33 protein-coding genes, 1 other RNA gene and 1 pseudogene (1 of these 35 cut by a window edge) are annotated in these 41364 nt (G+C 70.7%); 9 read left to right on the top strand and 26 right to left on the bottom strand.

Annotated features, from left to right (window positions below; genetic code table 11):
- The 3 genes from ASF39_RS12655 to ASF39_RS12665 form a co-directional block, all read right to left on the bottom strand.
- Window positions 1-213, bottom strand: partial view of a DUF1491 family protein gene (locus ASF39_RS12655; protein ID WP_056284342.1) — the 5' portion only. 129 nt of this gene lie to the left of the window's left edge; the window shows 213 of its 342 coding nt (coding positions 1-213); its start codon is at window positions 211-213; its stop codon lies off the left edge, out of view.
- A 35-nt stretch (window positions 214-248) separates the two neighbouring features.
- Window positions 249-947: a peptidoglycan-binding domain-containing protein gene (locus ASF39_RS12660; protein ID WP_056284347.1), complete on the bottom strand. Its 699-nt coding sequence runs from the start codon at window positions 945-947 to the stop codon at window positions 249-251.
- Between the two features lie 100 nt (window positions 948-1047).
- Window positions 1048-2970 carry a PAS domain-containing sensor histidine kinase gene (locus ASF39_RS12665; RefSeq protein WP_056284349.1) on the bottom strand — a complete coding sequence of 641 codons (1923 nt, stop codon included), beginning with the start codon at window positions 2968-2970 and terminating at the stop codon, window positions 1048-1050.
- 375 nt (window positions 2971-3345) lie between these two features.
- On the opposite strand from ASF39_RS12665, the gene ASF39_RS12670 reads away from it, so the two are divergent.
- Entirely contained in the window at window positions 3346-3609 is a 264-nt protein-coding gene (locus tag ASF39_RS12670; protein ID WP_056284352.1) for a hypothetical protein, read from the top strand.
- Window positions 3610-3638: 29 nt separating this feature from the next.
- Here ASF39_RS12670 and dgcA read toward each other — a convergent pair whose 3' ends face one another.
- Together dgcA and dgcN are read right to left on the bottom strand one after the other, a co-directional pair.
- Window positions 3639-4628 (bottom strand): N-acetyl-D-Glu racemase DgcA, encoded by a 990-nt coding sequence (gene dgcA / locus ASF39_RS12675; protein ID WP_056284355.1) that lies wholly within the window; start codon window positions 4626-4628, stop codon window positions 3639-3641.
- Window positions 4625-5647 (bottom strand): N-acetyltransferase DgcN, encoded by a 1023-nt coding sequence (gene dgcN, locus ASF39_RS12680; protein WP_056284358.1) that lies wholly within the window; start codon window positions 5645-5647, stop codon window positions 4625-4627. Before dgcN ends, dgcA begins: the two co-directional genes overlap by 4 nt.
- Window positions 5648-5841: 194 nt before the next feature.
- On the opposite strand from dgcN, the gene maiA reads away from it, so the two are divergent.
- The 3 genes from maiA (at window position 5842) to ASF39_RS12695 (ending at window position 8372) form a co-directional block, all read left to right on the top strand.
- The gene (maiA, locus tag ASF39_RS12685) at window positions 5842-6486 is read left to right on the top strand and encodes a maleylacetoacetate isomerase (protein WP_055886053.1); all 645 of its coding nucleotides are present in this window, start codon (window positions 5842-5844) and stop codon (window positions 6484-6486) included.
- Between the two features lie 230 nt (window positions 6487-6716).
- Complete coding sequence (locus ASF39_RS12690; protein ID WP_056284517.1) at window positions 6717-8048, top strand: NAD(P)/FAD-dependent oxidoreductase; 1332 nt, start codon at window positions 6717-6719, stop codon at window positions 8046-8048.
- Between the two features lie 12 nt (window positions 8049-8060).
- Complete coding sequence (locus tag ASF39_RS12695; protein WP_055886056.1) at window positions 8061-8372, top strand: hypothetical protein; 312 nt, start codon at window positions 8061-8063, stop codon at window positions 8370-8372.
- Window positions 8373-8714: 342 nt separating this feature from the next.
- Here ASF39_RS12695 and ASF39_RS12700 read toward each other — a convergent pair whose 3' ends face one another.
- The 17 genes from ASF39_RS12700 to ASF39_RS12775 all read right to left on the bottom strand — a co-directional run bounded on the left by ASF39_RS12700 (window position 8715) and on the right by ASF39_RS12775 (window position 26213).
- On the bottom strand, window positions 8715-10031 hold the full coding sequence (locus ASF39_RS12700) for an O-antigen ligase family protein (protein WP_082494545.1): 1317 nt from the start codon (window positions 10029-10031) through the stop codon (window positions 8715-8717).
- An 86-nt stretch (window positions 10032-10117) separates the two neighbouring features.
- The gene (gene murD / locus ASF39_RS12705; protein WP_056284360.1) at window positions 10118-11476 is read right to left on the bottom strand and encodes a UDP-N-acetylmuramoyl-L-alanine--D-glutamate ligase; all 1359 of its coding nucleotides are present in this window, start codon (window positions 11474-11476) and stop codon (window positions 10118-10120) included.
- Window positions 11477-11483: 7 nt separating this feature from the next.
- Window positions 11484-12569: a phospho-N-acetylmuramoyl-pentapeptide-transferase gene (gene mraY, locus ASF39_RS12710; protein WP_055886061.1), complete on the bottom strand. Its 1086-nt coding sequence runs from the start codon at window positions 12567-12569 to the stop codon at window positions 11484-11486.
- 100 nt (window positions 12570-12669) lie between these two features.
- Window positions 12670-14106, bottom strand: a complete 1437-nt coding sequence (locus ASF39_RS12715) for a UDP-N-acetylmuramoylalanyl-D-glutamyl-2,6-diaminopimelate--D-alanyl-D-alanine ligase (RefSeq protein ID WP_056284363.1) — start codon at window positions 14104-14106, stop codon at window positions 12670-12672.
- Entirely contained in the window at window positions 14103-14432 is a 330-nt protein-coding gene (locus ASF39_RS12720) for a CopG family antitoxin (protein WP_082494546.1), read from the bottom strand. Before ASF39_RS12720 ends, ASF39_RS12715 begins: the two co-directional genes overlap by 4 nt.
- A 351-nt stretch (window positions 14433-14783) precedes the next feature.
- Window positions 14784-16247, bottom strand: coding sequence for a UDP-N-acetylmuramoyl-L-alanyl-D-glutamate--2,6-diaminopimelate ligase (locus tag ASF39_RS12725; RefSeq protein WP_056284367.1), 1464 nt, complete (start codon window positions 16245-16247; stop codon window positions 14784-14786).
- A complete protein-coding gene (locus tag ASF39_RS12730; RefSeq protein ID WP_244472400.1) occupies window positions 16244-18013 on the bottom strand; it encodes a penicillin-binding protein 2 in 1770 nt (589 codons plus the stop codon). The genes ASF39_RS12725 and ASF39_RS12730 overlap by 4 nt, the downstream gene beginning before the upstream one ends.
- Before the next feature lie 46 nt (window positions 18014-18059).
- Window positions 18060-18497, bottom strand: coding sequence for a hypothetical protein (locus tag ASF39_RS12735; protein WP_055886071.1), 438 nt, complete (start codon window positions 18495-18497; stop codon window positions 18060-18062).
- The gene (rsmH, locus tag ASF39_RS12740; protein WP_056284370.1) at window positions 18494-19546 is read right to left on the bottom strand and encodes a 16S rRNA (cytosine(1402)-N(4))-methyltransferase RsmH; all 1053 of its coding nucleotides are present in this window, start codon (window positions 19544-19546) and stop codon (window positions 18494-18496) included. The genes ASF39_RS12735 and rsmH overlap by 4 nt, the downstream gene beginning before the upstream one ends.
- A gap of 354 nt (window positions 19547-19900) precedes the next feature.
- Window positions 19901-20294: RNase P RNA component class A (rnpB, locus tag ASF39_RS12825), an RNA gene on the bottom strand.
- A gap of 45 nt (window positions 20295-20339) precedes the next feature.
- Window positions 20340-20780, bottom strand: coding sequence for a VOC family protein (locus ASF39_RS12745; RefSeq protein WP_055886078.1), 441 nt, complete (start codon window positions 20778-20780; stop codon window positions 20340-20342).
- A gap of 55 nt (window positions 20781-20835) precedes the next feature.
- Window positions 20836-21141: a hypothetical protein gene (locus tag ASF39_RS12750; RefSeq protein WP_055886080.1), complete on the bottom strand. Its 306-nt coding sequence runs from the start codon at window positions 21139-21141 to the stop codon at window positions 20836-20838.
- A 46-nt stretch (window positions 21142-21187) separates the two neighbouring features.
- Window positions 21188-23218 carry a BON domain-containing protein gene (locus tag ASF39_RS12755; protein WP_056284371.1) on the bottom strand — a complete coding sequence of 677 codons (2031 nt, stop codon included), beginning with the start codon at window positions 23216-23218 and terminating at the stop codon, window positions 21188-21190.
- Window positions 23219-23309: 91 nt separating this feature from the next.
- Window positions 23310-25130 carry an ATP-binding cassette domain-containing protein gene (locus tag ASF39_RS12760; RefSeq protein WP_056284374.1) on the bottom strand — a complete coding sequence of 607 codons (1821 nt, stop codon included), beginning with the start codon at window positions 25128-25130 and terminating at the stop codon, window positions 23310-23312.
- A 57-nt stretch (window positions 25131-25187) separates the two neighbouring features.
- Entirely contained in the window at window positions 25188-25421 is a 234-nt protein-coding gene (locus ASF39_RS12765; protein WP_056284378.1) for a hypothetical protein, read from the bottom strand.
- A gap of 64 nt (window positions 25422-25485) precedes the next feature.
- A complete protein-coding gene (locus tag ASF39_RS12770; protein ID WP_055886091.1) occupies window positions 25486-25800 on the bottom strand; it encodes a polyhydroxyalkanoic acid system family protein in 315 nt (104 codons plus the stop codon).
- A gap of 83 nt (window positions 25801-25883) precedes the next feature.
- A complete protein-coding gene (locus ASF39_RS12775; RefSeq protein WP_244472401.1) occupies window positions 25884-26213 on the bottom strand; it encodes a septal ring lytic transglycosylase RlpA family protein in 330 nt (109 codons plus the stop codon).
- 621 nt (window positions 26214-26834) lie between these two features.
- Here ASF39_RS12775 and ASF39_RS12780 point away from each other — a divergent pair.
- The 5 genes from ASF39_RS12780 (at window position 26835) to ASF39_RS12800 (ending at window position 35083) form a co-directional block, all read left to right on the top strand.
- Complete coding sequence (locus ASF39_RS12780; RefSeq protein ID WP_200938211.1) at window positions 26835-28025, top strand: site-specific DNA-methyltransferase; 1191 nt, start codon at window positions 26835-26837, stop codon at window positions 28023-28025.
- A 687-nt stretch (window positions 28026-28712) separates the two neighbouring features.
- On the top strand, window positions 28713-29813 hold the full coding sequence (locus ASF39_RS12785; RefSeq protein WP_056284382.1) for an efflux RND transporter periplasmic adaptor subunit: 1101 nt from the start codon (window positions 28713-28715) through the stop codon (window positions 29811-29813).
- Complete coding sequence (locus ASF39_RS12790; RefSeq protein ID WP_056284386.1) at window positions 29810-32917, top strand: efflux RND transporter permease subunit; 3108 nt, start codon at window positions 29810-29812, stop codon at window positions 32915-32917. The genes ASF39_RS12785 and ASF39_RS12790 overlap by 4 nt, the downstream gene beginning before the upstream one ends.
- 252 nt (window positions 32918-33169) lie before the next feature.
- A complete protein-coding gene (locus ASF39_RS12795) occupies window positions 33170-33730 on the top strand; it encodes a TetR family transcriptional regulator (protein WP_056284387.1) in 561 nt (186 codons plus the stop codon).
- A 531-nt stretch (window positions 33731-34261) separates the two neighbouring features.
- Window positions 34262-35083, top strand: coding sequence for an oxidoreductase (locus ASF39_RS12800; RefSeq protein ID WP_056284392.1), 822 nt, complete (start codon window positions 34262-34264; stop codon window positions 35081-35083).
- A 104-nt stretch (window positions 35084-35187) separates the two neighbouring features.
- On the opposite strand, the gene paoC (ASF39_RS12805) is transcribed toward ASF39_RS12800, so the two are convergent.
- From paoC (ASF39_RS12805) to paoA, 4 genes and pseudogenes are all read right to left on the bottom strand, one after another.
- Window positions 35188-37398, bottom strand: a complete 2211-nt coding sequence (gene paoC, locus ASF39_RS12805) for an aldehyde oxidoreductase molybdenum-binding subunit PaoC (RefSeq protein ID WP_056284526.1) — start codon at window positions 37396-37398, stop codon at window positions 35188-35190.
- 207 nt (window positions 37399-37605) lie between these two features.
- Window positions 37606-39798: pseudogene (gene paoC, locus ASF39_RS12810) on the bottom strand (aldehyde oxidoreductase molybdenum-binding subunit PaoC); the annotation flags it as partial.
- A gap of 3 nt (window positions 39799-39801) precedes the next feature.
- Entirely contained in the window at window positions 39802-40752 is a 951-nt protein-coding gene (locus ASF39_RS12815; RefSeq protein WP_055886106.1) for a xanthine dehydrogenase family protein subunit M, read from the bottom strand.
- Window positions 40749-41364, bottom strand: a 616-nt coding sequence (gene paoA, locus ASF39_RS12820; RefSeq protein ID WP_244472394.1) for an aldehyde dehydrogenase iron-sulfur subunit PaoA, incomplete at its 5' end; no start/stop codon positions are given. The genes paoA and ASF39_RS12815, both read right to left, overlap by 4 nt.

Consider the following 41364-nt stretch of genomic DNA (forward strand, 5'->3'; position numbering starts at 1 on the left):
CGCGACGAACAGGCGCTCGCCGGCCGAATCCTCGTCGATCAGGGATTGCGGCGCGGGCCCGAACAGGTCGGCGGTCCCGTCGAGGCGATCGACCTTGACGAAGATCGCCCCGGCCTCGGGCGAGCCGCGCCGTCGCTGGACGGCGGCGATGCCCTCGACGCCGAGGCGGCGCAGGTGGGCGGAGACCCAGAAGTCGGAGCGCAGGCGTGGCATGGGCCGGCCTATAGCACCCCCCGGCCGGGATGCGACTATCCCGGCGGCAGGCCGGCGCGGGAGGCGAGTTCGCGCAGGGTCCGCCCCGCGGGCTCGCCCTTCACCGGCAGCTTGCTGTCGCGCTCGAACTTGGTGATCGCCGCGCGGGTGCCGGCCCCCATCACCCCGTCCGCCCGCAGGGGACCGTAGCCGAGCTTGACCAGGGCCCTCTGGGCCTTGATCACCGCGTCGCCGCCCGAGGCCGCCGCCTTGGGCGTCACCGACGCGGTGGTGTCGCCCGGGCGGGACGGTTCGCTGGCCTTGAGGATGTCGCCGATGCCGTCGCGGCCGGTCTGACGCGGTGCCTCGGGTTTCGCGGCCGTCTCGGTCGTCGCCGGCTGGGCCGTCTTCTCGGGGGGCTTCTCGGCGCTCGCCTTCCTGGGCGGGGCGGCGGGCGCGACCTTGGGGGAGAGGTTGGCGAGGATCGGTGCGGGGTGGCGGCCGGTCTGCGAACCGAGGGCGTTGAGCGAGACCGCGCCGGCCGCGACGAGGGCGGCGATGACGCCCAGGACCTCGGCCGGACGGCGCCGGCACAGGCGAGCGGCAGCGACCACGACGGCGAAACCCTTTCCGAAAGCGCCCCGTGCCGTGCCGCCCGAGGCGGCGCGCCGACGTGCGGGAGGCCGCGCATCGGCGCGGGCGTCGGAGGGGATGGCGATCTCGCGCTGATCGCGTCGGACGCTCGGCTCGCGCATCGATGTCTGTTCCTGAACCGTCACGTGAAGAAAATTCCGACCGGCCGGCGGTCGAACCCGAGAGGCGCGTCCGACCGCGCCCGGCGACGAGGACCCCGCGTCATGCGCTCAACCGCGTCGGTACGTAGCTCTCGCGCACCGGCTCGCTGACCGCGTCGAACAGACCGATCGGACGCCGCATCGCCACCGCCGTCTGCCGTGCCGGCACCAGCCCGCCCTGGGCGCCGCCGCGCCGCGGACCGGTGCGGATGGGGGCCGGCGTCACGTCCTCGTCGCCGCTGCGGCATTCGAACGGCAGGGTCACGGTGACCGTCGTGCCCTCGCCGATCGTACTCTCGATGGCGATGCTGCCGCCGTGGAGGCCGACGAGGCCCTGGACCACCGACAGCCCGAGCCCCGTGCCCTCGTGGGCACGGCGATACCCGTCGCCCGCCTGGAAGAAGGGGTCGCCGACGCGCGGCAGGTCGGCCGCGGCGATGCCGATGCCGGTATCGGCGACGACGAGGTCGAGGGCTTGGCCGGACCGGCGGATCCCGATTTCGACCCGCCCGCCCGCGGGCGTGAACTTCACCGCGTTCGAGAGCAGGTTGATCAGCACCTGCCGGCAGGCCCGCGGATCGGCGGTGATCTCGAGACCCGGCGGAACGGCGACCCGCACGAGGGCGATGCCGGCCTCGTCGGCCTTGAGCTGCATCAGGTCGCAGCAGGACCGGACCAGGGCACCGACGTCGAGGCTCTCGGGGTTGTAGTCGAAATGGCCGCTCTGGATGCGGGACATGTCGAGGAGCGTGTTGACCACGTCGAGGAGGTGCTGGCCCGAGCTGCCGATGATGCCGGCGTATTCGCGGCTGCGCTCGGGTTCCAGGCTGATCGCGCCCTCCCCCGCCAGCACCTGCGAAAAGCCGATGATGGCGTTGAGCGGCGTGCGCAGCTCGTGGCTGACGGTGGCCAGGAAGCGGCTCTTGACCTCGTCGGCACGCTCGGCCTCGGCGCGGGCGCGTTCCAGCTCGGCCGCATGGCGGCGATGCTCGGTGACGTCGCGGGTGACGGCGACCACCGTCGTGTGCTCGACGCCGCCGTTGCCGCGGTCGATCCGGTGGGCCCGCATCTCGGCATGGATCACCCGCGCCTCGCCCTCGGCGCGGATGGCGGCGGCATCGAGGTGGAGGCGGAACTGGACCGTGGCCGGCGTGCCGGTGGCGGCGACGTCGCTCAGGGTCTGCAGCAGGGCCGGCCGGTCGCCGACGTGGACCCGGTCGAGCAGGCCGTGGCCGCGCAGCCGGACGGCGTCGGCGCCCACGAACTTCGAGGCCGAGGCGCTCGCCTCCAGGACACGCCCGTTGTGATCGTGCCAGGTGACGAGGTCGTCGATGGCCGAGAGCAGCATGCGGTCGCGCAGTTCGTTGTCGCGGGCCTTGGCGCGCCACCGGCCCTCCTGGCGCATGTGGTCGATCGCCTGGGCCGCGATGTGGCCGATGGCGGTGATGGCGAAGACCGGCATGGCCAGCCGCGACGACCATTCGAGCATCGGCCCGCTGAGGCTCCAGACCGGCAGGACGGCGATCACCAGGGCGCTGAGCGCCGCGATGACGGCGGCGGCCAGCGTCGCCCGGCGCGAGCCGGAGACCACGGCCTCGAGGGGAATCGCCACCAGCCAGATCGCGGCGGCCGAGTTCGCGCCGCCCGTCATGGCGGCAATGGAGACGACGAGGCCGGCGAGACCCGCCGAGGACAGGGCGTGGGCGACCCACAGGCTGCCGGTGCGCGACAGGATGGCGGCGGCGCAGACCGGAAGCAGCAGGCTGGCGATGGCCACCGCCTCGATCCCCGACGGCACGCCGCGCCAGAGAAGGTAGGGCGGCAGGCCCACCATCATCACCGCCCCGGTCGCGAGCCGGGACACCAGGAAACGCTCGTGGCGGAACCGGACGCTGGCGTCGTCGAGCACGGACTCGTGGACGAGTCCCGCCAGACGCGCATCGACCAGGGATGCCAGGGCACTGTAGATACGCAATACCGACACGCACAGCGCGAAGACACCTGACCGGCAGCCCCGACGCCCCTTGGCTCGACATGAACTCGACTGACCGAACCGTCGCAGAGGCGACTTAAGCGAGTCTTGCAACACGATGGGCCAATGTCTTCGGATGCTTTCCGGAGAATGACCAAGTCGCATCGACGCCGAGGTTCTTTTCGGGGCAAGACGAAGCTTTGCCGCGAGCGACAACGGGGCGTTCACCATGCGCACCTGTTTTAGGCGCCCCGATACCTCTGCTTTACGAGACCGGCGCCACCCTCGCGGGCGTGCCCCTGCAACCTGGGGGCATGACGCTTTGTCCGAGCCCGGTCCCGCCTGTCGGGATCGCCGCCCGGGGCGGCGCCGCTTCGGATCGGACCCATGTCGTTTGTCCTGCGTGCGGTACTGGTGATCGGTGCCCTCTCCTACTTCGCGGCCCAGCGCGATGCGCCCGACGCCGGCCCGCGCGCCGCAGCCGTATCGCCCGCGAGCCTGTGGAACGCCCTGCCGCCGGACCTGCGCGAGCGGGCGATCCGCGAGGCCGCCGCCGAGGCGACGCGTCAGGTGGCAGGCGCGGCGAGCTCCCGCGATACGCTGGCGGCGGCCGACCGCAGGCCGGCCTGGCGCGGGGTGGACGCGCCCTGACGTCCGCCCTTGGCGGCGCCTTCCCGAAATCAGCCCCAGAGATCCGCCGCGGGCGGATGGACCAGGCTGCCCTCGAACAGCAGGCCCGGTTCGCGGTCCCGTGCCAGCAGCAGCGGGCCGTCGAGGTCGACGTAGTCGGCGTGGTGGGCGAGCAGCATCGCGGGGGCCATCGCCAGCGAGGTGCCGACCATGCAGCCGATCATCAGGGAGAACCCCCGCGCGCGCGCCTCGTGGGCGAGCATCACCGCCTCGGTGAGGCCGCCGGCCTTGTCGAGCTTGATGTTGATGGCGTCGTAGCGGCGGCTGAGCGCGTCGAGGCCGGCGCGGTCGTGCAGGCTCTCGTCGGCGCAGATGGGGATCGGGCGGGCGATCTCGGCCAGCAGCGCGTCCTCGCCGGCCGGCAGCGGCTGCTCGATGAGCCCGACGCCGGCGGCGACGCAGGCGGCGAGGTTGGCCTCGATCGTGTCGGGCCGCCAGGCCTCGTTGGCATCGACGATGAGGCGCGAGTCCGGCGCGCCGCGGCGAACGGCGGCGATCCGCTCGGGGTCGCCCTCGCCGCCGAGCTTGACCTTGAGGAGGGGTCGCGCCGATGCGGTGCGCGCCGCCGCCTCCATGCTCTCGGGCGTGCCGAGGCTCAGGGTGTAGGCGGTGGTGGCGACCTGCGGCGCGGTGAGGCCGGCGATCTCCCAGGCCGGCCGGCCGAGCTGCTTGGCTTCGAGGTCGAACAGCGCGCAATCCAGCGCGTTGCGGGCCGCGCCCGCCGGCATCAGCGCGAGCAGATCGAGACGCGAGGCGCCATCCGCGATCGCCTGTGCCTGGGCCTCCAGGAGCGCACACACGCTCTCGACGCTCTCGCCGTAGCGGGCATAGGGCACGCATTCGCCCCATCCGCGGGTGCCGTCCGCTCCTTCCGTCACCGTGCAGACCACCACCACCGCCTCGGTGCGGCTGCCGCGGGCGATGGTGAAGGCGCCCGCGATGGGAAACCGCTCGACGGCGACGGCGAGGCGCCGGGTCACGCGGCCGCTCCGGCCGGGAACTCCGAGACCAGCCGGTCGACGATGCCCTCGACCCCGAACCGGACCGGATCGGTGGCCGGCAGGCCGTGGGCCTCGGCCAGATGCGCCAGCAGCGCCCTGGCCGGCGCCTCGTCCATGGCCTGGGTGTTCACGGCGATGCCGACCGGGCGGATGCCGGGGTTGGTGAGGCTGCCGAGCTGCACGGTCAGGTCGATCACCGCCTGGATCGAGGGCAGCGGATGCTTGACGCCGCGCATGGCGGTGCGGCTCGGCTCGTGGCAGACCACGAAGGCATCCGCCTGCGCCCCGTGCAGCAGCCCGAGGCTGACCCCGGCGAAGGAGGGGTGGAACAGCGACCCCTGCCCTTCGATCAGGTCCCAGTGGTCGGGCGCGGCGGCCGGGGCGATCCACTCCACGGCACCGGAGATGAAGTCGGCCACCACCGCGTCGATCGCCACCCCGCGCCCGGAGATGAAGACGCCGGTCTGGCCGGTGGCCCTGAAGTCGGCGTCGAGGCCGCGCTCGCGCATGCCGCGCTCGAGCGCCAGCACCGTGTACTTCTTGCCCACCGAACAATCGGTGCCGACGCTGAGCAGGCGCCGGCCCGGCCGCGGCGTGCCCTTGCCGGTGTCGAAGGTCTCGTCGGTGTGGCGCACGTCGTGGAGGGCGCGCCCGTTGCGCTCCGCCGCCTCGGCGATCCGAGGGATCGACCCGAGGCGCACGTGCAGGCCGCTGGCGACGTCGAGCCCGGCCTCCAGGGCGGCCACGACCTCGTCGACCCAATGGTCGGGCAGGACGCCGCCGGCGTTGGCGACGCCGACCACCAGGGTGCGGCAGCCCTTCTCCACCGCTTCCGCCAGTGTCAGGTCGGGGATGCCGAGGTCGGCGGAGCAGCCCGGCATGCGCAATTGCCCGACGCACCATTCCGGGCGCCAGTCGGCGATGCCGTAGGCGGTCTTGGCGGCGAGGCGGTCGGGCACGTCGCCGAGGAACATCAGGTAGGGCGTTGCGATCTGCATGGCGTAGGTTCACCCGTCAGGCACGTCGCGGACCACCGGGCCGCGTCGATCTCGCCTGCGTCTATGCGCGACGATGGACCGCTTGCCAAATGCGGGATGACGGGCGAGGCGAACGCCTGCGCGACCGGCGACGCCTTGCGGTCCCGGTCGAACTCGGGCGTGGTCCTCGGCCGGTACGGATGGGAGGATGCGGCATGAAGATGTACGGCAACTGGCGCTCGGCCGCCGCCTTCCGGGTGCGGATCGCCCTGAACCTCAAGGGGATCGCCTACGAGGAGACGTTCCTCGACCTCGATGCCGGCGAGCAGCTGCGGCCCGATTTCCTGGCGATCAACCCGCAGGGCGCGGTACCGGCGCTGTTCGACGGCGACGGGCCGCCGCTGACGCAGTCGCTGGCGATCCTCGACTACCTCGAGGACATCCATCCCGAGCCGGCCCTGCTGTCTGCCGAGCCGCGGGCGCGGGCGAGGGCCCGGTCCCTGGCGCAGGTGGTCGCCTGCGACACCCATCCGCTCTACGTGCCGCGGGTGCGCAACCGCCTGATGGAGGCGCACGCCATTCCGCGCGAGGAGATGCTCGGCTTCGTGCGGCATTGGTTCGGGCGCGGCCTCGCCACCCTGGAGACGCGGCTCTCCACGGAGGCCGGCACCGGCCGCTACGCGCAAGGCGACGCGATCAGCCACGCGGACCTCTGCCTCGTCAGCCTCTGGGTCGGCACCGGCATCTTCGGTGTCGAGACCGCGGCCTATCCCACCGTGCGCCGGATCGCCGAGGATTGCCTGTCGCAGGAGGCCTTCGCCAGGGCACACCCTCTGCGCCAGCCGGGCGCCCCGGCGTGAGGCAGGACCCCGGTGCCCCATCCGCGAGTTGGTGCAGGCGCGGCCAGGGATTATGCCGGGCGCGACGGACGTGCCGGGCGCGAAATTGAGTGCGGGCTTGGATTTTGCTCACGGTTGGCGGGTAAGGTCGCCGCCGGGCCGCGAACGATCGCCGGAACCGACGAACCGGTGACGGCCTGAACGAGACAACGGCCGGAAACGGCCGATCGGGGATGAGGGGCGAGGACGGCATGGTACCGGGTGAAACCGAGGACAATCTGCACCGGATCGTGGTGGTCGGCGGCGGCGCGGCGGGCCTTCAGCTCGCCACCAAGCTCGGCGACACGATGGGGCGGCGCAAGACGGCACATGTCACCCTGGTCGACCGCGCACGGACCCACATCTGGAAGCCGCTGCTGCACGAGGTCGCCGCGGGCAGCCTCGACGTCGGCCACCATGCGGTGGACTACCTCCATCACGCCCACCGGCACCATTTCCGCTACCGCATCGGCCAGATGACCGGCCTCGACCGGGCCGCCAAGACGATCCAGCTCGGGGCGAGCTTCGACAACGAGGGCCGCGAAGTCACCCCCGTGCGTGCGATCCCCTACGACACCCTCGTGATGGCGGTGGGCTCCACCACCAACGATTTCGGCACGCCCGGCGTGAAGGAGCACGCCATCGCCCTCGACACGCAGGAACAGGCGGTGCGCTTCCACCAGCGCCTCGTGAACGGGATGCTGCGCGCCCATACGCAGGTCGGGCCGGTCCGTCCCGGCCAGCTCCACGTCACCGTGATCGGTGCCGGTGCCACCGGCACCGAGCTCGCCGCCGAACTCCACCGCACCACCCGGGACGTGGCCGCCACCGGCATGGACCGGATCGACCCCGCCAAGGATCTCAAGATCACCCTGGTGGAGGCGGCCGACCGCATCCTTCCCGCCGTGCCGGCCCGCCTGTCGGGCGAGGTGATGACGCTTCTGAACAAGATCGGCGTCGAGGTCAGGATCCAGGCCCGGGTGACGGAGGTGCGGGCCGACGGCGTGCAGCTCGCCGACGGCGGCTTCATACCCTCCGAGCTGGTGGTGTGGGCCGCGGGCGTGAAGGCGCCGCCGTTCCTCAAGGACATCGGCGGCCTCGAGACCACCCGCAACAACCAGCTCGTGGTGACGCCGACGCTCCAGACCACCCGCGACCCGGCGATCTTCGCGATCGGGGACAACGCCTATCTCGTGGAGGCCGGCGCCGACGCGCCGATTCCGCCCCGCGCCCAGGCGGCCCACCAGCAGGCGAGCCACCTCATCAAGCAGATCCCCAACATCATCGCCGGCAAGCCGCTGAAGCCCTTCAAATACCGCGACTTCGGCTCGCTGGTGTCGCTCGGCGAGTACACCACCGTGGGCAACCTGATGGGGTTCATCCAGGGGAAGAACATGTTCATCGCCGGGCTGTTCGCGCGGTTCATGTACCGGTCGCTGTACAAGATGCACGAGCAGGCCCTGCACGGCACCATCAAGACGGCGCTCGACGCCGTCGCGCGGGCGCTCACCCGGCGCACCGAGGCCCGCGTGAAGCTGCATTAGGGGCGATCCGCGATGATCGACATCATTCAGGCGTTGCAGCACCGCAACCCCGCCCTCGGGCCCTACGTCATTGTGCTGCGCGGGGATTCCCGTGCCCGCCACCCCACCGAGCCGGACAGCCTGAGCCCGGAGGCGCAGGCGTGGCTCGACGCGCACGCCCCCGGCGCGCGGCTCAGCACCGAGACCGTGCTGATCGCGCCCTACCCTGGCGCGATGCCGTCCGAGCGCATCCTGTCGGTGCTCGCCTTCGCCGATGCGCGCCAGCTCGCCGCTTTCGCGACGGCGTGGACGGGAGACGCGGAGGAAGAACCGGCGGAGGGGTGATACGGTTTGCGCTTGGATCAAGCGGGAACCGTATCACCGAGCCCGCGCGGCGCCTGAGCGACGCCCATTTCCGCATCACGAAGTGATCAACCGGAAATGGGATGAGACCGTCCGGCTCGGCGATCGGGCCGGGCGCCTCTCGGTTTTCGAACGACCCTCGGTGCTCCGTCGTCACGGGGCCGCGTAGCGGAGCCCGGGATTCTGAAACACGGGCGTCGCAAGGTTTTGCGCGATCGGAAGCTCCGGATCTTGGGTGCACCCGTGGCGCCCCGAAATCACTGTGGTGCCCCGTGGGATCGCCTCGGCGCCCAGGTGCGCGAACCCTGGCCGCGACCGTCCCCGTCAGCGAGGCCTGTCCGCCGTCGCGGCGTGGTCGTCCCCTCCCCCCGCCAGCCACGTCAGTCTGGCGGCCTCAAGCGCCCAGACCATGCCCAGCATCATGTAGACGTGGCGCCATTTCTCGATGTCGATCTGCACCGCCTGCACGAAGAACATCAGTAGGGCCGGCCACACGATCTGGGCGTGCCGGCGATAGGGCGAAGCCCGCGACATCAGCCGGAAACCGACGAAGCCGGTGGCGAGCACGAGCCCGATGAAGACCGCGCCGCCGAGCCAGCCGCCGTTGGCGAAGCTGCCCAGATAGGAGTTGTGCGGCTCCAGCGCGAAGGTGTTGCGCCAGCGCAGGGGTCCGAGGCCCAGGGGCGCCTCCACCAGCATGTTCAGGCCGCGCAGCTGGTTCCCGAAGCGCCCGGTCTCGCCCTCGTCGTAGTCCTGCGTGACCGCGGCGCGTTTCGCGAAGGTCTCGGCGGTGTCGCCCACGAGGAACAGCGCCCCGATGGCGAGCACGCCGGTGCAGAGGGCCATGGCGGTGAGGACGACGATCCGCCGGCGCAGGGCGCCCGAGGGGCTCGTGCGGTAGATCGCGACCACCATCACGGCGATGGCCACCAGCGAGCCACCCCAGGAGCCGCGCGAGAACGACAGGAAGATTGCCGCCATCAGGACGACCAACCCCGCCAGCGACAGGACCGGGCGGCGGCTGGTGCCGGCAAACAGGCCGTGCATCAGATAGAGCGCCCCCAGCGTCAGGAACGAGCCGAACACGTTGGGGTCCTTGAAGGTGCCCGCCGCCCGGCCGTAGACCATGAACAGGCCCTCCCGCCCGATCACCCCGAAGTAGCCGAGGATGCCGAGCACCGCCGAGAACAGGCAGCTCGCGGCGTAGGCCTTCAGCGCGAGTTCGACCCGCGACGTGGTCTCGTCCGAGAACACCATGGCGAAGAACGCGCCGGTGACGGCGAGGTAGGCGAGCTGGATCGTCCAGGCCACCGGCAGCGCCTCGTCGAGATAAGGCATCAGCCCGACGACGATGGCTCCGACGTAGAGCAGCAGCAGCACGACCATCGGCAGGATGCCGCGCTTGATGCGGATGCCGAGGCACAGCCAGAGCAGGATGGTGGGGATCGCCACCAGATCGTAGGGCGAGGTGTCCGAAAAGGCGAAGCAGGCGAAAAAGATGAACGCGGCGAGCATGACGGTGGCGACACCGCGCAGGACGCCGAGGACGGTGACGTCGGACCAGGCTCCCCGAGCCCAGGCCCCTCGGCTCCCGGCCCCTTGCCGCCGTCGCGACGGGGGGGCGGCGATGGACGACGCCATGCTCACGCACTCCACGGGGCGGAACGCACCCCGGTACAGGGGCGTATCAGGCGCCGGGAATGATTGAGATTTGGCGAAGGCGATCCTTAAAGAATCGCGCGCACCAGGTCCCTGAAGCGGTCGCCGCGTTCCTCGAAGCTGCGGAACTGGTCGTAGGAGGCGCAGGCCGGGGACAGCAGCACCACCGGTTCTGAGGCGTCGGACACCGCGGCCGCCTGCGCCGCGGCGCGCGTCGCCACGTCGAGGGTCTCGCACCGGGTGTAGGGGACGCGTCCCTCCAGGGTCTTCGCGAAATCGTCGGAGGCGGCACCGATGAGGTAGGCGTGGGCGATTCGGCCGAACAGCGGTGCAAGGGGCTGGATGCCGCCCTCCTTGGCCTTGCCGCCGAGGATCCAATGGACGTCGTGGAAGGCGCAGAGCGCCTTGTCCGCCGAATCGGCGTTGGTGGCTTTCGAATCGTTGACGAAGAGCACGCGGCCCCTGCGGCCGACCTCCTCCATGCGGTGCGGCAGGCCGGGGAAGCTGCTCAGACCCCGCTGCAGGCCCGCCGCATCGATCCCCAGGGCCTCGGCGCAGGCGGTGGCGAAGGCGGCGTTCTGACCGTTGTGGGCACCCCGCAGCGAGCCAATGCCGGTGAGGTCCGCGATCCGCTCGTCCCCGCGCCAGACCGCCGCCCCGTGGGCGGACAGACCGTCGAAGCCCGGTTCCGGCTCGCCGACGTGGACGCGCACGAGGGGGCCTTCATGGCGCCCGGCGATGGCGCGGCTCGGCGCGTCGTCGATGCCGACGACGGCCAGGGCGGCACCCGCCACGAGGCGTTCCTTGATCGCCGCGTAGTTCTCCATCGTCCCGTGCCGGTCGAGGTGGTCGGGCGTGATGTTGAGGAGCAGGCCGATGCTCGGGTCGAGCGTGGGCGTCAGGTCGATCTGGAAGGACGACATCTCGATGACGTGGACGCGGTCCTCGGCTGGCGGCGCCAGGGACAGGATCGCGGTGCCGATGTTGCCGCCCATCTGAACGTCGAAGCCGGCCTGCGCCAGGACGTGGGCGACGAGCGCGGTCGTGGTCGACTTGCCGTTGGTGCCGGTGATGGCGACGAAGGGTGCGCCGGGCGCGATCTTGCGCCGCTCGCGGCAGAACAGCTCGATGTCGCCGACGATCTCGATCCCGGCGGCCTTCGCCATGCCCACCGTCCAGTGCGGGGCCGGATGGGTCAGCGGCACGCCCGGCGCCAGGATCAGGGCGGCGAAGGACGACCAGTCGGCATCGCGCAGGTCCGCGGTGGCGATGCCCTGCGCCTGCGCTCGGGCCATACCCTCGGGGCTGTCGTCGCAGGCGACGACCGTGGCACCGCCGGCCTTCAGGCTGAGTGCGGTGGCAAGGCCCGACCCGCCGAGGCCGAACAGGGCGACGGTGCGGCCGGCGAAGGTGGTGGACGGGGTCATGCCGCGCTCACCGCAGCTTCAGCGTGGCGAGGCCGGCGAGCGCCAGGATGACCGCGATGATCCAGAACCGGATCACCACCTGGGCCTCCTTCCAGCCCTTCTGCTCGAAATGGTGATGGATCGGCGCCATGCGGAAGACGCGCTTGCCCGTGAGCTTGAACGAGGCGACCTGGATGATCACCGACATCATCTCGAGGACGAACAGGCCGCCGACGATGGCGAGCACGATCTCGTGCTTGGTCGCCACGGCGATGGTGCCGAGCAGGCCGCCCAGCGCCAGGGAGCCGGTATCGCCCATGAAGACCTGCGCCGGGGGCGCGTTGAACCACAGGAAGCCCAGGCCCGCCCCGATCACCGCACCGCAGATCACCGCGAGTTCGCCGCTGTCGCGCACGTAGTTGACCTGCAGGTAGCCGGCCGTGAAGACGTTGCCGACGAGGTAGGCGATCACTCCGAAGGTGCCGCAGGCGATCATCACGGGCACGATGGCGAGGCCGTCGAGCCCATCGGTCATGTTCACGGCGTTGCCCGCGCCGACGATGACGAAGGCGGCGAACAGCACGTAGAACCAGCCGAGGTTGATCAGGGCGTCCTTGAAGACCGGGAAGGCGAGGTGGTTCTGGAGCGAGGTCGGGGAGTAGACCGCGATCACGGTGCAGGCGGCGATGGCGATCGCCGCTTCCAGGATGAGCCGGAACCGGCCGGAGAAGCCCTTGTGCGACTGCTTCGTCACCTTGAGGTAGTCGTCGTAGAAGCCGATCGCGCCAAAGCCCAGGGTCACCGCCAGCACGGTCCAGACGTAGTGGTTGCGCGGGTTGGCCCACAGCAGGATCGCCACCACGACGCCCGCCAGGATCATCAGGCCGCCCATGGTCGGCGTGCCGCGCTTGGTCAGCAGGTGCGATTGCGGCCCGTCCTCGCGGATCGGCTGGCCCTTGCCCTGGCGCAGGCGCAGGGACGAGATGATCAACGGTCCGAACCAGAACACGAACAGGCCCGCCGTGAACAGCGCGCCGCCCGTGCGGAAGGTGATGTAGCGAAAGACGTTGAGGGCCGAGAGCGTACCGCTCAGGTCCGACAGGAGATACAGCATCCAGGACTCGATCGCGGCGGTTTGAGGTCGACGGGAGACCGGACTCCGGCAAGGCCGCCCGCCCCGCCGAAGCAACGCTCGAACCGTCGTTCCGGACGACTCAGCGTGGCTGGGGGTTCGCGTAGCGGGCTTTGAGGGCTTCGACAATCCGGCCCATGCGGATGCTGTTGGAGCCCTTCACCATCACGACGTCGCCGGGACGGACGAACCCGAGCAGCGGATCGACGAGGTCGGCCGACGTCGCGGCCGCGAGCCCGCGCCGGGACATCGGCAGGGCCTCGAACAGGTGGCGCATCAGCGGCCCGGCTGTGAAGACGTGGTCGATCCCGCCCGCCTCGACCGCATCGGCTAGGGCGCGATGGTGCTCCTCGCCGGCCTGGCCCAGTTCGAGCATGTCGCCGAGCACCGCGATCCGGCGCCCGCGCGGACCGGTCTCGACGGTGGCCAGGGTGCTGAGCGCCGCCCGGATCGAGGCGGGATTGGCGTTGTAGCTCTCGTCGATGAGGAAGGCCTCGCCCGCGTCGAAGGCCAGGGCGGTGCGCTCGCCGCGCCCCACCGGCGGCTTCAGGCTCGCCAGCGAAAGGGCGGCCAGGGCGAGGTCCGCCCCGAGGGCGTGGACGACCGCCATGACGCCCAGGGAGTTCATGGCCACGTGCCGGCCCGGCGTGCCGATCTGGTAGGTCACGGGCGTGCCCATCACCTGCGCCTCCACCACCGACAGGTCGGGGCGGACGACAATGCGCGAGGCCCTGACATCGGCCTGCGCGTGCTCGCCGAAGCTCACGACCCGGCCCGCCTGCGAGGCGAGGGCGTGGGCCAGCAGGCGCGGATAGGCCGGGTTGTCCCGGTTGAGGATCGCGACACCGCCGGGGACGAGGCCGGAGAAGATCTCCCCCTTGGCGTCGGCGATGGCCGAGAGCGAGGCGAAATGCTCGATGTGCACCGGCTCCACCGTGGTCACCAGGGCGACGTCGGGCCGGACCATGGCGGTGAGGGGCACGATCTCGCCCCCGTGGTTCATGCCGACCTCGAACACGCCGTAGGCGGCGGACGCCGGCATCCGGACGAGGGTGAGGGGTACGCCCCAATGGTTGTTGTAGGAGGCGACCGAGGCGTGGGTCTCGCCCTGCGCCGACAGGACGTGGCGCAGGGCCTCCTTGGTGCCGGTCTTGCCCACCGAGCCGGTGACGGCGACGATCCTGGCGGCGGTGCGCCGGCGCGCTTCCACCCCCAACGCGCGCATGGCGGCGAGGACCGGATCGGCGCCGGTGCCAGCGACGGACAGGACCGCCCCGGCCCCGGCGAATTCCTCGGCACGGCTCGCGTCGACGACGGCCATCCCGGCACCCTGCGCCAATGCGGCACGCACGAAATCGTGACCGTCCCGGGCTTCTCCGGCAATGGCGAAGAAGAGGTCGCCGGGCTGGAGGGTGCGGGTGTCGATGGAGGCCCCGGTGACGGGCTTGGCATGCCCGTGGACGGTTCCGCCGGTGGCGGCGGTGAGGGCTTCGGGAGTCCAGAGGGGAGACGCGTTCACCAAGCCCGTCCTTGTCCTTCACCGGGGTACCCAACGGCCTCGTCACGGACCGAGGCGGCATCGGCAAGAGCCGGTTCCGGAGCGTTGCGAGCGACATCGCGTTGGATGAGCTCGCGAATAGAACGCCCGTGGGACATGCCGCGCGCCTTGGCACGCAGCTTGACGGCAGCGAGAAGCGACTCCGGGACCCGAAGATCGACCTGAGCGGCCTTGCGCGCCGCCGCAAAGTCGACGGGCTTGAAGTGAGAGACATCGAGATCGGACAGGTCGTTCTCCAGGAACGCTTCCGCCTCCGCGTCGCTCTCAAACTCCGGAACTCGCCTCATATCTCGCAGCCTCCCCGGCGTGCATGTAGCGGGCACTCAGCGGCCGGATGGTTCGGCCACGCAAGGTAGAAGACGACGAGGAGCGGTCGTCCCTCGGCATTGCGTCCCGTGGCCGGAAGCCGCTGCTCCGTCTGCGAATGCTTCACATCCGGACCAACGCGTGGCGAGCCGCGAAGCGGCGCTTCGATCTCGCCGATGCTGACCCCGTGCTTCTCGCACTTCGCTCGATGGCCGTCATCCCATTCGAATTTCGGAGTCATCGTCATCGGTCGAGCCGCAAAGGGCCCTGAAGCAGAGCCCCTTCGAACGGTGGAGGCCGGGCCGTTTCCTGGCCCCCCGCCGCCACCCGGCTCAACTCGACCGGGCTGCGATCGCCGCCCGGAGCACGTCGTGGTCCGAGAACGGCAGCACCTGCGCGCCCACGATCTGGCCGGTCTCGTGGCCCTTGCCGGCCACCACCAGCACGTCGCCGGGCCGCAGACCCTGTACGGCCGTCCGGATCGCCGCCGCGCGGTCGCCGATCTCCACGGCGCCCGGTGCCGCCGCCAGGATCGCGGCGCGGATGGCGGTGGGGTCCTCGGTGCGCGGGTTGTCGTCGGTGACGACGACGGCGTCGGCGAGCCGGGCCGCGATCGCTCCCATCAGGGGGCGCTTGCCTGTATCGCGGTCGCCGCCGCAGCCGAAGACGCAGACGAGGCGTCCCGTCGCGAAGGGACGAAGGGCGGTGAGGACGCTCTCCAGGGCCTCGGGCTTGTGGGCGTAATCCACGAGGCAGAGCGCGCCGTCGACTTCGCCGATCCGCTCCATCCGGCCGGGCACGCCCACGAGATGCTCCAGACTCGCAAAGATTGCCGACGCCCGGTCCGCGCCGACGGCCGCCAGGACCAGCCCAGCCGCGAGCAGGGCGTTCTCCACCTGGAACGCGCCCACCAGCGGCAGACGGACGACGTGCTCGATGCCGGCATGCGAGACGGCGAGCACCTGCGCGAACCCCTCGGTCCGCGCGTCGAGGAGCCGGATGGTGTCGCCGGCGCGTCCCGTGGTCATGACCTCGTGACCGGCCGCGGCGGCGGCGGAGATCGCCCGCTCGGCATAGGGACCGTCGGCGTTGACGACGGCTGGGCGACCCCTCGGCAGAAGCGTCGTGAACAGCCGCAGCTTGGCGTCGAGGTACTCCTCGACGGTGGCGTGATAGTCGAGGTGGTCACGCCCCAGGTTGGTGAATCCCGCCACCGTCAGCCCGACCCCGTCGAGCCGGCGCTGCGCGATCCCGTGCGAGGAGGCCTCCATGGCCAGGTGCGTGATGCCGTCGTCCGCCAGCCGCGCCAGGGTCTCGTGGAGGGAGACGGGATCCGGGGTGGTCAGCGAGCCGTATTCGGCGCCGCGGTCGGTGACGATCCCCACGGTGCCAAGGCTGGCCGAGGCGAAGCCGAGACGCGACAGGATCTGGCGGACGAAGTCGGCCACCGAGCTCTTGCCGCTGGTGCCCGTTACCGCGATGACGGTCCCGGGCTGGCGAGCGGAGAACCGCGCCGCGGCCAGCGCCAGGGCGCGGTGCGCGTCGTCGACCGAAATCCAGAGGGCCCCGGGCGGCAGGTCGCCGGGGGCGGCTCCCTCGCCGACCACCGCGATGGCGCCCGCCGCCACCGCCTTGGCGGTGAAGGCTTTCCCGTCGACGCGGGTGCCGGGCACCGCCACGAAGACGCCGCCGGGAACGACCCGGCGGCTGTCGGCGGTGATGCCGCCGACGATCCGTTGCGCAGCCGCCCCGCCGTCGATCCCCGGAAAGAGGTCCTTGAGCGTCGGCCCGCTCATCGGGCGTCCAGCTGGGTGGCGTGGTAGGCGCCGAGCTTGACCATCAGCGGGAACGGCTTGACCGGCGGCTCGAACTGCGGCGGCAGGCCGAGGATGGGGGCGACGCGCTCGATCACCCGGCCCGTGACGACGCCCGAGTTCCAGGCGGCGGTGGCGTAGCCGCCCGATTCCGGCAGGCCCTGCGGCTCGTCCATGAGGGTGACGAACAGGTATTTCGGCTTGTCCATGGGGGCGGCCGCCATGAAGGTGGTGAACAGACGGTTCTTCACGTAGCGCCCGTTGATCACCTTTTCAGCCGTCCCGGTCTTGCCGCCCACGTAGTACAGCGGGATCGAGGCCTTGCGCGCCGAGCCTTCGACGGCATTGAGGCGCATGATGAAGCGCATCGCCTCGCTGGTCTGGGGCGAGAGGACGCGGGTCGCCTTGGCCCGCGCCGTCGGCTCGTCGGTCTTCAGGAACGTCGGGGTGATGAGGTCGCCGCCGTTGGTGATCGCCGCCACCGCGGCCGCGGCCTGCAGCGGGGCGACGGCGAGCCCGTGCCCGAAGGCGATGGTGATGGTGTTGATCTCGGTCCAGCGCGGCGGCACGATCGGCGCCGCGCTTTCGGGCAACTCGGTGCGCAGGCGGTCGAGGAGGCCCATCTTCTTGAGGAAGGCCCTGTGGCCGGGCACGCCGACGCCGAGCGCCATCTTGGCCGAGCCGATGTTGGACGAATGGGTGAACACCTCCGGCATCGTGATGGTGCGGTTGGTGCCGTGGTATTCGTGGATGACCGACTTGCCGTAGCGCAGCACGCCGCCGCGGGTGTCGAAGGTCGAGTTGACGTTGTACTTGCCGGAATCGAGGGCCATGGCGAGGGTCATCGCCTTGAAGGTCGAGCCCATCTCGTAGACGCCGACGTTCATGCGGTTGATGCGGTCGTCGGTCAGCGCGTCGACCGGGTTGTTCGGGTCGAAGTCCGGCAGCGACACGAGGGCGATGACCTCGCCGGTGTTGACGTCCATGATCATGGAGGCGCCGGCCTTGGCCTTGAAGTGCTCGACGCCCTTGGCGAGTTCGTCGCGCACCGCGAACTGGGCGCGCAGGTCCACCGAGAGCTGGACGGGCTTGAGGTCGGTGGCCTTGGCCACGAAACCGAGGCTGTTGAGGTCCTTCAGCCCCGTGGAGTCGATGTACTTCTCCATGCCGGCGATGCCGATGTTGTCGAGGTTGGTCACGCCCAGGATGTGGGCCGCCGCGTTGCCGTTAGGATAGACCCGCTTGTGGTCGGGCAGGAAGCCGACGCCGGGAATGCCTAAGCGATGGACCTCGGCCTGCTGCTTGGGCGTGATCTCGCGCTTGACCCAGACGAAGCCCTTCTTCGTCGAGAGCTTCGCGCGCAGGTCGGTGGCGTTGAGGTCCGGCAGCACGGCGGTGAGGAGTTCCACCGCCTCGTCCTTGTCGTAGATGTTGCGCGGCTCTGCGAAGACCGAGACCGTGCGGATGTCGGTGGCCAGGATCTCGCCGTTGCGGTCGATGATGTCGGGCCGGATCGCGGTGGTGGCCGCCGCGGCGACGCGGCGCTCGCCGCTGTCGGGCTCGGGAAAGGCCGCCATCGAGACGAGGCGTGCGGCGATGGCCAGGAACACCACGGTGAACCCGAGGCCCACCAGGCCGACCCGGGTGTAGGACCGCTCGATGGCGAGGCGGAACATCGAGCGGGCGAGGGTCATCGCCGGATGGACCGCGGGCGCGGGCGCCGGAGCGGGCTCGGCCTCGACCGGCAGCGGATCGGTCGCAGCGGCGTCGTCGGGGGGGATCTGGGACACGGGACTACCTCGAGGCCGTCGTGGGCGTGCGGGTCGAGATGGTGCGGGTCGCCGGTGCTCCGATCGACCCGGTGGTGCGCGGTTCGTCGCCGCGCTTGGCCGTCTTTTCCTTCGGCGTCGCCGTGGCGGTGGCCGAGAGGAGGCGGCCGATCTCATCGCCGCGGTCGACCCGCGCCGGGAGGTCGGCCAGGCGCCCGAGATGGGACACGCCGATCGGCTCGAGGCCGAGATGGCGTTCCACCGCCGCCTGCAGCCGGTCGGGCCGGGTCAGGAGCTGCCATTCGGCCCGCAGCACCGCGATGGCCTGACGCTCCTTGTGCAGCTGAGTCTTGGCCTTCGAGACCTGGGCCGATTGGTAGAGCGTGTCGTACTTGATCGAGTAGGCGTAGATCGCCGAGCCGATCAGGCCCACCACCGCGAGAAGGTTGAGCAGGCGGATCATCGGCGTCCTCCCCGTCCCTTGGCGGCCCGTTCCGGCAGGCTGGCCAGGGCCTCGATGGCGGCGAGCGGCGGCGGCGCGGGCGCGCTCGTGCGTTCGCCCGAACGCAGCTTGGCCGACCGCGCGCGCGGGTTGGCGTCGACCTCGGCCCGGCCCGGCAGGACCGCCCCCTTGGTCGCGAGCGCGAAGCTCGCGGTCGGGGCCGCCTCCAGGCTGGGCCGATGGCGGGAGCCCTGGGCGGCGCGACCGCCGCGGATGGTGAAGAACTGCTTGACGATGCGGTCTTCGAGGGAATGGAACGTCACCACGGCGAGATGCCCGCCCGGCTTCAGGATCCGCTCGGCCGCATGCAGGGCCTGGACGAGCTCGCCGAGCTCGTCGTTGACCGCGATGCGCAGGCCCTGGAACGTCCGGGTCGCGGGATGGATGCCGGCGGCGGGATCGACGTGGACCACGCCGGACACGAGGTCGGCCAGAGCCGCGGTGGTGGTGATCGGGCCGGCCTTGCGGGCCTCGACGATGGCCCGGGCGACGACCCGCGCGCGGCGTTCCTCGCCGTAGTGATAGATGATGTCGGCGAGATCAGCCTCGTCGGCTTCGTTGACGATGTCGGCCGCTGTCGGCCCCGACAGCGCCATGCGCATGTCGAGGGGACCGTCCTGCCGGAACGAGAATCCGCGTTCCGCCCGGTCGATCTGCATCGAGGAGACGCCGATATCGAGGACGACCGCGTCCACCGCCGCGATGCCCTGCGCGGCGACGAGGGTGTCGAGGGTGCCGAACCGGCCCTCCGACAGGATGAGGCGCCCTTGCGCGGACGCGACGAGATCGGCGCCGGCGGCAATGGCGGTGGGGTCGCGATCGATGCCGAGCACCGTGAGGCCGGGCGCGGCGGCGAGCATCGCCGTGGTGTAGCCGCCCGCCCCGAAGGTGGCGTCGACGGCGACGCCGTGCGCGGGCAGTTTCAGCGCCGCGACGACCTCGGACAGCAGGACGGGAACGTGGGGAGCGCCGCCGGCGGGGCGCTCGCTGCGGTCGCGGTGTCGGGTCATGGCGATGCCGCGTGAGGGGCTGCGAACGGGCCGGCGACGACGGGCCGGCACGCATCGCCCGCGGCCGGGTGCGTCCGCCGATCGATCACGCGCCGCTGACGGGGTGGTGGCGGGTACCATGGGCCTCTGAGCATCGTCAAACCGACCGGCCGCGATGAACGGCCCGTCCGGGATCAGACCCCAGCAAGGTTAACCGAGCGTAAGTTTTTGGCGCGAAACGCGTCCTTCGCACACCGGCTCAAGGCGCGGGGCTCAACGCCCGGGAACGGGCGGCAGGGCCTGGAACGGATCGCATGCCGCTACGCCGAGGGGGGCAAAATGTCGGATGTGGCAGGCGCCAGCCGGAACGATAGGCGGATCAGCCGGCCTATAAGCCGGGTTCTGTAGGGCCCGGAAGCGAGCTTCCGGACGTGGCGGCCATTCCTCTGGGACGGTCGTCACCGACCGCCTCGAGCAACCAACCCGGGCGATCTGGCCTGGAGAGAGGGCCTGCCCTTCCCCTGTCGGGGAGAGGCGCGTCGCCCCTATTCGGTCTTGCTCCCGGTGGGGTTTGCCGTGCCGTCCGCGTTGCCGCGTCCGCGGTGCGCTCTTACCGCACCCTTTCACCCTTACCCTGACTACAGGGCGGTCTGCTCTCTGTGGCACTGTCCCTGGGGTCGCCCCCGCCGGACGTTATCCGGCACCGTCTCTCCATGGAGCCCGGACTTTCCTCCCCGGTTCGCACCGGAGCGGCCGCCCGGCCGACTGATCCGGCGCGGGTGTGCGCCGCGCCGGATCGAAAGGTCAAGCGCGGCTACCAGCTTCCGGTGTTTTCCATCGACGCCCACGGCTCCTGCGGCGGCTTGGCCTCACCCTTCTGCAGGATCTCGATGGAGATGCCGTCGGGCGACTTCACGAAAGCCATGTAGCCGTCGCGGGGCGGCCGGTTGATGGTGACGCCCTTGTCCTTCAGGCGTGCACAGAAGGCGTAGATGTCGTCGACCTGATAGGCCAGATGCCCGAAGTTGCGCCCGCCCGAATAGGTCTCCGGGTCCCAGTTGTAGGTGAGTTCCACGAGGGGGGCCTTGGTCTCCTTGGCGGTCTCGTAGTCGCCGGGGGCCGCGAGGAAGACGAGGGTGAAGCGACCCTTCTCGTTCTCGATACGGCGCGTCTCCTTCAGGCCGAAGGTCTCGACGTAGAAGGCGAGCGCCTTGTCGAGATCCGCGACGCGGACCATCGTGTGCAGGTATTCCATTGTCTGTCCCATCTTCCGGTGATGCCGGGGTATCTGGTCCGGAGCCTGCGCATCGTCAACGCCGCGCGACCGCGCCGGCCTGGGCGCGCGGGCGCCGTACGAACGCGACGGCGCCCCCGACCAGACATCCGGCGAGGTAGGCATCGAGGCAGAGCGCCACGATCTCGATCCAGAACCCGGGCCGCCCCGCCACCGGCCCGACGAGCGCGAGCCCGGTGAGCACGGCCGCGCCCAGGGCCAGGCCGGCGGCCGCGAGTCCCGCGCCGCGTTCACGCGGCAAGCCGGTGAGGGCGCCCACCAGGACGCCGAGGGCGAGGGCGGCCAAGACGGCCGGCCAGAGGAGCGTCAGAATCAGTGCCAAGGGAGCGTCCTTGCGGTGTCGCGCGGTGGGGGGCTCGGGGGCACCCTCAGGAATCGAGGCTAAAGCCGATGCCCTGCTGCGCCGGGCGGGTCGCGCCGGCGGCGGTCACGGCATCGTCCGGAATCCCGGCCTTGAGCAGGTAGTCGACGACGGCCGTGGCGCGCTGGCGCGGCAGCTCCGCCTCCGGCACCGCTTCGGCCACGACGGCCTTCGCCGGGGCGGGGTTCGGCGACGAGGATTTCTTCGAGGTTTCCTTCGCGGGCTTCGACGGCGCGGACTGTGACGGCGCGGACTGCGACGGCGCGGGCTTGGGCGCCGTCGGTTTGGGCGTCGTCGGTTTGGGCGCGGGCACCGTCGCCGGTGCCGCGGAGGCGGCCGCATCCACCGCCGGCTTCGTGGAGGGATCGGCGGTGGCCTTGTCGCTGGAAGCCTCAACGACCGTCGTCTCGGCGGGGGCCGCCGCCACGGGCTTGGCGCCGGGCGGATCGCCGTGCCCGGCCACCGAAATCTTCAGGGTCGGGCAGGTTTTGGCGAGCGTCGCCAGCGCGTCGAGGACAGGATAGAACTCGGGACGCAGGGCCACGCTCCCCGGCGCGAACCGCAGGGCCGATCCCTGCGCGGCCTGCGCGAACAGGGTGCGACAGCTGTCGGGATCGGTCAGCACCGGCCCCTCGGGTGCCTTGATCGCTGCCTCGGCCCGCCAGCCGGCGGGGACCTTGCGCGGCAGGTCCGCGGCCAGGCGCGCGGCGCTCTCGCGATAGAGGCTGTCGCCGACGAGGGTCAGGGCCCGATCGGTGATCGCGACCCGGCCGCTGGCGAGCAGCGACAGGCCGCCGACGCCGGCATCGACCGCCGCGGCGAGGTCGGCCGGGGCGCCCTGCGCGATGCGCAGCTTGTCGACGATGCGCTCCTGGAAGAAGCGCGGTCGCAGGCTCGCGAGCACCCGGGCCCGGGTCGCCTCGTCGGGGACATGGCCGCTGAGGGTGACGATCTCGCGCTCGCGCCGGACGAGGACGCGGTAAGGGGCGAGGGGCTTGGTCTCCAACGCGAGCGCCCCGGCCTCGACGCCAGTCGGGCGCTTATTCTTCACGAACGCCTCGATCTCGCCCACCGCCTGCGCGTCGATGGCCGCCCCCGAGACCGAGAGCCGTGAACCGGCGAAGGTCACGGTTCCGTCCTGGACGAGGTCCGCCAGGCCGAACACGGCATCCATCAGTGCGGCCGGGTCGATGGCCGCACCGAGCCCGCGCGCGGTCTGCATCCGGTCGTCGACGGGCAGTCCGCCCGCGATCTCGGCGGCACGGGCGAGGATCGCAGACCGCGCCGTCTCCGAGACCACGTTGCCGGTGAGCACCACGCCGTCGGCGGACCGTGCGACGGCCACGCGAAAATCCTCGATCCTCGGCGGCAGGATCTCGATGGTGCCGAGGCTGAACCCCTCCGGCGGATGGGCGAGCGCCAGCCGCAGGGCATCGTAGGCGGCGATGGTGGCCGCCTCGCCCTTGAAGGACAGGATGGTGTCGGTCAGCGTCACCACACCGCCGGGGTTGAGGGCGCCGAGTTGCTCGACGGCATAGGCGGAGGCGGCGGGGAACTCCGGTGGCGCCCCCCGGGCCGAGGTCGCCTCGTCCTTCAACGTCGTCTGGGGCGGCATGTCGGGGGCGAGGCGCGTGGCCAGGGCCAAAGGTCCGATCTCGGCCGGGCGATTGCCCGACAGGTCGATCCGGTCGGGCGCGGCCCGGGTGGCCGTCCAGACGAAGGGCGAGGCCTCCTCGACGAGGCCGAGCGGGCCGACCACGTGGCGCAGGCCCGGCAGGCGCTGCAGGCGGGCCAGGGCATCGGCCCGAAGCTCCGGGTTGGGCGCTTCGCCCTTCACCACCACGTCGCGGCCGCGCGTCGTGATCAGCAGCCAGGGCTCGGCGCCGCCCTCCTCCGTGGCGGTGGCCACGGCCCTCGCCGAGGCCTTGAGGCGGCGCTCGAGGCTCGGCAGGCCCAGGGCGCCGGCGAGGCCGACGACCGCCGCCAGGGCCGGCAGGCCGGCCGACCAGCCGAAGCGTCGCAGATGAGCGAACGGCACGACGTTACCTCGATGGAAAAGCGGACCCGGGGCCCGCGGTGACCGAGACGCTGACGCCATTTCCGCGGCAGCATGAAGGCCGTCGCGACGCTCAACCGGCCTGCGCGTCGCGCTCCATCTCCAAGGCGAGCCAGCGGTCCTCCGACGCGACCAAGGCGGCCTCCGCATCGGCGATCGCGGCCGAGGCCTTGGCGAAGCGGGCCGGATCGCGGGCGTAGAGTTCCGGATCGGCGAGAACCCGGCGCAGCTTGCCGATGTCGGATTCGAGCTTGGCGATCCGCTCCGGCAGGGTCTTCAGCTCGTGCTGGTCCTTGAAGTTGAGCTTCGTCCGGGCCGCCTTGGCCGGTTCCACCTTCGTCGTCTCCGGCGCGCGGTCGGCCTTCGCCCTGGGGCCGGTGACGGCCTTTCGCGCCTCCACGCCCTGCCCGCGCTGGGCGATCATGTCGGTGTAGCCGCCGGCGTATTCCGCCCAGACCCCCTCCCCTTCGCTGACGAGGACGCTGCCGACCACCCGGTCGAGGAAGTCGCGGTCGTGGCTGACCAGGATCAGGGTGCCGGAATAGTCGCCCAGCATCTCCTGGAGCAGGTCGAGGGTCTCGAGGTCGAGGTCGTTGGTAGGCTCGTCGAGGACGAGGAGGTTGGCCGGCTGCGCCAGGGCGCGGGCGATCAGGAGGCGGTTGCGCTCGCCGCCCGAGAGCACCCGCACCGGGGTGCGGGCCTGCTCGGGCGCGAACAGGAAGTCCTTGAGGTAGCCGACCACGTGGCGGCTGACGCCGCCCACGGTGACGGTATCGCCGCTGCCGCCGGTGAGGACCTCGGTGACGGTCATTGCCGGATCGAGGACGGCCCGGGCCTGGTCGAGCAGCATCATCTTGAGGTTGGTGCCGAGCTGGACGGAGCCGGAGTCCGGGGGAAGCTGGCCGGTCAGCAGGTTGATGAGCGTGGTCTTGCCGGCGCCGTTGGCGCCGACGATGCCGAGCCGGTCGCCGCGCATCACCCGGATCGAGAGATCGTCGACGATGGTGCGCGGGCCGTAGGCCTTGGCCGCGTTCTTGGCCTCGATCACCAGTGCGCCGGAGCTCTCGGCCTCCGTCGAGGTCATGGTGGCGGTGCCCACCGGCCGCCGGTCCTCGCGTCGGTCCTTGCGCAGGGCGTGGAGGTTGCCCAGCCGGCGCACGTTGCGCTTGCGACGGGCGGTGACGCCGTAGCGCAACCAGTGCTCCTCGTCGGCGATCTTGCGGTCGAGCTTGTGCCGGTCGCGCTCCTCCTCCTCGAAGAAGGCGTCGCGCCATGTCTCGAAGCTGGAAAACCCCTGCTCGATCCGCCGCGTCACGCCGCGATCGAGCCAGACCGTGGTGCGCGAGAGCGCCGATAGGAAGCGGCGATCGTGGCTGATGAGGACGAGGGCGCCGCGCACCCCCTTGAGCTCGGCCTCGAGCCATTCGATGGCGGGCAGGTCGAGATGGTTGGTCGGCTCGTCGAGGAGCAGGATGTCGGGTTCCGGCGCCAGCGCCTGCGCCAGGGCGACCCGACGCCCCTCGCCGCCCGAAAGGCTGCGCGGGTTCTCCGCCCCCGTCATCCCGAGGCTCTCGAGCATGTAGCGCGCGCGGTAGGCGTCGTCGCCGCTGGTGAGGCCCGCCTCGACGAAGGAAAGCGTGGTCTCGAACCCTGAGAAATCCGGCTCCTGGGCGAGGTAGCGGATCGTCGTCCCGGGCTGGACGAAGCGCACGCCCCTGTCGGGTTCCAGCAGTCCGGCCGCGATCTTGAGCAGCGTCGACTTGCCGGAGCCGTTGCGGCCCACGAGGCAGGTGCGCTCGCCCGGGGAGATCGCGAGTTCGCCGCGCTCGATCAACGGCGTGCCGCCGAAGGTGAGCGCGACGTCTTGGAGGGTGAGGAGGGGGGGAGAAGCCATGGGCCGGCTTATGGCAGCGCCGGCCCGCGCAAACAAATCCTCCCGTCCGCTCCCGCCCTACATCGTCGGGTTTGCGGGACCCGTCGGCGAGGGGTCGGGACCGATATCGGGACCGATGCCCGGATCGTTGAGCGGAATCTCGGTGGGCTGGAAACCCGGCGCTTCGACGGGCGAGTTCCCGGGGATCTCCGGGGACGGCCCGGGCTCGGGCGTGGTCGGCGTCTCGTAGGGGGTCTCGGGGACCGGAGCCGGCGGGACCGGGGTCTCCGGGATCGGCGTGGGGTTCGACATGGAGCGACTGTCCTCGGGACGAGACGGGGAACGTGAACGGGTGGCGACGAAGCTCGGTTCCCGCCTACTTCTTCGTGAGAAGAAGGGTGCCCTTGTTGCCCAGCGTCTTCTGGAGTTTTTGCGCGAACAGCGACAGCAGCAGCGGCAGCCGTACCTCGATGCGCACGGTCTGCGGTTTGACGTCGACCTGGCCGTTCACCTTCTGGCCCATGGCGGCCACGGCGAAGGCGAGGGTATCCTCGGTCCAGGCCATCGTCTCCACGGCGATGCCCGCCTTCTTGAAGGTGCTGTCGAGGCCTCCGACCCCGTCCGCGATGCGGCGCCGGGCCTCGGCGAGGCCCAGTTCATGCGGGATTTCGACGATCAGGGGTTTCGACATCGCGCGCTCGGGCTCCAATTAGCTGGCCCCGAGATGGGGGACGGCCGACGCCGTGACAACGCCGGCCGAGCCCGATCGTAACCTCAGTCGACGACGGCGAGCGCAACGCGGCTGACGCCGCCGATGCCCAGCGCCCGGGCCGGGCCGCGGGCGAGATCGATGATGCGGCCGCGCACGAAGGGACCGCGGTCGTTGATGCGGACGACGACGCTGCGCCCGTTGCGGACGTTCTTGACCTGAACACGGGTTCCGAAGGGCAGCGAGCGATGGGCCGCCGTCATGCCGTTGGGATTGAAGCGTTCCCCGTTGGCGGTGCGAGCGCCCGATCCGTACCACGAGGCGGCACCGCTCTGCGCGGCGGCCGGTTGGGCGAGGGTGGCGAGGGCGGCGGCGGTTCCGGTGACGACGACGATCCGACGAGCAGACTTGATGTTCACACGCAGTCCTTTGCGCTGTTGCAGAGGCGGCGCAAAATGAATTTGATCGGGGCCAAAATAAGACGCCACGATTATGGCAGATCATGCCGTGATTTAAGCAAATTTAAACACATTCCGATTTTCAAATCACAACAAGTATTATCGTCGGGTGATTTCTATACCGCTGCCATTGTAACGACGATCCGCGACTGTCGTCGCCGGTATTCGGCGCCTCGAAAGCGAGCACGGTCGCGTCGGGCATCCCTTCCCCCCTGGAACCCCGGATCTGCGTTGCCGCGCCATGGGCGATCGCCGGAAGTACCGGCCATGTGCAGGGTGCGGTGATCGGAACCGACATCGCTCGGTCCAAGGCCCAATCCGGTATTCAGCGCCATGCATAAATCGCGGGGTCTTCGATCATTTCTGTATTGACGGATGGCGAATACTGGCGAGCCGCCTGTATCACGTCGGCGTGATACGGTGGTGAAATGGCGGTTTAGCCTCGACCCGGCAAAATTTGCCGCTCCAAAGCGAGACGTATTTTTCTCGACCCGGCAACCCGACCTTTACCTTAACGGCCGCATGGTCCGGTTGTCAGTCGCGTAACCGGTGTTTGCCATGGCTTCCCCGCGTACCGCGGTTGCCGGCACCGCCGCCCGGAAAAGTGTCTCGCGTACCGGGCGGCTCGTGTCGGCGCCGCGGATGGGTCTCGTACCCTCCGTTCGCCTCCCCCTCGACGAAATCCTCATCGGCGATTGCATCGCCGCCATGAACGCCTTGCCGCCGGCGAGCGTCGACTGCGTCTTCGCCGACCCGCCCTACAACCTCCAGCTCGGAGAGGGCTCGCTGCTGCGCCCCGACCAGAGCCGCGTCGATGCCGTCGACGATGCCTGGGACCAGTTTTCGAGCTTCGCTCAATACGACGCCTTCACCCGCGCCTGGCTCACCGCCGCCCGCCGGGTGATGAAGCCGAACGCCACGCTGTGGGTGATCGGCTCCTACCACAACATCTTTCGCGTGGGCGGCGCCCTCCAGGACCTCGGGTTCTGGATCCTCAACGACATCGTCTGGCGGAAAGCCAACCCGATGCCGAACTTCCGCGGCAAGCGCTTCACCAACGCCCACGAGACCCTGATCTGGGCCTCCCGCTCGGCGGAGTCGAAGGGCTACACCTTCCATTACGAGGCGCTCAAGGGCGGCAACGACGACGTCCAGATGCGCTCTGACTGGTTCATCCCGCTCTGCACCGGCGATGAGCGCCTGAAGGGCGCCGACGGGCTCAAGGTGCATCCGACCCAGAAGCCGGAGGCGCTTCTGGCCCGCACCATCCTGTCGGCGACCAACCCCGGCGACGTCATCCTCGACCCGTTCTTCGGCACCGGCACCACCGGAGCCGTCGCCAAGCGGCTGGGGCGCCGCTTCATCGGGATCGAGCGCGAGACGGTCTACGCCGAGGCGGCCCGCGCCCGCATCGATGCGGTCGAACCCTTGTCGACGGCCGCCCTGCTGGTGGCGCCGACCAAGCGCGCCGAGCCGCGTGTCGCCTTCCTGAGCGTCATCGAGGCCGGGCACATCCGCGCCGGCGAGACGCTCACCGACGCCCGCGGCCGCCATGCCGCCCTGGTCCGCCCCGACGGTACCCTGGCCGCCGGCCCCGCCACCGGATCGATCCACAAGATCGGCGCCCTGGTGCAGGGCCTGCCCGCCTGCAACGGTTGGGATTTCTGGCACGCCACCCGCAACGGCAAGCCCGTCCTCATCGACGTGTTCCGCGGCAAGATGCGCGCGGCGATGGGCTCGGCGGCCTGATCGCAGCCTCTCGGCCTCGACCGACCGCCACCGGCCACGCCGAGGGATCGCCTCGGCTTCGACGGGGCCGTCGACCGTCCGGGTCAGGCACTTCGTCGTCGGCGCCCCCGACGTCGTGATTGCCCACGAGGTCGGGCACCGCGCGCAGACCCTCTGCCGGCCCACGCTCCAAAAGGCCACCCGCAAGGCGGGGTGCGCCGAGACCGATCCAGGCCGCTCGAACCCGCTCCGCCAAACGCACGGCTCGTCGGCTCTCGTCGACCCGGCTCTCGTGAACTCGGGGCTCGAACGCGGCCCGGTCGATCCCGATGAAGCCGACGTGGTCCGCGCCGCAGTCACGAGCGAACGCTTCTTCGCCGAACGGCCTGCGCCCGCTGATCGACCTCGTTCGTTCCGGCGGCGGAAAACACCGGACGGTCGTGAAACGCACGCTCGTCGCGAACCGGTGTCGGAGAGGGGGATGCCCCGGACCAGAAACCGTTGGAATTAGATTTCATCCGACATCTCAAATGGCGGTGTCGCGCGAGCCTTGCCGGAGGCGACCTCCGGTCGTGCGATTTGCCCCGATGGCAGGCACGCCCTCGCTCGTCGCCGAGCGGAAACACCGATTGACGCCGGCCTATTCCCCGTAATAGATGTCGTACATCATTTTAATGCGACATCGAGACGGCCGCGGGGAGACGGGCAATGGATACGAGATGGGTGCTCGGGCTCACCGGACTGGTCCTTGCCGGATGCTCGCCGGCGGAGACCGCCGTGCCCACGAAGCCGCCGCTGGTCCAGACCGTCGAGGTCGCCCAGGGGACGGGAGGCGTCTCGCGCTACACCGGCGTCATCCGGGCGCGCACGGAGAGCAACCTCGGCTTCCGGGTCGGCGGAAAGATCCTCGAGCGCCTCGTCGATCCGGGCGACCGGGTGAAGCGCGGCCAACCGCTCATGCGCCTCGACCGGACGGATTTCACCCTGGCGTTCACGGCGGCCCGGGCCTCCGTCGAGGCCGCCCGCGCGCAGATGATCCGGGCCAAGGCCGACGAGGAGCGCAGCCGCAAGCTCGTCGGTGACGGCTGGACCTCGAAGCAGACCTACGACCAGAACAAGGCCGCCGCCGACGCGGCCATCGCGCAGTTCGCCAACGCCGAGGCCCAGGCGAGCCAGGTCTCCAACCAGGCCGGGTATTCCGAGCTCCAGGCCGATGCCGACGGCGTCGTCATGGAGGTGCCGTCCGAGCCGGGCCAGGTGGTCGCCGCCGGCCAGACCGTGGTCAAGCTCGCCCGCGACGGGGCTCGCGAGGCGGAAGTGTTCCTGCCCGAGGTGTTCTTGCCCGAGGCGAGCCGGCGCCTGGCGCGGGGGGCGGCCTCGGCGACGCTCTATGCCGAGGGCGGGGCGACCTATCCGGCGCATCTGCGCGAGTTGTCGGCCACCGCCGATCCGGCCACCCGGACCTACCGGGCCCGCTACATCCTGTCGGGGGGCGGCGAGGACGCACCGCTCGGCGCGACCGTGACGCTTCGGCTCCAGGCCGTCGATGCCGGGCGTGCGGCTGCGGTCGAGGTTCCCCTGGCCGCCCTGTTCGATTCCGGGGGCGGCTCGGCGGTCTGGCGCTTCGACGCTGCCACCGGCACCGTCGCCGCGCAGCCCGTCGTCATCGCCCGCCTGTCCGAGGAAAGCGCGCAGGTCGCCTCGGGCCTGAAGCCCGGCGACCGGATCGTCTCGCTCGGCGCCCATCTCCTGAAGGCCGGCCAGAGCGTGCGCCCGGCGCCCGCAACCACGACGGGAGTCGCCCGATGACCGGCTTCAACCTCTCCGCCCTGGCGGTCCGGGAAAGGGCCGTCACGCTGTTCCTGCTGCTCGCCCTGACGGGCGCCGGGTTCTTCGCCTTCCAGAAGCTCGGCCGGGCCGAGGACCCGGCCTTCACCGTGAAGGTGATGGCGGTGTCGGCCGCCTGGCCGGGGGCGACCGCGCAGGAGATGCAGCGCCAGGTCGCCGACCCCCTGGAGAAGCGCCTGCAGGAGCTCGTCTATTACGACCGCGTCGAGACCACGGTGCGGCCCGGCCTCATGCTGATGAAGGTCATCTTCAAGGACAACATGCCGCCGGCCAAGCTCCAGTCGGAGTTCTATCAAGCGCGCAAGAAGCTCTCCGACCAGGGCTCCAGCCTGCCGCGCGGGGTGATGGGCCCGCTGTTCAACGACGAGTTCTCGGACATCTACTTCGCCCTCTACGCCCTCCAGGCCAAGGGCCTGCCGCACCGCCACCTCGTGCCGCGCGCCGAGGACCTGCGCCAGCGCCTGCTGCGCGTGCCCGGCGTCGAGAAGATCAACATCCTGGGCGAGCAGGCCCAGAAGATCTTCGTCGAGATCTCCTACCAGCGCCTCGCCACCCTCGGCATCACCGGCCAGCAGCTGCTGGCGGCGCTGGCCAACCAGAACGACGTGACGCCCGCCGGCTTCGTCGAGGCCGCCGGTCCCCGCATCTACCTTCGCCTCGACGGGGCCATCGACGGCCTCGACGCGATCCGCGACCTGCCAGTGGCGGCCGGCGACCGCAGCCTCAAGCTCGGGGACATCGCCGAGGTCAAGCGCGGCTCCGAGGACCCCAAGTCCTTCGCGATCCGCAACGACGGCGAGCCGGCCCTGATGCTCGGCCTGGTGATGAAGCCCGGCTTCAACGGCCTCAAGCTCGGCGAGGCTCTGAACGCCGAGGAGGTGGCGATCCGTCACGCGCTGGCGACGGGGATCACGTTCACGAAGATCACCGACCAGGCCAAGGTCATCGACGACGCCATCCACGAATTCATGGTGAAGTTCTTCACCGCGCTCGGCGTGGTGATCGTCGTCTCCCTCGTCGCCCTGGGGTTTCGCGTGGGTATCGTCGTGGCGCTCGCCGTGCCCCTGACGCTGTCGGCGGTGTTCGTGGTGATGATGATCACCGGCCGCGACTTCGACCGCATCACGCTCGGCGCCCTCATCATCTCGCTCGGGCTCCTCGTCGACGACGCCATCATCGCCATCGAGATGATGGTGGTGCGGATGGAGGAAGGCGCCGACCGCATCGAGGCGGCGACCCATGCCTGGAGCGCCACCGCCGCGCCGATGCTGACCGGCACGCTGGTGACCATCGCGGGCTTCCTGCCGGTGGGCTTCGCCGCCTCCACGGCCGGCGAGTACGCCGGCAACATCTTCTGGGTGGTGTCGTTCTCGCTGATCGTCTCGTGGTTCGTGGCGGTGACCTTCACGCCGTATCTCGGCGTCAAGCTGCTGCCGAACATCAGGCGCGTGGAAGGCGGCCACGAGGCGATCTACGCCACGAAGACCTACGAGCGCCTGCGCCGCGTCGTGCGGATGTCGGTCGACCACAAGTGGATGGCCGCCGGCGTCATCGTGGCGCTGTTCGCGGGCGCGGTCGTCGCCATGGGCCGTGTCGAGCAGCAGTTCTTCCCGAACTCGGAGCGGGCCGAGCTCATCGTCGAGGTGACCCTGCCGGCGGGCTCCGCCTTCGCCACCACCGAGGCCAGCGTCGCACGCGTCGAGGCGGCCGTGCGCGACCTGCCCGAGGCCGGCGAGATCACCAGCTACATCGGCCAGGGCATGCCGCGCTTCGTCTTGTCCTTCGATCCCGAGCTGCCCGACCCGGCCTTCGCCCAGATCGTGGTGCAGACCGCGGACGCGCAGGCCCGCGACGCCCTGCGCGGCAAAGTCCGAAACCTCGTCGACGAGGGTCGCTTCCCGGAGGCGCGCGTCCGCGTGCTGCAGATCGTGTTCGGCCCGCCGATCCGCTTTCCCGTCGCCTTCCGGGTCGTCGGCCCCGACCTCGACGTCGTCCGCGGCATCGCGGCCGAGGTCCGGGACGTCATGGCGGCCAACGCCGACATGCGCCTCGTCCATCTCGACTGGGGCGACAAGACCCCCAACCTGCACCTCGCCTTCGACCAGGAGCGCCTGCGCCTGATCGGCCTGACGCCGAAGGAGGCCGGACAACAGCTGCAGAGCTACCTCAACGGAACGCCCGCGACCCAGGTCCGCGAGACCCTGCGCTCCGTCGACGTGGTGCTGCGCAGCCCCGGTCCCGAGCGGCGCTCGCTCGGCGAGATCGGCGACCTCACCCTGGCGACGCGGGACGGGCGGCAGGTGCCGGTGTCCCAGGTCGCGCGGCTGGAGACCCGCAGCGAGGATGCGGTGCTCAAGCGCTACAACCGCGAGACCTACATCCGGGTGCAGGGCGACGTGCTCGACGGCAAGCAGCCGCCGGACGTGCACGCGCAGGTCCTCCCCCTGCTCGACCCGACCAGGGCGAAGCTGCCGCCTGGCTACCGCATCGATACGGCCGGCGCCGTGGAGGAGAGCGAGAAGGCGATGATGTCCCTGGTGGCGGTGTTCCCGATCATGCTGATCGTGACGCTGACGGTCATCATGATCCAGGTCCGCTCCTTCACGACGATGGTCATGGTGTTCGCCACCGCGCCGCTCGGCCTCGTCGGGGCGGCGCCGACCCTGCTGCTCTTCCACCAGCCGTTCGGCTTCAACGCGATCCTCGGGCTGATCGCGCTGTCGGGGATCCTGATGCGCAACACCCTGATCCTGGTGGACCAGATCCATCACGACCGGGCGGCGGGCCTGTCCGACTACGACGCCATCGTCGAGTCCACGGTGCGGCGGGCCCGGCCGGTGATCCTCACGGCGGCCGCGGCGATGCTCGCCTTCATCCCGCTCACCCACTCGGTGTTCTGGGGGGCGCTGGCCTACGTGCTCATCGGCGGCGTCGGCGTCGGCACCCTGCTGACCCTGCTGTTCCTGCCGGCCCTCTACGCCCTGTGGTTCCGGGTGGCGCGGGCGCCGGGGGCGGACGTCGTCGCATCGGGCGCCGACGGGATGCCGTTGCCGGCCAGATCCTAGGGCGACCGGGAGGAGATCCATGTCCCTCCCCGAGGGACATCCAAGGATCGCGCGCCGACCGGGCGTGCGGTACGACGACCGGCCTGCGCTCCTGCCCTCCCCCGCAGGCCGGTCGCCTGTCGGTGCCGGCGGCCTTGCGGTGCCGGCGGCCTTGCGGGGAAGGCGGCCTGGCGGGGACGGCTCGAGGGCCGGCCCTTCTTTAGATGACATAGCGCATCTATATGGGTTGTCGGAACGCCGAAGGATCACGCTATGCCGAGAGTTTCGCAGGAGCAGGCCAGGCTCAACCGTCAGCGCGTGGTCGAGGTCGCCGCGTCCCTGTTCCGCGAGCGCGGCCTTCACGGCGTCGGTGTCGCCGACATCATGGCATCCGCCGGCCTGACCCATGGCGGTTTCTATGGCCAGTTCGCCAACAAGGACGCACTGGCAGCCGAAGCGTTCGACGCCGCGGTCGCCGAGGACCGGCGCGGAGCCGTCGACGCCATCCTCGCGAACTATCTCTCCCTCGCGCACGTCCAGACGCCCGGGAAGGGATGTCCCCTGGCGGCCCTGGCCAACGACATTTCGCGGGAAGCCTCCGACAGCCCGGTCCGGACCCGGTTCACCCACGCCGTCGAGCGTCTGGCTGCGATCCTCGCCGACCTGACGCCGAAGGCATCGCGGGAGCGACGCCGGCAGCGCTCCCTCGCGACGCTCTCGACGCTGGTCGGAGCCGTCGTCCTGGCGCGTGCCGTCAACGACGAGGCCTTGGCGAACGATCTCCTCCAGGCGGCGCATGCCGCGGTCGCCCCCCATGCCTCGGTCGCCCCCTGAGGGCCGGCCTCGCAGGGGTGGGGCCGGTCACGCGAGCGACGCCCTGATCGAACCCAGGGCCGCTGACGAGCCCACCGCACCATAATAAATGTTGATGATAACTTATTGATGCCGGTGTCGTCGCTCAGGTCCGTCGGATGCGGGGCGGTCGCCATCGTGGAAGGCGACTGCCGGTTGAGCATGGTCATGCCGTGCGTCGCGCCGCACCGCTTCGGGCCGCGCCGAAGGCTCCGATCGCCGGTGCGACGCTCGCGAATCACAGGGTTCGGGGTCTGCGAGAATCAACCGTGGCTCCTGTCAGGCACAGCGAAGGACGGTGGCGGGCGGAGACTTGGCCATGGGCCGTTCCACGGTTTCCCGTCACGGTTCACGTCGGCGATGGCAACCGCCTCGCTGGCGTGATCCTGCTCCTGGGCCGAGGCTGTGGTGCGGCATGGCGTGCCGCGTAAATTGTGGCTTGAGTTTTATAATTATGACCGTAATGTATTTATCCGGGCGGCAGGAGGGAATGCCGCGTCGGAGGAGAGCCCCGTGAGCCAGAGTTCCATCAAGACCGCCATCGTCACCGGGGCGGCGTCCGGCATCGGACAGGCGACGGCGCAAGCCCTGCGGGCCGCGGGCTACCGCGTCTACGGAACGAGCCGGAAGCCCGCGTCGGACGCCGGTACCGACCTCGGGATGCTGACCTGCGACGTCACCGACGACGCCTCGGTCGCCGCGATGATCGCGACGGTGTCCGGCGGGGCGGGGCGCATCGACCTCCTGGTCAACAACGCCGGCTTCGGCATCAGCGGCGCCGCCGAGGAGTCCTCCATCGAACAGGCTCAGGCGATGTTCGACGTCAACCTGTTCGGCGTCGTCCGTACGATCCGCGCCGTCCTGCCGATCATGCGGGCCCAGAAGGGCGGCCGGATCGTCAACATCAGCTCGGTACAGGGACTGATCCCCGCGCCCTACATGGCGCTGTATGGCGCGAGCAAGCATGCGGTCGAGGGTTACTCCGAGTCGCTGGACCACGAGGTTCGCGGCCAGGGCATCCGGGTGGTACTCGTCGAACCCGCCTTCACGCGCACGGCCTTCGACCGGAACCTGGTCCGGTCCGACAGGCCGCTGGGCGTCTATGACGCCGAGCGCGCCGGACGGGACCGGTTCCTGCGCGAGGTCATGACGACCGCGGACGCCCCCGAGGTCGTGGCGAAGGTCGTCGTGACGGCGGCCACCGCGGCGACGCCCAAGCGCCGCTACACCGCCGGGCCCGTGGCGCGGCGGGTCAGCCTGCTGCGCCGGTTCGTGCCGGCCATGGCCTTCGACAGGAGCTTCAGGAAGCAGATGGGGCTTCCACAGGTCTCGTGAGAGCGGCAGCAATGCGGGATCGACCCAAGCCGCCTGCCGGGTCACGGCGGGTCGTCGGGGGGCTCCGACAGGACGACCGCGTGGTTGTTTCGTCTTCGCTTCCCTCAGGCCGCGTCGGGCATGCGATCCAAAAGCTTGTCGAGGGTGATGGGATAGTCCCGCACCCGCACGCCGGTGGCGTTGTGGATGGCGTTGGCCACCGCCGCCGCGGCCCCGCAGATGCCGAGTTCTCCGACGCCCTTGGCCTTGAGGGGCGTGGCCGCCGCATCTACCTCGTCGAGGAAGATCGCGTCGAGGTGCGGGACGTCGGCGTGCACCGGGATCTCGTAGCCGGCCAGGTCGTGGTTGGCGAAGAAGCCGCGCTTCTTATCGACCGCGAGTTCCTCCATCAGGGCAGCCCCGATGCCCATGGTCATGCCCCCGATGATCTGGCTTCGCGCCGCCTTCGGATTCAGGATGCGCCCGGCCGCGCACACCGCCAGCATACGCCGCACCCGGATCTCGGCCGTGTCGACGTCGACGCCGACCTCGACGAAGTGCGCGCCGAAGGTCTGGATCGCAAAACGCTTCGTCAGGCCGCCGAACTCCATGACGTCCTCGGCCACGAGATCGCCCTCGCTGGCGGCTCCGGCGAGCGGTGCGCTGAGGTTGCCGGACCGGACGAGGCCGTCCTCGAACACGGCGTCGCCGGAATTGATGCCGAGACGCTTCGACACTGCCTCGCGCAACCGCATGCAGGCCGCATAGACGCCGGCGGTGGAGGAGGCGGCACCCCATTGGCCGCCCGAGCCTGCGCTTTCGGGAAAGGTCGAATCCCCCAGCCGAACCACGACGCGATCGAGGGGCAGGCCCATCATCTCGGCCGCGGTCTGGGCGATGATGGTGTAGGTGCCGGTGCCGATATCGGTCATGTCGGTCTCGACCGTGACCACACCCCCGGCATCGAGCCGGACGCGCGCGGCGGATGTCGTCAGGGGCGCCGCGCGGATGGCCGAGGCCATGCCGATGCCGACGCGCCAACGGCCGTCGCGGACCTGGCCCGGCTCACCCACGCGCCTGTCCCAGCCGAAGCGCTTGGCGCCCCGGCGCAGGCATTCGACCAGTTGCCGCTGCGAGAAGGCGCGCTCCGGCGACTCGGGGTCGACCTGCGTGTCGTTCAGGATGCGGAAGGCGACGGGGTCGAGACCGAGCTTCTCCGCCATCTCGTCCATGGCGACCTCCAGCGCCATCATGCCGGGGGCCTCGCCCGGCGCTCGCATGGCGCTGCCCTCGGGCAGGTCGAGCTGCGCCAGGCGCAGGCGCGTCATCCGGTGGGCCCCGGCGTAGAGCAGGCGCGTCGGGAGGACCGCGCTCTCGGGCCGTCCGCCCGCGAGATTGCCGGACCAGCTCTCGTGGCCGATGGCGGTGATGCGCCCGTCCGCGGTCGCGCCGATGCGGACGCGCTGGATCGTGGCCGGGCGATGAGTGAGGTTGTTGGCCATCAGGGCCCGCGGCAGGGCGACCTTGACGGGGCGTCCGGCCGCACGGGCACCGAGCGAGGCCAGGACCGCGTCGGAAAGGGTCGTGGCCTTTCCGCCGAAGCCCCCGCCGATGTAGGGTGCGATCATCCGCACCCGTTCCTTCGGGATGCCGAGCGTCCTGGCGAGGTCGCGCACGCCCCAGCCCATCAGCTGGACAGAGGTCCACAGGGTGAGCCGATCGCCCGTCCAGGCAGCCACGGTGGCGTGCGGCTCCATCATCGCGTGGGTCTGATCGGGCGTCGTGTAGGTCTCGTCGACCCGGAACCGCGCCGTGGCGAACGTGCCCTCGAAGTCACCGACCTGCGTTTCGGTCGGCCCGCCGAACTGGCCGGGCTTGGGCACCGGGGCGGTCTCCTTTGCCGCCGCGAGATCGAAACGCCCCGGGGTGGCGACCGCATCGACCCGGATGAGGGCTGCGGCGGCGCGGGCTTGCTCGAAGGTCTCGGCGACCACGACGGCGACCGCCTGATGGTAATGCTCGATGTCCGGCCCGGCGAGCGCACGGGCAACGTAGAACTCGCCCTTGTCGAGCGTGCCGGCGTTGGCCGCCGTGACGACCGCCAGCACGCCGCTCGCGGCCCCCGCGCGCGACGTATCGACGGAGACGATCCGCCCCTTGGCGATGCCGGCGCCGACGACGTAGCCGTATGCAAGGCCCGCCTCCGGGTCGTGCCAGTCGCTGGCGTAGGGTGCGGTGCCCGTCGTCTTGAGCGGACCCTCGATCCGATCCGTTGGCTTTCCCACGACCTTGAGCCGGTCGATGGGGTTGGTGCCTGCCGGTGTCTCGAACTTCATGCCGCTCCCCCTGACCCTACGACGTTTCGCCTGCGCCGGAACGCGCCGTTCAAGCCACGTCGGGCATGTTGTGGATGAGCTTGTCGAGGGTGATGGGGTATTCGCGGACCCGGACGCCGGTGGCGTTGTGGACGGCGTTGGCGACCGCCGCGGCGACGCCGCAGATGCCGAGTTCGCCCACCCCCTTGGCCGATGAGCGACTTGCATGAGGCGGTGGATGAGCTTGTCGAGGGTGATGGGGTATTCGCGGACCCGGACGCCGGTGGCGTTGTGGACGGCGTTGGCGACCGCCGCGGCGACGCCGCAGATGCCGAGTTCGCCCACCCCCTTGGCCTTCATCGGCGAGGACATCGGGTCGACCTCGTCGAGGAAGACCACCTCCTGGTGCGGGATGTCGGCATGGACCGGCACCTCGTAGCCGGCCAGGTCGTGGTTGACGAAGTAGCCGCGCCTCGTGTCGACCGCGAGCTCCTCCATCAGCGCGGCACCCACCCCCATCGTCATCCCGCCGATGACCTGGCTGCGGGCCGACTTCGGGTTGAGGATGCGCCCGGCGGCGCAGACCGCCAGCATCCGCCGGACCCGGATCTCGGCCGTGGCCGCGTCGACCCCGACCTCCACGAAATGCGCGCCGAAGGTCGACTGCTGGTGGGTCTTGTCGAGGTCGCCGAACTCGATGGCGTCCTCGGCCACGAGATCCCCGCCGCGCGCGGCCTGCGACAGCGGCACGGCGCGGTTGCCCACCCGGACCTGGCCGTCCGCGAACACGGCGTCGGCCGAGTTGAACCCGAGCTTGCCCGCCACCGCCTCGCGCAGCTTCACGCAGGCCGCATAGACGCCCGAGGTCGAGGAGTTCGCGCCGAACTGTCCGCCCGATCCCGCCGAGACCGGGAAGGCGGAATCGCCCAGCCGCACCACGACCTTGTCGAGGGTCACCCCCATCATCTCCGCCGCGGTCTGGCCGATGATGGTGTAGCTGCCGGTGCCGATGTCGGTCATGTCGGTCTCGACCGTGACCGTGCCCTCGGCATCGAGGCGGACGCGGGCGGCCGACTTCACGACCATGTTGTTGCGGAAGGCCGCCGCCACCCCCATCCCGACGAGCCAGCGCCCGTCGCGGACCTGGCCGGGCCTGGCCACGCGCCCGGCCCAGCCGAAGCGCTCGGCGCCCTGGCGCAGGCATGCCACGAGGCTGCGCTGCGAGAAGGCGCGCTCCGGCTTCTCCGGGTCGACCTGGGTGTCGTTGAGTTCGCGGAACCGCACCGGGTCGAGCCCGAGCCTTTCCGCCATCTCGTCCATGGCGACCTCCAGCGCCATCAGCCCCGGCGCCTCGCCGGGGGCGCGCATCGCGTTGCCCTCGGGCAGGTCGAGCACCGAAAGGCGCATCGCGGTCATGCGGTTGGGGGCGGCGTAGAGCAGGCGCGTCTGCATGACCGCCGCCTCGGGCCCGCCGTCGGGGAGGTCGCCCGACCAGCTCTCGTGGCCGATCGCCGTGATCTTGCCGTCCGGGGCGGCACCGATGCGGATGCGCTGGAGCGTGGCCGGCCGGTGCGTCGTGTTGTTGAACATCTGCGGGCGCGTCAGCGCGACCTTGACCGGCCGCCGCGCCGCGCGCGCGCCCAGGGCCGCGAGCAGGGCCTCGCACCGCAGGAACAGCTTGCCGCCGAAGCCGCCCCCGACGAAGGGCGACACCAGCCGGACCTTCTCCTTGGGGATGTCGAGGGTCATGGCCAGATCGCGCACGCCCCAGTCGATCATCTGGTTCGAGGTCCAGACCGTGACCCTGTCGCCGTCCCAGGAGGCGATGGAGGCATGCGGCTCCATCATCGCGTGGGCGTGGTCGGGGGTGGCGTAGCGCTCGTCGAGCTTTACCGGCGCGGCGGCGAAGGCGCCGGCGAAATCGCCCACCGCGGTGTCGGCCGGACTGCCCTGGACGTCGCCCGGGCTCTTGGCGGCCTCCGTCGAGGCGGCGAGGTCGAAGTCGCCCTTGGCGGCGGCATAGCCGACGAAGACCAGGGCCGCGGCGGCCCGGGCCTGCTCGAAGGTCTCGGCCACCACCAGCGCGACCGCCTGGTGGTAATGCGCGATGTCGGGACCGCCGAGCAGCTTGGCCGTGTTCAGCTTGCCCTTGCCGAGCTTGCCCGCGTTCTGCGCGGTGACGATGGCGATCACGCCCGGCGCCGCCTCGGCCCGGCCGAGGTCCATCGACGCGATCCGCCCCTTGGCGATGCCCGCTGCCACCACGAAGCCGTAGGCCGGCTTCAGCTTCGGATCGTGCCAGTCGTAGGCGTAGGGCGCGGTGCCGGTGGTCTTGGCGGGGCCGTCGATCCGGTCCGTCGCCTTGCCGACGATCGTGAGCCGGTCGATCGGGTTGGTGCCCGCGGGGGTGTCGAACTTCATGGTTCAGGCCCTCGCTTCTGTGAGCACCGCGCCGAGCGTACGCTCGGCGAGCGTCAGCTTGTAGGCGTTGTCGCGGGTCGGCGCGGCGCCGGAAAAGACCCTGTCGGTCACCGCCTTGGCCCCTCTCGGCAGATCGCCCTCGGCGGCCTCGACGCGCCAGGGCCGCGGTGCCACCCCGCCGAAGGCGACGCGGCCCGAGCCGTCCTTGCCGATGATCGCGGCCACCGAGACCAGCGCGTAGGCGTAGGAGGCGCGGTCGCGGACCTTGCGGTAGATGTGCGTCCCGGCCACGGGCCTGGGCAGCGTCACCGCCGTGATCAGCTCGCCGGGCCGCAACGTCGTATCGACCTCGGGTTCGTCGCCGGGGAGACGGTGGAACTCGGCCATGGGAATCGTGCGCGATCCGCCCTTGGCGTCGACCGTCTCGACGGTGGCGTCGAGCACGCGCATGGCCACCGCCATGTCGCCCGGATAGGTGGCGATGCAGGCCTGGCTGGCACCGATCACCGCCAGTTGCCGGCTGATGCCGTCGAGCGCCGAGCAGCCGGAGCCGGGCCGGCGTTTGTTGCAGGCCTGGGCCGTGTCGTAGAAATACGGGCAGCGGGTGCGCTGCAGCAGGTTGCCGGCCGTCGTCGCCTTGTTGCGCAGCTGCCCCGAGGCGCCGGCCAGCAGCGCCCGGCTCAGGACGCCGTAGCCCTCGCGCACGCGCGCGTCCGCCGCGAGGTCGGTGTTGCGCACCAGCGCCCCGACCCGCAGCCCCCCCTCGGGCGTCGGCTCGATCGTGTCCAGCCCGAGGCCGTTGACGTCGACGAGGTGGGCCGGCGTCTCGATCTGCAGCTTCATCAGGTCGAGGAGGTTGGTGCCGCCGGCGATGAACTTGGCGTTGGGCGTGCGCGAGACCGCCGCGGCGGCCGCGGCCGGGGTGGCCGGGCGCTCGTAGGTGAAGGACTTCATGCGGGCCTCCCGGCGACGTCGGCGATCGCCGCGACGATGTTGGAATAGGCGCCGCAGCGGCAGATGTTGCCGCTCATGCGCTCGCGGATCTCGGCCTCGGTGACCGCGTAGGTCCCGTCGAGATCGGCGCTGACGTGGCTCGGGATGCCCGCCTTGATCTCGGCCAGCACCGCGACGCTCGAACAGATCTGCCCCGGGGTGCAGAACCCGCACTGGAAGCCGTCGTGCTTCACGAAGGCCGCCTGCATCGGGTGCAGGTCGCCCGGCTTGCCCAGGCCCTCGATGGTGGTGATGCTGTCGTCCTGATGCATCACCGCCAGGGTCAGGCAGGCATTGATGCGCCGCCCGCCGACGATCATCGTGCAGGCGCCGCACTGGCCGTGGTCGCAGCCCTTCTTGGCCCCGGTCAGGTGCAGATGCTCGCGCACCGCATCGAGCAGCGTCGTGCGCGTGTCGAGCGCGAGCGCGTGACGCTCGCCGTTCACCGTCAGGGCCACCTCGGTCACCACCGGCGCGCCGGCCGACGCGGGTGCGGCCCCCGCAACCGTCGGGACGGCGCCAAAGGTCGCGGCAGCCGACGCTCCAACCATCAGGTCTCTCCGATTCACGTCG

Origin of the sequence: Methylobacterium sp. Leaf108 (assembly GCF_001423265.1) — a bacterium.
In the GTDB taxonomy this organism is placed as follows: Bacteria; Pseudomonadota; Alphaproteobacteria; order Rhizobiales; family Beijerinckiaceae; genus Methylobacterium.

Excerpts from the sequence above, each read along its gene's own strand:
- ASF39_RS12660 (WP_056284347.1), bottom strand. The coding sequence starts at position 947 with ATGCGCGAGCCGAGCGTCCGACGCGATCAGCGCGAGATCGCCATCCCC.
- ASF39_RS12670 (WP_056284352.1), top strand. The coding sequence starts at position 3,346 with ATGTCGTTTGTCCTGCGTGCGGTACTGGTGATCGGTGCCCTCTCCTAC.
- dgcN (WP_056284358.1), bottom strand. The coding sequence starts at position 5,647 with ATGCAGATCGCAACGCCCTACCTGATGTTCCTCGGCGACGTGCCCGAC.
- maiA (WP_055886053.1), top strand. The coding sequence starts at position 5,842 with ATGAAGATGTACGGCAACTGGCGCTCGGCCGCCGCCTTCCGGGTGCGG.
- ASF39_RS12690 (WP_056284517.1), top strand. The coding sequence starts at position 6,717 with ATGGTACCGGGTGAAACCGAGGACAATCTGCACCGGATCGTGGTGGTC.
- ASF39_RS12695 (WP_055886056.1), top strand. The coding sequence starts at position 8,061 with ATGATCGACATCATTCAGGCGTTGCAGCACCGCAACCCCGCCCTCGGG.
- ASF39_RS12700 (WP_082494545.1), bottom strand. The coding sequence starts at position 10,031 with ATGGCGTCGTCCATCGCCGCCCCCCCGTCGCGACGGCGGCAAGGGGCC.
- murD (WP_056284360.1), bottom strand. The coding sequence starts at position 11,476 with ATGACCCCGTCCACCACCTTCGCCGGCCGCACCGTCGCCCTGTTCGGC.
- mraY (WP_055886061.1), bottom strand. The coding sequence starts at position 12,569 with ATGCTGTATCTCCTGTCGGACCTGAGCGGTACGCTCTCGGCCCTCAAC.
- ASF39_RS12720 (WP_082494546.1), bottom strand. The coding sequence starts at position 14,432 with ATGAGGCGAGTTCCGGAGTTTGAGAGCGACGCGGAGGCGGAAGCGTTC.
- ASF39_RS12725 (WP_056284367.1), bottom strand. The coding sequence starts at position 16,247 with ATGAGCGGGCCGACGCTCAAGGACCTCTTTCCGGGGATCGACGGCGGG.
- ASF39_RS12735 (WP_055886071.1), bottom strand. The coding sequence starts at position 18,497 with ATGATCCGCCTGCTCAACCTTCTCGCGGTGGTGGGCCTGATCGGCTCG.
- rsmH (WP_056284370.1), bottom strand. The coding sequence starts at position 19,546 with ATGACCCGACACCGCGACCGCAGCGAGCGCCCCGCCGGCGGCGCTCCC.
- ASF39_RS12745 (WP_055886078.1), bottom strand. The coding sequence starts at position 20,780 with ATGGAATACCTGCACACGATGGTCCGCGTCGCGGATCTCGACAAGGCG.
- ASF39_RS12760 (WP_056284374.1), bottom strand. The coding sequence starts at position 25,130 with ATGGCTTCTCCCCCCCTCCTCACCCTCCAAGACGTCGCGCTCACCTTC.
- ASF39_RS12765 (WP_056284378.1), bottom strand. The coding sequence starts at position 25,421 with ATGTCGAACCCCACGCCGATCCCGGAGACCCCGGTCCCGCCGGCTCCG.
- ASF39_RS12770 (WP_055886091.1), bottom strand. The coding sequence starts at position 25,800 with ATGTCGAAACCCCTGATCGTCGAAATCCCGCATGAACTGGGCCTCGCC.
- ASF39_RS12780 (WP_200938211.1), top strand. The coding sequence starts at position 26,835 with ATGGCTTCCCCGCGTACCGCGGTTGCCGGCACCGCCGCCCGGAAAAGT.
- ASF39_RS12785 (WP_056284382.1), top strand. The coding sequence starts at position 28,713 with ATGGATACGAGATGGGTGCTCGGGCTCACCGGACTGGTCCTTGCCGGA.
- ASF39_RS12790 (WP_056284386.1), top strand. The coding sequence starts at position 29,810 with ATGACCGGCTTCAACCTCTCCGCCCTGGCGGTCCGGGAAAGGGCCGTC.
- ASF39_RS12795 (WP_056284387.1), top strand. The coding sequence starts at position 33,170 with ATGCCGAGAGTTTCGCAGGAGCAGGCCAGGCTCAACCGTCAGCGCGTG.
- paoC (WP_056284526.1), bottom strand. The coding sequence starts at position 37,398 with ATGAAGTTCGAGACACCGGCAGGCACCAACCCCATCGACCGGCTCAAG.
- ASF39_RS12815 (WP_055886106.1), bottom strand. The coding sequence starts at position 40,752 with ATGAAGTCCTTCACCTACGAGCGCCCGGCCACCCCGGCCGCGGCCGCC.